Source organism: Pseudonocardia sp. TRM90224 (assembly GCF_021245725.1).
In the GTDB taxonomy this organism is placed as follows: domain Bacteria; phylum Actinomycetota; class Actinomycetes; order Mycobacteriales; family Pseudonocardiaceae; genus Pseudonocardia.
Genome location: NZ_JAJGSX010000003.1, coordinates 112,810 through 169,586, shown reverse-complemented (window position 1 = coordinate 169,586; position 56,777 = coordinate 112,810). Strand labels below are relative to the sequence as shown.

The window sequence follows — 56,777 nt, the reverse complement described above, 5'->3', positions numbered from 1 at the left end:
CGGCTGCGCAGCGCGGCGGCCGACCTCGTCGACCTTCGCTCGGCCGTCGAGCCGGAGCCCTCGATCGGCATCGGTCCCGACGCGGTGTTCGACCCGCTCCGCCGCGGCCTGATGCGGCCGGTCTCCGCGGCCTGGCGTGGTCAAGCGGACCTGGCTCGCAGGGCGGCGGAGGCGGCGTTCACCCGGGTCAGCGATCTACGGGCAACCATTCGGGTTGTCGAGCCGCCGAGCCCCTACTCCCTCGGCACGGCCGACGCTCCGCTGCCGCTGACGGTCGCCAACGGCCTGCCGCTCGCCGTCCGTGTGCGGATCGAGATCGCCAGCACCTCGGGGCTGAAGGTGGCCCCGATCGAGGAGCAACACATCAATCCGTTCGGCCGCCGTCAGGTCTCCGTGAACGCTCAGGTCACCCGATCGGGCCAGTTCACGGTGGACGCCGCGGTGCGCACACCCGACGGCGGACTGCTCGGTCCGCCCAGCCGCCTTCGCGTCCTCTCCACCGCTTACGGCACCATCACCGTGTGGCTGACGGCGAGCGCGGGGGTCCTGCTCGTAGTGCTGGCCGCCCGCAGGATCCTGCGCAGGATCCGCGGCGAACCGGGGAGACGCCAGCTCCGCGACGCCAAGGACCCCCTCCCGGAGGTCAGCACGGCGGACCAGCCGACGGACGCGGTGCCGGTCCCGACCCCCGTGGCCCCGCTCGACCACCAGCCCACGGCGGAGCCGGACCCGCCGGCCCAGGACCCGCCGGCCCAGGACAGGGAGGACCAGGACAAGCCGGCCCAGGACAAGGAGGGCCAGGACAAGCCGGCCCAGGACAAGGAGGGCCAGGAGCCCCCGGCCGGCGTCCGCCCGTCCCCGGGCCCCCGCCGCCCGGCCCCTACCCCGCAGGACCGCCCCGACGGCAGCCCCCGCCCGGCTGGCAAGGACCCCCTCCCGGCGGCCGTCAAGGTCCCCCAGGTCAGCCTGGCCAGCCCGGTCCACCAGGCCAGCCCAATCCACCAGGCCAGTTCGACCGACGGCCCGTCGACCCCAGAGCCCCTCGTCGGCAAGGCCCCGGCGGTCCCGGTGGCCCCGGTGCTCCGCCCCACGCCGACCCCGCGAACCAACGGCGCAGGCCGCCGCCCGACCCCGGTCCCCCGGGAGCGCGCGGCGACCGACCCCCTGCCCGCGGCGGGTTCGAACCGCCCGGACGGGCCCGACAGCCCATCTGGGCCCCCGCGCTCGGAACCGCCGAGCTAGGCGACACCACGATCATCCGGCCGGAGTGGCTCCAGCCGGGGCCGCCCGCCGAGGCGATGACCGAGTTCATCCCGGTCATCAGGGAGCCGGAGCGCTCGGTAGGACGGTCGGGCGGGCTGGTGGCCATCGCCAGCCTGGTCAGCCGGATCACCGGGTTCCTGCGGCAGGTCATGCTGGTCACCGTCCTCACGTTGGGCGTGGTGAACAGCTCCTACACCGTGGCGAACACGCTGCCGCTGATCGTCTACGAGCTGCTCATCGGCGGCGTGCTGACGAGCGTCATGGTGCCGCTCCTTGTGCGCGCGCAGGCCGAGGACGAGGACGGCGGGGAGGCGTACACCCGCCGGCTGATCACCTTGACGGCCATGTTGTTGCTGCTGGCCACGGCGCTGGCGATGCTGGCCGCACCGCTGCTGACCGCCCTCTACCTGGGCGGGGAGACGACCGCGACGGCCAATCCCGACCTGGCGACGGCGTTCTCCTACCTCCTGCTCCCGCAGATCTTCTTCTTCGGCCTGGGCGCATTGCTCGGCGCGATCCTGAACAGCCGGGGAGCGTTCGGCGCCTTCGCGTGGGCGCCGGTGCTGAACAACGTCGTGGTGATCGGGGTGCTGCTCGTCTTCGCGATGCTGCCGGGCGAGATCAGCCTCGATCCCGCGCGGATGGGCGGGCCGAAGCTGCTGGTCCTCGGCCTGGGCACCACGCTGGGCATCATCGTGCAGGCCTCCGTGCTGCTGCCGGCGATCCACCGCCTCGGGATCAACTTCAAGCCGCTGTTCGGCTGGGACCCCCGCTTCGCGAAGGCGGGCGGCCTCGCGGTGTGGGCGATCGTCTACGTGCTGATCGGGCAGGCCGGGCTGATCGTGCTGACGCGCGTGGCCTCGGCCTCCGACGGCGCGGGTGTGGCGATCTACACGAACACCTGGCTGCTGCTGCAGGTCCCGTACGGCGTGCTCGGGGTGTCGCTGCTCACGGTGCTGATGCCGCGGATGAGCCGCGCGGCGGTCGACGGGCGGTCCGCCGACGTCGTCGACGACCTCTCGCTCGGCAGCAGGCTGCTCACCGTCGCACTGATCCCGATATCGGTGCTGCTCACGGTGTTCGGCACGCAGATCGGGGTGGCGCTGTTCGGGCTGCGGGCCGCGAACCTCGACGGCGCGACCCAGCTCGGCACCGCGTTGGCCGTCTCGGCGTTCGGGCTGCTGCCGTACGCGATCACGATGCTGCAGCTGCGGGTGTTCTACGCGATGACCGACAGCCGCACGCCGACGATGATCCAGCTGTTCACCGTGGCGGTGAAGATTCCGCTGATGCTGGCGTGCCCGGCGCTGCTACCGCGCGAGGACGTCGTGCTCGGGCTGGTCGCGGCGAACTCGGCGTCGTTCATCGCAGGCGCGGTGCTCGGACAGGTGCTGCTACGCAGGCGGCTCGGTCCGGTTCCGACGGGTGCCGTGCTCAGCACGATCGGGCGAGCGCTGGTCGCGTCGCTACTGGCTGTGCTGCTCGCGCGGGGCGCCGTCGCGTTGCTCGGCGGCCCGCTCGGCGGACTCTCCCCACTCGCGCGATCATGGATCGAGCTGGTCGTGGCGGCGATCATCACGCTTCCGGTCGCCGTGGCGGGCATGAGACTGCTCCGACTGAGGGAGCTGGACCCGGTGTTGAAACGACTCGAACGGCTCGTCGACCGGGGGAAACCTCGGCGTGGGGGTGCGGGCTGACGTAGGCTCGCCCTGGCGCTCCGAGATACGGGGGAGGTACGCGTGAGTGAGCTGGCGAGCCCGCCGTCAGGGGCTGCAACGCCGCCACGCCCTTTTGCGCGCCCTCCGGCGCCTGCCTCGAACGGTGCGGTGCCGGAACAGAAACGCAACGACCACTCCGTCCCTAGCGGAACGGCGACGGGAACCCTGCTCTCCGGCCGCTACCAGCTCCAGACCAGGGTCGGGTCCGACACCGCCGCAGGCGCGGAGTTCTGGCGCGCACTCGACACCGTCCTGCAGCGTGAGGTCGCGGTCACCGTCCTGCGCAAGCTCGGCCCCGAGGCCGGCGCGATCGGCGGTGAGGACGACCCCACCGGTCCCGCGCGGGCCGGCGAGATGGTCGTGCGCGCACTGCGTTCCGGCAGCTTCGAGCACACCGGCTGCTCCCGGCTCCTCGACGTGCTCGCCCCTGGTACGACCGGTGTCCCGGCCGACGTGCTCGGCGCCGCCGTCACGGAGTGGGTGCCGGGCCGGAGCCTCGCCGAGACCGTCTCCGACGGGCTGATCAAGCCGCTCGCCGCCGCCCGCGCGCTGATCCCGCTGGCCGCCGCCGCGGAGGAGGCGCACCGGCACGGGCTCGTGCTCGGTTGCGACCACCCGCAGCGGGTCCGGGTCACCCCCGACGGGCGGGCTCAGCTGTGCTTCGCGCTGCCCCGGCCCGACGTCGAGCCCGCCGACGACGTGCGCGGGCTCGGCGCGGTGCTCTACACCCTGCTCACCTCGCAGTGGCCGCTCTCGGCCGCCGATGCCGCCCGGGCCGGGCTGGCCGCGGCGGAGCGCACGGCGACGGGGGAGCCGACCCTGCCGTCGCGGCACCGCCCGGGAGTCCCCGTCGAGCTCGACACGCTGGCCACCGGGACCCTCGGCACCACCGAGTCGGCAGGCCACGTGCACACCGCGGCCGCGGTGCACCGGCTGCTGACCGAGGTCGTCGAGGAGGACGACAAGGTGGCGCTCTTCCCGCCTGCGCACGACGGCGTCCCGCCGGCGCCCGACGACGTATGGCAGGACCGCTCGCGGGCCGTGCCGCGCGCCGACCCGGAGCGCAAGCGCAAGATGATGATCGCGCTGGTCAGCCTCGGCTCCGCGGTGCTGATCGCGCTGGGCTTCGTCGCGATCCAGCTCGGCGCGGCCTTCTCCGACGGCGGCGGGCCGCACATCGTGGTCGGGTCCCCTCCCGTCGCGCCGTCCGACGCACCTCCGGAGGCGGGCCCCGCCCGCGACGGCCAGGTCGCCGTGGCGGCGGTCGACGTCTACGACACGGTGGGCGATCGCGACAACGCGGGCCGGATCGGCCGTGTCGTCGACGGTGATCCGGCCACCGGGTGGCGCACGTTCGTCTACAACCAGCAGTTCCCCGCGCTCAAGCCGGGCGTCGGCATCATGATGTCGTTCGCGTCGGCCGTGCAGCTCGCCGAGCTGAGCATCGAGTCGCCGACCCCGGGAACGGTCGTGGAGATCCGCTCGGCGACGGCGGCCGACACCGAGTTCGCCGACACCGTCCCGATCACGACCGCGACCCTGCGCAGGGGCGTCACGACGATCTCGCTCGCGGGCAGCCAACCGGTCAACCACGTGCTCGTGTGGATCAAGAAGTTGGGCGACGGGAACGTCTCGGAGATCAACGAGGTCCAGTTCCGGCGGGCCGGCGTTTAAGCGACGCTAGATCTTTTCTCGAACGCCCACGGGCGGGCGTCGCCCCGACCTACGCTTCCGGCGTGGTCGCTGGGGGATCCACCGATGCGGAGCTGCTGGCGGCTCACCTCGCGGGTGACCGCCACGCGTTCAGCACGCTCGTGGGTCGCTACACCGACCAGCTCTGGGGCGTCGCGGTGCGCACGCTCGCCCGCCACGACGACGCGGCCGACGTCGTGCAGGAGGCGCTCGTGGCGGCGTACCGGCGGGCCGCGAGCTACCGCGGCGACTCGACCGTCCGCACCTGGTTGCACCGGATCGTCGTCAACACCTGCATCGACCGCATCCGGTACGACGGGCTCCGGCGGACGGTCCCGCTGCCGGCTCCCGAGGTGCTCGCGGAGCGCGTCGATCATGAGTCGGAGCTGGTCACGCGGATGTCCGTCGACGCGGCGCTGGCCAGGTTGCCCGTCGAGCAGAGGGTGGCGGTGGTGCTCGTGGACGTGCAAGGGTGGCCGGTGGCCGACGCCGCGGTCGTTCTCGGCATCCCGGTGGGCACCGTGAAGAGCCGGTGCGCACGCGGCCGGGCCAAGCTCGCGGTGCTGCTGGGGCACCTTCGGGAGGAGGTCTGATGCCGGCGGATCCACCCGAAGGTACGTCACCCGAACGGCCCAACCTGCGCCTTCTGGCGGATTTTGATGCGGGCATCGTCACAGCCGACAACGCGGCCGAGGCGCTGACCCACCCAGGAGCCGGCGAGGTGCTGCGGGCGCTCGCGACGACGAGGGCCGAGCTCGCCGGTCACTCTGCGCCACCGGTGCCGCCGTCGGCGATCGCGGCTTGGAACTCGGCGCTCACCGCCGAGTCCGGACAATCCGAGCGATCCGATCGAACCTCGCTCTCCCTCTCGCTCCGGCGGCGTCGGCGCATCCCGCGTCCGGCGCTTGCCGCGGCCGCGCTCCTGATCGCACTGCTCGGCGCCGCGGAGTTGATCCCGCAGCCGGCCATGGTGACGTTGCCGCAGCTCGCGACCGTCGCGATGGACACGATCGGCACCAGGGACGCCGGCGGCCTCGACGACCCGACCCGGCGTGCCGGGTGCCTGCGCGCCGTCCGTCCCGGTTCGGTCGACCCGGCGGTGGCGCTGCTCGGCGCGCGGCACGTGGAGTACGAGGGCCGGCCCGGCGTGCTGATGGTGCTCGCAACCGGGCGGTTGGGCTCGTTCCACGTGGTGGTCGTCGACCCGGGATGCGGCCCGGAGGGTGGCACGCTGCTGGGTTACGTGCTCGCCGGCCGGTGACCGTCCGTCGCAGGCAGACTGGTGGTGACCGGGCCCACCCGCCCGGTTCGTGGCGGAATGCCGGTCACTGGGATCGTGTTGTAGGGCTCGGACGGCAACGAGGGAGGCGCGACCAGTGACCACCGACGAGGTGCGTGAACTGATCATCATCGGGTCAGGGCCGGCGGGCTACACCGCCGCGGTGTACGCAGCGCGTGCGCAGCTGCGGCCGTTGGTGTTCGAAGGCACCCAGTTCGGTGGTGCGCTGATGACCACCACGGAGGTCGAGAACTACCCCGGCTTCACCGACGGGATCATGGGTCCCGAGCTGATGGAGCAGATGCGCGGGCAGGCGATCCGGTTCGGCGCCGAGCTGCGTGCCGAGGACGTCGAGGAGGTCTCGCTCGAGGGCGAGATCAAGACCGTCCTGGCGAACGGGGTGACCTACCGCGCCCGCGCGGTCGTCCTCGCGATGGGCGCCGCTGCGCGTTACCTGCACGTCCCCGGCGAGCAGCTGCTGCTCGGGCGGGGCGTCTCGGCCTGTGCCACCTGTGACGGCTTCTTCTTCCGCGACCAGGACATCGCCGTCGTCGGCGGCGGCGACTCCGCGATGGAGGAGGCGACGTTCCTCACCCGGTTCGCCCGCTCCGTGACGATCGTGCACCGGCGCGACGAGTTCCGCGCCTCGCGGATCATGATCGACCGTGCGAAGAACGACCCGAAGATCCGTTGGGCGACCAACGCCGAGGTCGTCGAGGTGCTCGGGGAGAAGAGCGTCAGCGGTCTGCGCCTTCGCGACACCCGCACCGGCGAGGAGCGCACGCTCGATGTGACGGCGATGTTCGTCGCGATCGGCCACGACCCGCGCAGCACCCTCGTCAAGGACGTGCTGGAGACCGACGACTCGGGCTACGTGAAGGTCGCATCGCCCAGCACGTACACCGCGCTGCCCGGCGTGTTCGCCTGTGGCGACCTCGTCGACCACACCTACCGGCAGGCCGTCACGGCGGCGGGCTCGGGATGTTCGGCCGCCATCGACGCGGAGCGTTGGCTCGCCGAGGCGCCGATCCCGAGCGAGCTCGTCGGCGGCGGCTACGGCACCTCAGCAGAGCAGGTCGCGGCCGTCAGCGGCTGATCACCACCAGAGAAAGAGAGATCCCACCCATGGCCAACACGGTCAACGTCACCGACGCGTCGTTCGACGCCGACGTACTGAAGAGCAACAAGACCGTGGTCGTCGACTTCTGGGCGACCTGGTGCGGCCCGTGCAAGATGGTGGCTCCGGTCCTCGACGAGATCGCGGGCGAGCACAGCGACAAGCTCACCGTCGCGAAGCTCGACGTCGACCAGAACCAGGTCACGGCGACGGCGTACAACGTCATGTCCATCCCGACGCTGATCGTCTTCAAGGACGGTCGGCCGGTGAAGCAGATCGTCGGCGCCAAGCCGAAGGCCGCTCTGCTTTCGGATCTGGCCGACTACATCGCCTGATAGACGCTGCTTGTGCCCCGTGCCGCATTTGCCGGCGCGGGGCACTCGCCTATCACGAGCCGAACACGCCCGGACACGCCCCGCTGTCCCCCACTCGGGGAGCGGCAAGGCAGAATGGCGTCCGGCCGACACCAGCCGGCGGCCGCGACGACGGACAAGCGAGGGGTGCATGCAGCTGCTGCGCCGAGGTGACAGCGGTACGGCGATCGTCGAGATCAGGGCGATGCTGCAACAGTTCGGCCTACTGCCTGCCACGAGTTCCCCCTCCGTCGACGACCACTTCGACGGCGAGGTCGAGCACGCCGTCCGCTCGTTCCAGCAGCAGCGCGGCCTGATCACCGACGGGATCGTCGGCCCCTCGACCTACCGCGCGCTGCGTGATGCCGGCTGGAAGCTCGGCGACCGCATGCTGGCGTTGATGATCTCCGCGCCGATGAGCGGCGACGACGTCGTCGCGCTGCAGGAGCGTTTGCTGGAGCTCGGGTACGACCCCGGACGCCCCGGCGGCGTCTTCGACGAGCAGACCGAGCGCGCCCTGCGCCGATTCCAGCGCGAGTACGGGCTCGTGCCCGACGGCCTGTGCGGCCCGGCGACGCTCCGGTCGCTGCGCCAGCTGGGCCGCAAGGTCACCGGCGGCCGCCCGCACCTGATGCGCGAGCAGGAGCTGCTGCGCCAGGCCGGTCCGCGGCTGCGCGGCAAGCGGATCGTCGTCGACCCCGGGCACGGCGGCGCCGACCGCGGTGTGGTCGCCGCGGGCGTCGCCGAGGCCGACCTCATGTGGGACCTCGCCAGGCGGCTCGTCGGACGGATGGCCGCCACCGGCATGGACGCCATGCTCTCGCGGCAGGAGGACACCTGCCCGTCCGAGCCGGAGCGCGCGGCGTTCGCCAACAACGCGCGCGCCGATCTTGTGCTCTCGTTGCACACCGACGCGAACCGCAGCATGCACGCGGAAGGCCTCTCGACCTTCCACTTCGGCAACGGCTCCGGCGCCACCTCGACGGTGGGGGAGGCGCTCGCCGGGTTGATCCAGCGCGAGCTGCTCACCCGCACCGCGATGCGCGACTGCTGGAGCCAGGGCCGGACGTGGGAGCTGTTGCGGCTCACCCGGATGCCCACGGTGCGGGTCGAGGTCGGGTACCTCAGCCATCTCGGCGATCGGCGGCGGCTGCTCGACCCGGCGTTCCGCGATGTGCTCGCCGAAGGCATCGTGGTGGCTGTGAAGCGGCTTTACCTGCTCGGGCAGGACGATCAGCCCACCGGAACCTTCACTTTCTCCGATGTACTGGCCCGTGAGCTCGAAAGAGGCTCCGCGCAGGCAATGTGACCAGGTCGGTCGCGTTAGGCCGGCAGCGTGAAGATCAGAGCGCCCTGAGTTCGCCGTAGGAGGCGGATCGAGCCCGGCTCGGTACCTCCCCGAGCGGGACGGGCGACTGCATCGGAATCGTGATCGTGCCGAGCAACTGCTCCAGCGCGGCCTCGACGTCTTCCTTCCACGTCATCGCCGAACGCAGCTCCATCCGCAGCCGCGGCCACCGCGGGTGCGGACGGATCGTCTTGAACCCGACGCCGCGGAGGAAGTCGGCCGGGATGAGGCAGCCCGGCTCGCTGCCGGGGCGCTGCTCGCCGAACACCTCGATCGCCTTGACACCGCGCCGGGTGAGGTCGCGGACGACGGTCTGCGCCAGCATCCGCCCGAGGCCTTCGCCGGCGAACTCCGGCATCACCTGCATCGTCGTCAGCAGCACGGCGTCGGCGCTCACCGGGCCGGTCGGCATCTCGGCGGCCCGCGGCACGGCCGAGGGCGGCGCGTAGATCACGTAGCCGGCGGGGGCGCCACGCATGTAGGCGACGCGGCCGCACGAGCCCCACTCGAGGAGCACCTCGGAGACCCAGGCCTCCTTCTCGAGCTCGGTCGAGCCGAACTCCGCCGCCTGCTCACCGAGCTGCGACGAGAGCTCCCAGAAAACGCAGCGCCTGCACCTTTTGGGCAAATCGTCCAAGTTGTCCAGAGTGAGCGCCGCCACGTGCCACGACAAGTGCAACCTCCGGCGGCTGGACACGACCCCGTACGCCGCCGCCATCGCGCCGACCTCCCGACGATAGATCGATCCAGCGCCGATTGACACCCATCCTGCTGCGACCGGCGTCTCACCTACGACGAAGGGCAGTTTCTTCCTCCTTCCTGGTTACACTCGATCGGACCTCTCCCCCTCCCGTACCTGCAGGAGATCCGCGTGACCGAGCCGGTCCGTCCGCATTCGTCAGCGATCAGGAAGCCCACGGAGCGGTTCGCTGCCCGTACCGCAGGCATGACGGCATCGGAGATCCGGGCGCTCTTCGCGGTAGCCAGTAGGCCTGAGGTCGTCTCGCTCGCGGGTGGGATGCCGAACCTCGCCGCACTGCCGCTCGACGAGCTCAGCGCGGAGGTCGGCGACCTCGTCGCCCGCGACGGGCTCGTGGCGCTGCAGTACGGATCGGCGCAGGGGATGCCCGCTCTGCGCGAGCAGATCTGCGAGGTGATGGCGCTCGAAGGCATCCGGGCCGACCCGGATGACGTCGTCGTCACCGTCGGGTCGCAGATGGCGCTCGACCTCGTCACCCGGATCTTCTGCGACCCCGGCGACGTCGTGCTCGCCGAGGGGCCGTCGTACGTCGGCGCGCTCGGGAGCTTCGCCGCGTACCAGGCGCGGGTCGTGCACGTGGCGATGGACGAGCACGGGCTCGTCCCCGACCTCCTGCGTGCGGCGCTCCGTTCGCTGGCGGCGCAGGGGATCACCCCCAAGCTCCTCTACACGATCCCGACCTTCCACAACCCCGCCGGCGTCACGCTCACGGTCGAGCGCCGCACGGAGGTGCTCGAGATCTGCGCGCAGTACGGCGTGTGCGTCGTCGAGGACAACCCGTACGGCTTGCTCGGCTTCTCCGGCCGGATCTACCCGGCGCTGCGGTCGATGGACCGCGGTGTCGTGTACCTCGGTTCGTTCTCGAAGACGTTCGCGTCGGGGCTGCGGGTCGGCTGGGCGCTCGCTCCGCCTGCCGTCCGCGATCGGCTCGTGCTCGCCGCGGAGTCGGCGACGCTGAGCCCGCCCAACCTGAACCAGATGATCGTCTCGCGCTACCTCGCCGGGCACGACTGGCGCGGCCAGATCAAGACGTTCACGGAGATGTACCGCGACCGGCGCGACGCGATGCTGCGCGCGCTGGAGACGTATCTCCCCGAAGGTTTCACGTGGAACATCCCCGACGGCGGCTTCTACGTCTGGCTGGACGTGCCCGAGGGGATCGACACGAAGGCGATGCTCCCGCGCGCCGTCACTGCTCGGGTCGCGTACGCGTCGGGCACCGGCTTCTACGCCGACGGGTTCGGCAGCCGGCAGCTGCGACTCTCGTACTGCTACCCGACCCCGGAGCGGATCACCGAAGGCGTGCGCCGGTTGGCGAGCGTGCTGGAGGCGGAGCTCGACGTGTTGAGGACGTTCGGTGCACCCGCCCGGCCGACGCTCGGCACGACCCGGAGCGGGCCGCAGACCCCGTCGCCGCACACTCCCTGACGGCGCCGGAGAATGCCGCACGTGAGCGAACGAACGGTTGCGGTACTGGCGGGCGGGCTGTCGCACGAGCGGGAGGTGTCGCTCCGATCCGGGCGACGGCTGGCCACCGCGCTCCGCGCGACGGGCGTCGACGTCCACGAGTGGGACGTCGACGCAACGCTGCTCGAACGGCTGCGCACCGAGCCGCCGGAGGCGGTTGTCATCGCGCTGCACGGTGGGGAAGGGGAGAACGGCTCGGTGCAGGCCGTGCTGGAGCTCCTCGGCGTCCCGTTCGTCGGCGCCTCGGCCCGTGCGTGCCGGCAGGCGTGGGACAAGCCGACGGCCAAGGCGGAGTTCGCGCGCACCGGCCTGGACACGCCCGACTGGGTTGCGCTGCCGCACACGACGTTCCGCGCACTCGGTGCGCAGGCGGTGCTCGACGCGATGGTCGACCGGCTCGGCCTGCCGCTGATGCTCAAGCCCGACCAGGGCGGCTCGGCGCTCGGCGCCCAGGTGGTCCGCGAGCGCGCCGACCTCCCCGCCGCGATGGTCAGCTGCCTCGCCTACGCCGACACCGTCCTCGCGGAGCAGTTCATCGTCGGCACCGAGGTCGCCGTCTCCGTCGTCGAGCTCGACGACGAGCCGCACGTCCTGCCGCCGGTCGAGGTCGACGTCGCCGGCGGCGTCTACGACTACACCGCTCGCTACACGCCGGGCGCCGCGACGTTCCACTGCCCCGCCCGGCTCGACGCCGACGTGCTCAAGGTGGTGGAGGACGCCGCCCTCGCGGCGCACCGCCTGTTGGGTCTGCGGGACGTCTCGCGCACAGACGCGATCGTCGACGCGGACGGGCGGGTGCACGTCCTGGAGGTCGCCGTCTCTCCCGGTCTGACGGAGACCTCCCTGCTGCCGATCGCGGCTCGCACGGCGGGCACCGACATCGGCGCGATCTACGCTGCGCTCGTCGAGCGAGCGGTCGCACGTTTCACGTGAAACATCGGCGGGTCATGTTTCACGTGAAACATGGCCCGCCCGGGCAGAGGGCATGTTTCACGTGAAACATGTGCCTGCCCCCGACACGACGGAGCCCCATGTTTCACGTGAAACATGGGGCTCCGTGGTGACTGCCGGCCGATGTTCCACGTGAACATCGGCAAGTGGCTCAGCCGTCGTCTGCGGCGGCCTGCCGGTTCATCAGAGCGGCGATCCGCTCGAGGTCGTCGACCGACCCGAACTCGACGACGATCCGTCCCTTGCGCTGACCGAGCTCGACCTTCACCCGGGTGTCGAACTTGTCCGAGAGCCGCTCCGCCAGATCCTGGAGACCGGGTGCGAGCATCGGCCGGCGACGGGCCGGTTTGCTGGGGGAGGAGGGGGTCTCGCGCCGCAGCAGGACCACCGCCTCCTCGGTGGCGCGCACCGAGAGCCCTTCGGCGACGATCCGCTTCGCGAGATCCTCCTGCTGCCCGGCGTCCTCCAGCCCGAGCAGCGCGCGGGCGTGTCCGGCCGAGAGCACGTTCGCCGCGACCTTCCGCTGCACGGCCACCGGGAGCTTCAAGAGGCGGATCGTGTTCGTGACGACCGGACGGCTGCGACCGATCCTATCGGCCAGCTCCGACTGCGTGACGCCGAACTCCGAGAGCAGCTGCTGGTACGCGGCCGCCTCGTCGAGCGGGTTCAGCTGCACGCGGTGGATGTTCTCCAGCAGCGCGTCGCGCAGCATCGCGTCGTCGGTCGTGCTGCGGACGATGGCGGGGATCCGCTCGAGCCCAGCCCGCTGGGCGGCCCGCCACCGGCGCTCGCCCATGACGAGCTCGTACGAGCCGGGGGAGACCTCACGGACGACGATCGGCTGCAGGAGCCCGAACTCGCGGATCGAGTGGGTCAGCTCGGCGAGCGCATCCTCGTCGAACGTGGAGCGGGGCTGCTTCGCGTTGGGCTGGACGGAGGAGAGCGCGATCTCCCGCATCACGGCGCCGTCGATCGGCTCCGGCTCCGGACGCGAATCGGCTGCGCTCGCGCTCTCGCTGCGCAGCGGCCGGCGGGCCAGCGTCGGCGCGACGATCGGCGCTGCCGCCGGCGCGACGGCGCCGTCGCCCGCGGCGGGCCCGGTGGGGATGAGGGCCGCCAGCCCTCGACCGAGCCCACCCTTGCGTTCTGCCACGACCATCACCGTCCACCGCGATCAATCGGGATGCTCATGGCTGCACCGCGCTCGGCGATCTCACGGGCGGCGTCGACGTAGCTCATCGCCCCGCGCGAGCCGGGGTCGTAGGCGAGGATGGTCTGGCTGTATCCCGGTGCCTCTGACACCTTCACGCTCCTCGGGATCACCGTGCGGAGCACCGTGTGGTTGAAGTGGCTTCGGACCTCGTTGGTCACCTGGTCGGCGAGCTTGGTCCGGCCGTCGTACATCGTCAGCAGGATCGTCGAGACGTGCAGCGCCGTGTTGAGGTGCGAGCGCACGAGATCGATGTTGCTCAGCAGCTGCCCGAGCCCTTCCAGCGCGTAGTACTCGCACTGGATCGGGATGAGCACCTCGGACGCGGCGACGAGCGCGTTGACCGTCAGGAGCCCGAGCGACGGCGGGCAGTCGATGAAGACGTAGTCGACGTCGAGCTCTTCGAGCGCCTCAGGGGAGAGCGCCTGCAGGAGGCGGTTCTCCCGCGCGACCATGCTGACGAGCTCGATCTCCGCACCGGCGAGGTCGATCGTCGCCGGGACGCAGAGGAGGTTCGGGGAGGCGGTGCTCTGGACCGCCGCTCCGGAGAGCGGGATCTCGCCGAGCAGCGCCTCGTACACCGACGGGGTGCCGAGGCGGTGCTCGACCCCGAGCGCCGTGCTCGCGTTGCCCTGCGGGTCGAGATCGATCACCAGCGCCCGCACGCCGTGCATGGCGAGCGCGGCCGCGAGGTTCACCGTGCTCGTCGTCTTGCCCACGCCGCCCTTCTGGTTGGCGACGGTCAGGATCCGCCGGTGCGACGGCCTCGGCATCCGATGCCGATCGGGGTGGAGCACGCGGGCCGCGCGCTCCGCCTCCTCGGCGATGGGCGTCCAGTCGGGCTGCGATGTTTCACGTGAAACATCGTGCTCGGACACGTTGAAGGACACGCTCACCCTCTCTTCCGCCGCGCGCGGCTGGGCACGCGCTCGACGACGACCACCGTGCTCGGGGGATCGACGATCCCTGCGCCGCACCTCTCGATGCGTGGTTCACCGCCACCGAGGCGCTGAACCGTGGATGAATCGCGCGCAACCTCGTCCGGTGCGGATGCTCCCTTGATGGCGAGCATGACGCCCCCGGTGCGGAGGAAGGGCAGGCACCATCCGGCGAGCCGGTGCAGGGGCGCGACTGCTCGTGCGGTCACCACGTCGGCACCCTCCCATCGTCGCCGAACCGCCGACTCCTCGGCCCGTCCCCACTCGACCTGGACACTGAGATCGAGCGCGGCAACAACCTCCCGGAGCCACTCCACCCGGCGGGCGAGCGGCTCGATGAGGACGATGCCGATGTCCGACCGGGCCAGAGCTAACGGTATCCCGGGAAGGCCCGCTCCAGAGCCGACATCCACAAGTCGGGCACCATTCGGTACAAGTTCTGCGACGACCGCGCAGTTGAGGATGTGCCGGTCCCAGATCCGCGGCGCTTCGCGGGGGCCGATGAGCCCCCGCTCGACGCCGGAGGTCACAAGATGGTCGGCGAACTGCCGTGCGAGCGGCAGCCGATCGCCGAAGGCGGCGAGCGCCGCCTCCGACGGGAAGAGCGTCGTATCGTCAGGGCCCACGGAAGACGACGACCTGGCGGCGTGGCTCCTCGCCCTCGCTCTCGCTCGAGACGCCCTTGATCCGCGCGACCGCGTCGTGCACGACCTTGCGCTCGAACGGGGTCATCGGGCGGAGGCGGACCGACTCGCCGGAGCCGAGCACCTCCTTCGCCGTGCGGGTGCCGAGCTCGGTGAGCTCGTCGCGCCGCGACTGGCGCCAACCCGCGATGTCGAGCATCAGCCTGCTGCGGTTGCCCGACGCCTGCTGGACGGCGAGCCGGGTCAGCTCCTGGAGCGCCTCGAGCACGGCGCCGCGGTCGCCGACGAGCTTGTCGAGATCCTCGCCGCCGTCGATGCTGACGATCGCGCGGCCCGCCTCGACGTCGAGGTCGATGTCACCGTCGTAGTCGAGCACGTCGAGCAAGCGCTCGAGGTAGTCGCCTGCGATGTCGCCCTCCCGGACGAGCTGGTCCTCGGCGGTGCTGCTGGGGGCCGCCTGAGCTTCCCCGTCCTGTGCAGTCTTCGGCACGCTGCGTCTCCTCTCCCGAAACTCGTGCGGTGTGCGCCGAGGCGCGCACCGCAGGCGACCGCCGACGCAGGCGGCCGCAGGTGGCTCGTGGTCAGCGGCGCTTGCGGGAGCGGCGGGCAGGCGGGCGGGACCCGCCACCGCTGCGCGCTCCGGCGCCTGCCGTGCCGCCACCGGAGCCGTTGCTGGAACCGTTCGAGGACGCAGGACGCACCGGCTTGCGCGTGATGGGCTTCGCGCCGGGCGTCTTCGACTTCGGCTCGGGTTCCGGCTCGACGTTCTCCGGGCGGACGGGCTTCTGACCGGGCTTGGGTGCGCGGGCCTGCCGGGTGACGGCGGCCTCCTCACGCTTCACCGTCTCCTCGGAGTCGATCCTCCGGTAGACGACGTACTGCTGGCCGAGCGTCCACAGGTTGTTCGACACCCAGTACAGGAGCACCGCCAGCGGCAGGAAGGGCGCACCGACGACAACACCGATGGGGAAGATGTAGAGCATCAGCTTGTTCATGATCGCGGTCTGCGGGTTCTCACCCTGCGCCGCGGTCTGGCGGGCCACCGAGTGCCGTGCCGTGATGTGCGTGAAGATGCCGGCCGCGATCATCAGCGGGATCATCACGATGAGCATCTGCGGGATCGACGTGCCGGCGGCGCGCAGCGCCTCGTCACCCTGCACGACCCAGGAACCGAGCTTCGCGCCGAACAGGCTCGCGTCGTTGAACGAGTGGACGCCCGCCTGGTCGAAGAAGTAGTTCTCGGTGCGGATCGACCCGTCGCCGTTGCGGGGACCGAACTCGCGCAACACGTGGAAGAGGCCGATGAACACCGGGATCTGCACCAGCGCCGGCAGGCAGCCCATGACCGGGTTGACCCCGTGCTCGCGCTGCAGCCGCTGCATCTCGGCAGCTTGCTTCTGCCGGTCGTTGGCGTACTTCTTGCGAAGCTTCGCCATCTCCGGCTGGAATTCCTGCATCTTGCGCATCGAGCGCACCTGGATGACGAACGGCTTGTAGAGGATCGCCCGCAGGGTGAAGACGAGGAAGACGACGCTCAGCGTCCACGCGATGCCGCCGCCCCAGCCGCCGTCACCGAAGACCTTGCTGAACACCCAGTGCCAGCACCACAAGATGAAGGAGACCGGGTAATAGATGAAGTTCAGCACGGCGCTTGCTCCTCATGGGTGTCCTGGGCCGAGCGGGTGCTGGCGCCGCGCACCGGCGGCACCGGGTCGATGCCACCAGGGTGCCACGGCGCACATTTCGCAAGGCGCCGGACGGTGAGCCACGAACCGCGCAGCGGCCCGTGCACCTGCAGCGCCTCGACGGCATACGCGCTGCAGGTCGGGTAGAAGCGGCACGTCGGCGGCAGCGCGGGGGAGATCCAGCGCTGGTAGAAGCGCAACACCCCCACCAACGCCGCGGTGACGGCCGCGCGGATCGCGGTGATCACGCTCGTCATCGTGTGCCGAGCTTGCGCATTGCACCGCTCATCGCGGCGTCAAGATCGACCGCCAGCTCCGCGGAGGTGGCGGCGGCAGCCGGCGGCAGAGCGCGCACGACGAGCAGGCTCCCCGCGGGAAGCCGCTCGAGCCGTGGCGCGACGAGGTGGCGCAGCCTGCGTGTGACGCGATGGCGGACCACGGCACCTCCGACAGCCTTGCTCACGACGAATCCCGCACGAGCCGCGCCGTCATCACTTTCACTGGACCGATGCAGATGTACAACCAAGCGAGGTCGACCGCTTCGCAGGCCGCGCCGCATCACAGATGCGAACTCGTCCCGATGCGTGAGCCGGGACCCCGCCGGCAACACCGGCCCGGATCAGGCGGAGAGCCGCTCGCGGCCCTTGCCGCGGCGGGCAGCGAGGATCGCGCGCCCGGCGCGGGTGCGCATGCGCAGCCGGAACCCGTGCGTGCGCGCGCGGCGGCGGTTGTTCGGCTGGAAGGTGCGCTTGCCCTTGCTCACGGTCGGCTCTCCTGCCCGACGGCGGCGCTGGCCGGCCATCGGTGTTCATCATGCGGGTCTGCTGGACAGGTAATGCTGTATGTATTGCGGTGTGACACGGGTGCCCGCACGCGGACACGCTTGTCACCAGGGTACGCAGCCCCGCGAACGAGGGTCAAACCAGGTGCGCAAGGCCGTGTTCAGCGCCGCACACCTGATCTCTCCGGTGCATCTTGCCCGGTGTAGGTGACTTGTGGCAGGGGCCGGGGCTTGTTAGCGTCGCCAACTCGCCGCGCTTCTCGGGGGACCCGCGGCGCTCCCTCATCGAGGGCATCCCGGACCGCACGGGCCCGCACGAGTTCCACTCGGAGGGCCCGCGTAACGTCTTGCGCACAGGTGTGGACAAGTCTGGGGATGATCCGGCCCCGATGGGGGCATGGAGTGACCTTGAGGCGACGACCGGAGGGAGTGCCGACCGGTGGCCGACCAACCAGGTGATCTCGGACAGGTCTGGAACAGGGTCATCGCCGATCTCTCCGGCGCATCGGCCGGTTCCGGCGCCCAGACCCTCTCGCCGCAGCAGCGCGCGTTCCTCCGCCTGACCCGACCGCTCGGCCTCATCGACGGCACCGCGCTGCTCGCCGCACCTAGCGAGTTCGCGAAGGACGCGATCGAACGGATCCTGCGCAAGCCGATCAGCGACGCGCTCGGCCGCCACCTCGGCGTCACCGTCAACCTCGCGGTCGTCGTCGACGCCTCCGCCGCTTCCGGCGGCACCGTGGTGCCCGACGCCCCCGGCCACGAACCCGTCGGGAAGGCCGGGCCGACCAACGGGTCGTCCAACGGGCCAGGCAACGGACAGGTCGAATCGGAGCCCGTCGCGGAGCCGGTGCCGGCGGACGCCGCGCTCGACGGCGCGGGCCTGCCCGACACCGGGCCGCTCGCCATCACCGACTCCGGCGTGCACACCGAGCCGAGCTCCGACGCGCTCCGCAACGGGGGCGGCCGCGGGCCCGAGGTGTGGCCCACCTACTCCGGGCCCGCCGCCGGCGAGCAGGTGCAGCCGCGCTCGCAGACGAGGCTCAACGAGAAGTACACCTTCGACACCTTTGTCATAGGCGCGTCGAACAGGTTCAGCCACGCGGCGGCCGTAGCCGTCGCCGAGGCGCCGGCCCGCGCCTACAACCCGCTCTTCATCTGGGGCGACTCCGGTCTGGGCAAGACCCACCTCCTGCACGCGGTCGGGCACTACGCCCAGCGGCTCTTCCCGGGCATGCGGGTGCGGTACGTCTCGACCGAGGAGTTCACGAACGACTTCATCAACTCGCTGCGCGACGACCGCAAGGTCGCGTTCCAGCGGCGGTACCGCGACGTCGACGTGCTGCTCGTCGACGACATCCAGTTCCTGGAAGGGAAGGAAGGAACTCAGGAGGAGTTCTTCCATACCTTCAACACGCTGCACAACGCGAACAAGCAGATCGTCGTCTCCTCCGACCGACCGCCGAAGCGACTCGAGACGCTCGAGGACCGCATGCGCACCCGGTTCGAGTGGGGCCTCATCACCGACATCCAGCCGCCGGAGCTCGAGACGCGCATCGCGATCCTCCGCAAGAAGGCGGCCCAGGACCGGCTCGCCGTCCCCGGTGACGTACTGGAGTTCATCGCGGAGCGCATCGAGCGCAACATCCGCGAGCTCGAGGGCGCGCTCATCCGCGTCACCGCGTTCGCGTCGCTGAACCGCCAGCCGGTCGACACGCAGCTCGCCGAGATCGTGCTGCGCGACCTCATCCCCGATTCCGCGACGTCCGAGATCACCGCGCCGACGATCATGGCGGTCACCGCCGACTTCTTCGGCGTGACGATGGACGAGCTGTGCGGCCCCGGCAAGACGAAGGCGCTCGCGCAGTCGCGCCAGATCGCCATGTATCTGTGCCGCGAGCTGACCGACCTCTCCCTCCCGCGCATCGGGCAGACGTTCGGCGGCCGTGACCACACGACCGTCATGCACGCGGACAAGAAGATCCGCAACGAGATCGCGCAGCGGCGCAAGACCTTCGAGCAGGTGCAGGAGCTCACCGCGCGCATCAAGCAGCGCGCCCGCCACTGAGTCACCGCCCTGCCCCACCGCGCGACAGCTCCACCGCGCCACAGCCCGTCGAACTTCCCCACCGAAGTTCCCCACCGTTTTGCCTACTTGCACGCCCGCGGGCCCGTACAGGTTGGCAAAACGGTGGGGAAGTCTGCGTGTCGACGTCCGCGCGGGCCGCACGTCGGCGACGCCGAGCGGGCGGTCGGCGATGTCGCGCAAGCACATCCGGCGGTCCGCTGCCACTCGGCGCGCTCGACCGGGTGGTTCGGCGCTGCCGGATCCCGGTTGTCCACATGCCGGAGCCACTCGATGATCACGGAGAGTCCCCGGACATGTGCCAGGAGAGACATCAGTGAGTTGCGCGGCGGCACCCGCACGCCGTTCGGCCCTGGAAAGCGGGCACTCAGCGTTGGCGAGCGACCACGCTTCACCCACATCTGGGGACAACTCTGTGGATGGCCGTCCTCGGGCCGGTGGACGAACGGCTCCAGATCGGTGGACAACTCGCGAACAACTCGGGGACAACTCGGCCCGATCCGGACCCATCCACCGACGGCCCGATCCACCCACCGTTCATCCCATGGTTCCATCCACAGGACGCCACACCGCCCGACCTGCGGGTACGGGCTCCGTCCACACTGTCCACAGCCCCTGTTACTGCTTCTGGATCTCTCTTCTAGATGAACTACAAGAAGAACAACGGTGTGGATCCGGGGATCGAGGGTCGCCTCATCGAGAGGCACCGGCCCACGTGACACCCGCTCGTCGGAGGCTCTACGGTGGTTGTCCCCGGTTCCGTGCCGTCCCGGTGAACGACCTCGGCACCGCAGCAGTCACACTCGGCTCTGCACCTGCACGACGGTCCGCTTGCGGCCCGAACCCCGTCCATGACACAGCCAGCGCGAGAGGTCCCCGCCATGAAGTTCCGGGTCGAACGCGACGTACTGGCCGACGCCGCTGCCTGGGTGGCGCGCAGCCTCCCGGCCAGGCCTCCGGTCCCGGTCCTCGGCGGTGTGCTGATCGAGGCCGCGACCGGCTCCGACGGCGACCGGCTGACGGTCTCCGGTTTCGACTACGAGACCTCCGCACGTGTGGAGCTCGACGCGACCATCGGTGATCCGGGACGCGTGCTGGTCTCCGGCCGGCTGCTCGCCGACATCACCCGCGCGCTGCCCTCCAAGCCCGTCGACCTGGTCGTCGACGGCGCCCGCGCGACGATCAACTGCGGCAACAGCCGGTTCAGCCTCCCGACGATGCCGGTCGAGGACTACCCACAGCTGCCGACGATGCCTCAGCTCGCCGGCACTGTCGCGGCCGACGAGCTCGGTCAGGCCGTCGCGCAGGTCGCCGTCGCGGCCGGCCGCGACGACACGCTCCCGATGCTCACCGGCATCCGGCTCGAGATCGAGGGGTCGCGGCTGACGCTCGCCGCGACCGACCGGTTCCGCCTCGCGGTGCGCGAGCTCGACTGGACGCCCGAGGACACCGAGCTGTCCAGTGCGGTGCTCATCCCCGCGCGCACGCTCGCCGAGGTCGCGAAGACGCTCGCCGGCGCCGGCTCCGTCGAGATCTCGCTCTCCGCGGGCGACGGCATGCTGGGTGTCACCGGCGGCGGGCGCCGGGCGACCACCCGGTTGCTCGACGCCGAGTTCCCGCGCTTCCGCCAGCTGATCCCCGCCGAGCACACGAGCGCCGCCGTGATCGAGGTGGCCGCACTCGTCGAGGCGATCAAGCGCGTCGCGCTCGTGACCGACCGGGTCGCGCAGGTCCGGATGGAGTTCGGCGAGGACGGGCTGCGCCTGGCGGCCGGCGGCGACGACGTCGGCAGCGCCGAGGAGGAGCTCCCGTGCGAGCTCGACGGCGCGCCGCTGACGATCGCGTTCAACCCGGGCTACCTCCTCGACTCGCTCGGCGCGCTGCACACCGACCGCGCTCAGCTGACGTTCACCACGCCGAACCGGCCCGCGCTCGTCCGACCGGTGCCGGCGCCGCCCGCCGACGACGCGGCCGAGGACCAGCCGGAGCCGGTTCCCGGCTACCTGCATCTCCTGATGCCGGTCCGGCTCCCGGGATAGATCCGGCCCGATCCGCTCAGAACCGGACAGCAATCGCTTCCCTTCCACCAAGGAGCCAGCGTGCAACTCGGACTCATCGGCCTCGGCCGCATGGGCGGAAACATGCGCGACCGCCTGCGCGCGTCGGGTCACGAGGTCGTCGGGTACGACCCGCGGCCGGAGGTGAGCGACGTCGAGTCGCTCGAAGCGTTGGCCGGTGCGCTCGCCGCGCCCCGGGTGGTGTGGGTGATGGTCCCGTCGGGCGAGCCGACGAGGAGCACGGTCCGCAAGCTCGCCGACGTGCTCGAACCGGGCGATCTCGTGATCGACGGCGGGAACTCGCGCTACACCGACGACGGCCCGAACGCCGCGCTCCTCGACGAGAAGGGGATCGGGTACATCGACTGCGGTGTGTCCGGCGGCATCTGGGGCAAGGACAACGGCTACGGCCTGATGGCAGGCGGATCCGCCGAGCACGTCGAGCGCGCGATGCCGATCTTCGATGCGCTGCGGCCGGAGGGTCCGCGCGAGGAGGGCTTCGCGCACGCCGGCCCCGTCGGGGCGGGCCACTTCTCGAAGATGGTCCACAACGGCATCGAGTACGGGCTCATGCAGGCCTACGCCGAGGGCTTCGAGCTGCTCTCCGCCGTGGAGCTGGTGACGGACGTGCCGGCGGTGCTGCAGGCGTGGTCGCGTGGCACGGTCGTCCGGTCGTGGCTGCTCGACCTGCTGGTGCTCGCGCTCAAGGACGACCCGGGGCTCGCCGCGCTCGACGACTACGTCGACGACTCGGGTGAGGGCCGCTGGACGATCGAGGAGGCGATCACGCACGCCGTGCCGCTCCCGGTGATCTCGGCTGCGCTGTTCGCCCGATTCGGTTCGCGCCAGGAGTCCTCGCCGGCCATGCGCGCGGTCGCCGCGCTGCGCCAGCAGTTCGGCGGGCACGCGGTCCGCGCCGCCGGCCCGTCCGGCACCCCCGGTCAGCACGCCGGACCCAGCTCGGGCACCGGTTCCACACAGGGGTAGCGCATGCACCTGCGCCGGCTGGCCGTCGTCGACTTCCGGTCGTGGGAGCGTGCTGAGCTCGACCTCGAACCCGGCGTCACGGTGTTCGTGGGCCCGAACGGCGTCGGCAAGACCAACCTGGTCGAGGCGGCCGGCTACCTCGCCACGCTGGGTTCGCACCGCGTGGCCACCGACGCGCCGCTGATCCGGCGCGGCGCCGAGCACGCGGTGGTGCGCGGCCAGGTCGTGCACGAGGGGCGCGAGCTCGGCGTCGAGATCGAGATCACCGCCGGGCGCGCCAACCGCGCGCGGCGCAACGGCGCGCCGGCGAAGCCGCGCGACCTGCTGGGGATCCTCCGCACGGTCCTGTTCGCGCCGGAGGACCTGGCGCTGGTCCGCGGCGATCCCGGCGAGCGCAGGCGGTTCCTCGACGACATGCTCGTCGCCCGCTTCCCGCGCTACGCCACCGTGCGCTCCGACTACGAGCGGGTGCTGCGGCAGCGGTCGGCGTTGCTGAAGACCGCGCGCAACGGGGGCGACCTGCGCACGCTCGACGTCTGGGACGGCCACCTCGCGACGCACGGCGCCGCGCTGCTCGCCGGCCGGTTGCAGCTGGTCGCCGCGCTCGCCCCCTATGCCGTCGCCGCGTTCTCCGAGGTTGCACCCTCGTCCGAGCCGATCGCGCTCGAGTACCGCTCCGGGCTGTGGCCCGAGCCGCTGGCCGCCGCCGAGCAGCAGGCCGACATCGCCGAGCTGGAGGCGTTGCTGTTGGAGTCGCTCGGCCGGCTGCGGCGGCAGGAGGTCGAGCGCGGTGTCTGCCTCGTCGGCCCGCACCGCGACGACCTCGACCTGAAGCTGGGGGACGGCCCGGCGAAGGGCTACGCGAGCCACGGCGAGTCGTGGGCGATCGCGCTGTCGCTGCGGCTCGCGTCCTACCGTCTGCTGTGTGCCGATGACATCGAACCCGTGCTCGTGCTCGACGACGTCTTCGCCGAGCTCGACACCAAGCGCCGCGCGGCGCTTGCGGACGTCGCTATGCGCGCCGAACAGGTGTTGATCACCGCGGCGGTCGATGCGGACGTGCCGGACGGCCTCGACGGAGCGCGCTTTGCGGTGGGCGGCGGCTCCGTCGAGCGGCTTTCGCAAGAGGCCAGGTCGGGGCTTCGACTGTGATCTCGGCCACCTGGGGACAAGGTTGTGGATACTGTGGATAACTTCCGCTCCACTGGTGATGACGAGCAGAAACGACCGCCCGGCGTACGTGATCAACCGCCCGGCGCAACCCAATCGAGGCCACCTGTCCACAGCCCTGGGGATGAAGGTGGAGAAACCGCCCGTCGCGGAGCCGACATCGCGCGCGACGCGTTGCGGGCCGCGCGGGAGGCCTCGGCGGCCCGCGCCGAGGATCAGGCGGCGCAGCGCAGCGGCCGCAAACCGACCGGTTCGCGCGGTCGGCGCCGCCGCTGGTCGGGTCCCGGCCCGGACGATCGCGACCCGCAGCCGTTCGGCAGGGTGGTCGCACGGGTCTCGCTCGACCGCGGCTGGTCGCCGCGCCTGACCGACGCGACGGTGCTGAGCCGCTGGAACCACCTCGTCGGTCCCGACATCGCCGACCACTGCACGCCGCTGTCGCTGCGCGACGGTGAGCTGGTGCTGCAGGCGGAATCGACCGCGTGGGCGACGCAGCTGCGCACGCTGCAGCGACAGCTGCTCTACAGGCTCGCCGGCGCCGTCGGGAAGGACGTCGTCAAGCGGATCCGGGTGGTCGCGCCGACCGGCCCGAGCTGGCGACACGGACCACGTTCCGTGCGTGGCCGCGGTCCGCGGGACACGTACGGCTGACGAAATCGCCGCAAGCGGCCATTCAGGGCGACGTGACGGCGCCGCAGCGCAGTCGGACCCCCTTCTCGGCCTCGCGGACCCGCCCGAATCGACGATCGGCGTTCTGTGAGGCTTCTAGGGGTGTCCTAGAAGCGTTTCTGTCAGGGCGCACCGGTATGATGGAAGAGGTTCCGGGCATCCCCCGAATCGGCCCGGTCGAGCAGGCTCTGTACGCGACGCCTGTCGTCGTGCACGTGAGCACTCATCGCGAGGAGACATAGCAGCCCGTGGCGGAGAAGAAGAACACCTACGGCGCGTCGTCGATCACCGTTCTCGAAGGTCTCGAGGCAGTCCGCAAGCGCCCCGGCATGTACATCGGGTCCACCGGAGAGCGCGGTCTGCACCACCTGATCTGGGAGGTCGTGGACAACGCCGTCGACGAGGCGATGGCCGGGTACGCCACCCGCGTCGAGGTGACGCTGCAGGAGGACGGCGGCGTGAGCGTCGTCGACGACGGCCGCGGCATCCCGGTCGGCATGCACCCGATCGAGAAGAAGCCCGCCGTCGAGATGGTGCTGACGATGCTGCACGCCGGCGGCAAGTTCGACAGCGACTCCTACGCCGTGTCCGGCGGTCTCCACGGCGTCGGCGTCTCGGTCGTCAACGCGCTGTCCACCGCGCTCGACGTCGAGATCCACACCGACGGTCACGTGTGGCGCCAGCACTACGCGCGCTCCGTGCCCGGTCCGCTGCGCAAGGGCGAGCCGACCAACCGCACCGGCAGCACCGTCACGTACTGGGCCGACGGCGACATCTTCGAGACCCTCACGTACAACATCGAGACGATCCGCCGCCGGCTGCAGGAGATGGCGTTCCTGAACAAGGGGCTCACCATCGTCCTGCGCGACGAGCGCAACGGCGACAGCAACCACGACGCCGAGGAGCCCGACGCCGAGGGCTACGTCGCGAAGGTGAAGGAGTACACCTTCTGCTACCCGGGTGGGCTGGAGGACTTCGTCGCCCACCTGAACAAGTCGAAGGACCCGATCCACAAGAAGCTCGTGTCGTACTCCGCCGAGGCCGAGGGCCACGCCGTCGAGGTCGCGATGCAGTGGAACTCCGGCTACACCGAGTCGGTCTACACCTTCGCCAACACGATCAACACGCACGAGGGCGGCACCCACGAAGAGGGCTTCCGCGCTGCGCTGACCACCACGGTCAACCGCTACGCGAAGGAGAAGAAGTTCCTCAAGGAGAAGGACCCCGCGCTGTCGGGCGACGACATCCGCGAGGGGCTCGCCGCGATCGTCTCGGTCAAGGTCAAGGAGCCCCAGTTCGAGGGCCAGACCAAGACCAAGCTGGGCAACACCGAGATCAAGTCGTTCGTGCAGCGGATCAGCAACGAGTGGCTGGCCGACTGGTTCGAGCGCAACCCCGTCGAGGCGAAGACGATCGTCAACAAGGCGGTCCAGTCGGCGCAGGCGCGCGCGGCGGCCCGCAAGGCGCGTGAGCTCGTCCGCCGCAAGAGCGCGGGCGACATCGGCGGCCTGCCCGGCAAGCTCGCCGACTGCCGCTCGACCGACCCCAGCCGCTCCGAGGTCTACATCGTCGAGGGCGACTCGGCGGGTGGCTCGGCGAAGTCCGGCCGCGACTCGATGTTCCAGGCGATCCTCCCGATCCGCGGCAAGATCATCAACGTGGAGAAGGCGCGCATCGACCGCGTCCTCAAGAACACCGAGGTCCAGGCCATCATCACGGCGCTCGGCACCGGCATCCACGACGAGTTCGACCTCGCCAAGCTGCGCTACCACAAGATCGTGCTGATGGCCGACGCCGACGTCGACGGCCAGCACATCCGCACGCTGCTGCTCACGCTGCTCTTCCGCTTCATGCGCCCGCTCGTCGAGCACGGGCACGTCTTCCTCGCCCAGCCGCCGCTCTACAAGATCAAGTGGGGCGGCCGCGGCGCCGAGCCGGAGTTCGCCTACTCCGACCGCGAGCGCGACGGCCTCATCGAGGCCGGCCGCGCCGCCGGCAAGAAGCTGCCGAAGGAAGAGGGCGTCCAGCGCTACAAGGGCCTCGGCGAGATGAACGCCAAGGAGCTGTGGGAGACCACGATGGACCCGGCCAACCGGGTGCTGCTGCAGGTCACCCTCGACGACGCCGCCACCGCCGACGAGCTGTTCTCGATCCTGATGGGCGAGGACGTCGAGTCACGCCGGTCGTTCATCACCCGCAACGCCAAGGACGTGCGGTTCCTGGACGTCTGAGTCCGAACCGCGGAAGGAACTTCGCATGACAGACACCTTGGATCCCACGTTGCCGCCGCCCAGCGAAGGCGACCGCACGGAGCCGGTCGACATCCAGCAGGAGATGCAGCGCTCCTACATCGACTACGCGATGAGCGTGATCGTCGGTCGCGCGCTGCCGCTGGTCGAGGACGGGCTCAAGCCGGTGCACCGGCGCGTCCTCTACTCGATGGGGGAGAACGGCTTCCGCCCCGACCGCAGCTACGTCAAGTGCGCGCGCGTCGTCGGCGAGGTCATGGGTAACTACCACCCCCACGGCGACACGTCGATCTACGACGCGCTCGTCCGGCTCGCGCAGCCGTGGTCGATGCGCTACCCGCTGATCGACGGGCAGGGCAACTTCGGGTCGCGGGGCAACGACCCGGCTGCCGCCATGAGGTACACGGAGTGCCGTCTCACCCCGCTCGCCATGGCGATGCTGCAGGACATCGACGAGGACACCGTCGACTTCGCGCCGAACTACGACGGCAAGACGCAGGAACCGGACGTCCTGCCGTCGCGCGTGCCGAACCTGCTCATCAACGGCAGCTCCGGCATCGCCGTCGGCATGGCGACCAACATCCCGCCGCACAACCTGCGTGAGGTCGGCGCCGGCGTCGTCTGGTCGCTCGACAACTGGGAAGCATCCGACGAGGAGCTGCTCACCGCGCTCATGGAGCGCATCAAGGGCCCCGACTTCCCGACCGCGGGGCTCATCGTGGGCCGCGACGGCATCGAGCAGGCCTACCGCACCGGTCGCGGTTCCGTGCGCATGCGCGCGGTCGTCGAGGTGGAGGAGGACGCCAAGGGGCGCACCATCCTCGTCGTCACCGAGCTGCCGTACCAGGTCAACCCGGACAACCTGATCGAGTCGATCGCGAGCCAGCACCGCGACGGCAAGCTCGCCGGCATCGCCGAGATCAACGACGAGTCGTCCGACCGCATCGGCATGCGCATCGTGATCACGCTCAAGCGCGACGCCGTCGCCAAGGTCGTGATCAACAACCTGTACAAGCACACGCAGCTGCAGTACGCGTTCGGCGTCAACATGCTGGCGATCGTCGACGGCGTGCCGCGCACGCTGCGCCTCGACCAGGTCGTGCGCAACTACATCCGCCACCAGATCGAGGTCATCGTCCGGCGCACCCGCTACCGCCTGCGCAAGGCGGAGGAGCGGGCCCACATCCTGCGCGGATACGTCAAGGCACTCGACGCGCTCGACGAGGTCATCGCGCTGATCAGGGCGTCGGCGACGGTCGAGGTCGCGCGCGACGGCCTGATCCAGCTGCTCGACGTCGACGAGATCCAGGCCCAGGCGATCCTCGACATGCAGCTGCGGCGGCTCGCCGCGCTGGAGCGTCAGAAGATCATCGACGAGCTCGCGGAGATCGAGCGGACGATCGCCGACCTCGAGGACATCCTCGCCCGCCCCGAGCGGCAGCGGCAGATCGTGCGCGACGAGCTCACCGAGATCGTCGAGAAGCACGGCGACGAGCGGCGCACGCAGATCGTCGCGGACGACGGTGATGTCACCAACGAGGACCTCATCGCCGTCGAGGACGTCGTCGTCACGATCACGCAGACCGGTTACGCGAAGCGCACCAAGACCGACCTCTACCGCGCCCAGAAGCGTGGCGGCAAGGGCGTGCAGGGTGCGACGCTGAAGCAGGACGACATCGTCGCCCACTTCTTCGTCTGCTCGACGCACGACTGGATGCTGTTCTTCACGAACAAGGGGCGCGTCTACCGGCTCAAGGCCTACGAGCTGCCGGAGGCCAACCGCAACGCGCGTGGCCAGCACGTGGCGAACCTGCTCGCGTTCCAACCGGACGAGCACATCGCCCAGGTCATGCAGATCAAGGACTACCAGGCCGCGCCATATCTCGTCCTTGCGACGAGAAGTGGTCTGGTGAAGAAGTCGCGGCTCACCGACTTCGATTCGCCCCGGTCCGGCGGTCTGATCGGCATCAACCTCCGCGAGGACGACGAGCTCGTCGGCGCCGTGCTCTGCTCGGCGAACGACGACCTGCTGCTCGTCTCTGCGGAGGGCCAGTCGATCCGGTTCACCGCGAGCGACGAGGTGCTGCGCCCGATGGGCCGGGCCACCTCCGGTGTGTTGGGGATGCGGTTCAACCCCGACGACCACCTGCTCTCGCTCGCCGTGGTGCTGCCCGACACGTTCGTGTTGGTCGCGACCACCGGCGGCTACGCGAAGCGCACGCCGATCGAGGATTACCCGGTGCAGGGCCGCGGCGGCAAGGGGGTTCTGACCCTCCAGTACGACCGTCGCCGTGGCACGCTGGTCGGTGCGCTCATCGTCGGGATCGACGACGAGCTGTATGCGATCACCTCTACCGGCGGGGTGATCCGGACATCGGCCCGTGAAGTTCGCAAGGCCGGACGTCAGACGAAGGGGGTCCGTCTCATGAACCTCGGCGAGAGTGCAACGCTGCTGGCGGTCGCGCGCAATGCCGAGGACGATGCAGACGAGACCGAACAGAGCTGACGCCCGAGGCGCTAGCGAACGAGCGCCATCGAAGAGGAGACACCTCGACTCGTGAACGACACGACGAGCACACCTGACGACCCCGAACGCGGCACCGTGGCAACCGGTGGAACGTCAGGCGAGGTGCCTGAGCAGCAGGCCGCTCCTCATCGGGACGGCACCAACGGCACGAGCGGCATGACCGGCCCGACCGCCGGCGCGGAGCAACCCGCGCCGGCGGCCGCCGCCGAACAGCAGCAGGCCGAACAACAGCAGGCCGAACAGCAGGCCCAGGGGCAGGCCGAGGCTCCAGTCGCGTCACCGCCTGCGTCACCGCCCGCTCCGCCGCAGGTACCGGCCCAGTCCGCTCCCGCCGGACCTGTGGCGGCGGAGCAGCCGGCGGCCGCGGAGCCCGTGCCGGACGAGACGAAGACCGCGGTGGACATGCCGGCCGTCGACGCCGCGACCACCGTCGTCGATCCCAACCGGCCGCCGCCCGAGGAAGCGCCGACGGCGCGCATCCGGCTGCACACCGCGGGCAACGGCAAGCAGAACCCGTCGGCGTACGCGCCGGTGGGCAGCGACGACGCCACCCGGCCGGTCGATCCGGCGATCCTCGCCGCGGCCGCCCGCCAGGCAGCGGCGTCGTCCCGGATGGCGACGCCGCCGGAACCCGCCCCGGGACCCGTTCCCGGCCCCGGCCCCGAGGCGGCTCCGCCGCCCCCGTGGAGCCGGATGCCGGGGCAGGACGCGCCCCACGAACAAACGCAGCCGGCGGCAGCGCCGCAGCCCCAGACCCCGCCGCCGCCCCCGCCCGCACAGCCGCAACACTCACCCGGGCCGGTGGGCGGCCTGCTCGACACCGAAGGCCCGACCACCTTCCTCGAAGCGCCGCCGCAGCACCCCGGCTTCGCCGGCGCGGAGCACTCCGAGCCCACGACGGAGCAGGGCACCGGCCGCACGACGGTGCGCGCGGTCCGCAACCGCGCACCGAGGCAGGCCGCGCTGCAGCTGAAGCGCCTCGACCCATGGGCCGTCATGAAGCTCGGGCTCGTGCTGGCCGTCGTCCTGTTCCTCGTCTGGATGGTCGCCGTCGGCGTGCTGTACGGCGCCCTCGACGGCATGGGCGTCTGGGGTCGCCTCAACGGCGGCTACGCCGAGTTGCTCTCCAGCGGCGCCGTATCGGGCGAACCACTCATCACCGCAGGACGGGTCTTCGGCCTCGCCGCAGTCGTGGGAGCGATCAACAGCCTGCTCTTCGCCGTCGCGATGACCGTGGGCGCGTTCGTCTACAACGTGTCGTCCGACCTGGTAGGCGGCATCGAGGTCACGCTCTCGGAGCGCGACTGATATCCCGGTTGCGGAGCGCTCGGGGCCGTGAGGTAGCCTCGATCGTGCCGCAGGGGCCTATAGCTCAGTTGGTTAGAGCGCGTCGCTGATAACGACGAGGTCGCTGGTTCAAATCCAGCTAGGCCCACTTCCGATCCCCGGAACAGGCAAGGACGAACACCATGAAGAAGCTTCTCCTCGTCGTCGTCGCCCTCGCTGCGGGCGCACTCGTCTTCTCGAAGATCCGGGCGTCCCGCTCGGAGAACGACCTGTGGCACGAGGCCACCAACAACTGATCATCACCCAGCGCTCACGCTGAGCGAGTTACGTCCCGCTCAGCACAGGGGACGTAGCTCAATTGGCAGAGCACCGCCTTTGCAAGGCGGGGGTTAGGGGTTCGATTCCCCTCGTCTCCACCCGATCGGGGGCGACGTGTGCCACGCCTGCGGCGTTGGCCTCTGGCCGATCATCGTCTTCCTATGTGGGGGCCAAGCCCCCACACCCCCGGCCGGGGGCTGCGCCCCCGGATCCCCATCTCCTGTGGTCCATTCCCGTGCCTTCGCTTTGCTTGGCTGCCTTGGCTTCGCTCGGTTTCGGTGATTCTGGGCCAGCCATCTGTGAAGATCGGGCCTACCGGAGCTGCGAGACTTTGCGTGGGTTCCGCGAGACGGTTCTCAGTTCGGGTGAGCGTCAGCACTCGGCTGACCGCAGCGGGTCGCTAAGGGATCATCTCGGTCATGAGCACCACCCCGGATCCCGGCCGGTGGCCGCGCTGGGTGTGGCCGCGGCTGGCCCTCGCCGTGGCCGTGTTGCTCGTTGCGCTCGTCGGCGTGGCAATTGTGCTCGTCGATGGTGCAGTGACGCAGCTGGAGACCGAGCGCGGCGGGGCGGGAGGTGGCGCGCGGTTGCAGCTGCTTCCCGGCTCCCCGGAAGGCGCGTTGGTGGAGCTGATGCGCCTGATCGCCACTCCCGATGAGAGCGAACCCGCGTGCTCGGGCGCGTTGCTCGACGAGGACGCCCGCACGGCGCTCGCCGCCACGCTCGGCGCGCGTGACTGCCGCTCCGCCGTCCGTCATCTGCGATCCCGGCTTGCCGACCCCGGCCGGTACCACCGGATCGAGTACAGCTCCCTCGCCATCCGCCAGCTGCCGGACGGGTCGGTCGAGGTTGATGGATGCGGAGTGCGGTGGCAGTCCAACCCGTTCGCCCCGCCGGAAGTGGCACCGGGGCCGGCACCGGGTCGGGTCGTGACCGCACCGATTTACGGCATGGCCTGGTCGATCACCGACGTGCAACCCTGCTGAACCCGAGCCTGCCGGCGTGTCCTTCGTCCGCCCGATGGCCATCTCGGCTGGCCGGGCCATCGACCTATCGGCCGATCACTCCGTCGATCTGCTCGCGCAGGATGTCGGCGTGGCCGGCGTGGCGGGCCGTCTCGCTGATCATGTGCTGCATGATCCACCGCGCTGTGGCGGGGTGCCGAGCCGTGTTCGGTTCGTCGATGACCTGACCGAGATCGGTCCAGCCGGCGATGATCGTGTCGGACTCCTGCGAGGCGTTCCGGTAGCCGGCAACCAGATCCGCGACGGTCTCGTCGGCGTCGAGCACCGACACCGCCTTCCACTCGTCCCTAGTGGCTCCGCCGAACCAGAGCCGTTCCGAGGCGGTCAAGTGTTTGACCAGCCAGGCCAGGCTGGTTCCCGAGGGCACGCAGGCTCGGTGCGCGACCGCGTCGGGCAGGTCGACCACCTTCTTGATGATCGCCTCGCGCTTGTAGCCGAGGAACTCGGCGAGCACCGCAGCCTCGCCACGGTCTCCGAAAGCGGCGACGCGAACATCACCTGAAGGGGTCACGGCACCTGACCCTACGGCTTGTTCATCAAGTGGGTTCCGCCACGCGGTTCTCCCACGCCCAGGCGGCGATCCCGACGCGATTGCGGACCCCGAGCTTGCCTTGGATGGTTGCCACGTGGCTCTTCACCGTGCTCAGCGAGATGAACAGCTCGGCGGCGATCTCACGATTGGTGCATCCCCGTGCGGTGGCGCGGACGACCTCGATCTCCCGGTCCGTCAGCGGCGTCGTGGGCCGGCCGACGGCTTGCGGTCGGGTGGCCGTCACGTGGCGGAGCAGCCGCATGGTGACCGAAGGTGAGACCAGGGCGTCCCCGACGCTCGCGGCCCGGACGGCCTCCACCAGCAAGGCGGGGCCGGCGTCTTTGAGGATGAACCCGACCGCCCCACCGCGCAGCGCGCCGTAGACGTAGTCGTCGAGGTCGAAGGTGGTCACCACGACCACCCGCAGCGGTGCGCCGACGCCGGGACCCGCCAGCGCACGGGTGACACAGATGCCGTCGAGGCGGGGCATCCGGATGTCGACCAGACACACGTCGGGGCGAAGCTGCCGAGCCAGCGCGACCGCCTCCACGCCGTCGGCCGCTTCAGCGATCACGCTGATGTCGGGCTGATCCTCCAGGATCATGCGCAGGCCGCCGCGCACCATCGCCTGGTCGTCGGCCAGCAGCACTCTGATGGTCATTCGCGCCCGGATGCGGCGAAGGGCAGGTCGGCCCGGATCGACCAACCGGCATCCGCGCGCCGGCCCGCTTGCAGCGTGCCGCCGAGGGCCTCGACCCGCTCGCGCATCCCGATCAATCCGTGCCCGCGCAGTCCGTGCCCGCTCAGTCCGTGCCCGCCGCGGCGGTAGCGGGTCGGGGTGGTCGGGGCGTCGTCCGTGACCTCGATGGTGAGGGCCTCATGGTCCTGGGCGACGTCGATCGTGACCGAGCCCGCCGCCGGGGCGTGCCGGGCGATGTTGGTCAGCGATTCCTGGACGATCCGGTAGACGGTGCTGCTCACCTCTGCCGGCCACACCTGCCCATCAGCAGGCATCCGGAGCTGCACCGCGGGGCCGTGCCCGTGGTCCTGGAATCGCCTGACCAGCTCGCCGATCTGCTCGCACCCCGCCGCGGCCGAGACGACGTCGTCGCCGTCGCGCAGCAACCCGACGACCCGGCGGATCGCGCCCAATGCCTCGGAGCCGGCAGCCTCGATGTCGGCCAGCGACCGGCCGACGTCGTCCGCGTTCTTGCGGACGGCGAGCTGGGCAGCCTGGGCCTGGATGACGATCCCGGTGAGGTGGTGGGCGGCGACGTCGTGCAGCTCCCTGGCCAGCTCCATGCGCTCCTCGCGGCGGACCTCGTCGACGAAGGCCCGGCGGCGGGCGTCCCGCAGCCGGCCCGACAACCCGACCACGATCGCGCCGAGCCAGCCCAAGGCGTTCAGCGTCGTCACCGCCGTGATCCCCGCGGAGGAGGGCGTGGCGGCGAACCAGGTGCCGGCGACCACTGCGAACCCCGCGGCCGCGACTGCAACGGCCCGTCGAGCAGGGAGCGCTCGAACCGCCGAGCCGACGAGCACCGCCAGGCCCAGCACCGTGGCCGGGCCGGGCTCTTGAGGCAGGTCGGCGGCCCACGCGACAAGGACGGCGACCACCGCGACGACCAGACCCGCGGCCGCAGCCCGATCCTGACCTCGCCACCACAGCGCGAGCCAGCACACCACCAGCCCCGCGGCGGCGTCGAACAGCCAGTAGACGCCGCCCCAGCTCACCCCGATCGCGACCGCCGTCACGAGCAGCGTCGCGGCGGACGCGACGGCGAGCACCACGTCGACCACGAGCCCGAGCCGCCGATCCCAACCATCAACGCCGGCGCGCCGGCCGCTAGCCACCGACAACCGCCCGAGGCCCGGGGGTGCGGCGCAGGGGCGGGCGCCGTGCCCAGGTGGCCCAGCGCCACAGCCACTCCAGCGGGCCCTGGCTGTAGCGGCGCAGCCAGAGGGACGAGAACAGCCACTGGACCGCGAGGACGAAACCGGCGATCACGAGCACCGTCTTCGACGACCAACGCTCCGGGTGACCAACCAACAGGTAGACACCCAGCACCAGGACCGTGGCGGTCAGGTAGTTGGTCAACGCCATCCGACCGAGCGGCTCGAAGACCACCCGCAACGCCCGGCGCAGTGGCGTCTGCAGCAGCACCAGCAGGAGGCACACGTACAGCCCCGCCAGCAGCAACCCTGCCCCCGGGTACACGATCCGCGCGATCGGGCCGTCGACATCACCGGTCCGCTCGAACCCGACCTGCAGCCAGAGCAGAGGTGCCGCCCCGACCGCGAACACCGCGCCCAGCACCGCCGGAACCCGCGCTGTTCGCTCGATCCGGGCGACCACCCCGTACCGGGTCAGCGCCGCGCCCAGCAGGAACAACCCGGGCACGAGCGCAAAATGCCCGCCGCCGAGGAGCAGCGCGGCCGCGAGGAGCACGGCGGCGAGCCCGGCCACCACCCATCGCGGCAGCCAGCTGGAAGGCAGCAGCACCACCAGCCCGGCGGCCGCGTACACGGCCAGGATGTCGCCCCGCCATAGCAGCAGCATGTGCGCCAGTCCGATCACCAGCAGCACGAGGAGCCGCCGCAAGAGAACCAGCCGCGGACGAGCGGCACGACGTGCGGCGGATTCCAGCAGCAGTGAGAACCCGATCCCGAAAAGCACCGAGAAGATCGGGTAGAAGCGCAGATCGACCAGCAGGTGCAACCAGTCGACGGCGCTTTCCTGGGTCGCGGACGACACCACCGAGGCGTCGTCGACGTTGGCGATCGGTTTGACGTTCGCGACCAGCACCCCGCACAGTGCGAATCCGCGCACTACGTCGAGCCCGACGAGACGTGGCCGGCGAGGATGGAGATCGTCACGAGGCATGGGCAAATCGTGCGAACCCGGCCAGGCGCCGACAACCGGTCACATTCTCGGTTCGGGCCGGCGGGATCGTACTTTCGGCCACTTTCCGGTGGCGGCGCTAGCCTTCCTCGGGCTTGTAGGCGATCGCGTCGACGTCGACCAGGAAGTCCAGCGGGGGTCGGCCTTCGAAGGTCATGCGAGCCGGCAGGTACTCGTCGAAGAACGTGCGGTACACCTCGTTGAACGCTGCCCAGTCGGCCACGTCCTGGAGGTGGACGGTGACCATCACGAGGTCGTCGAGGTCCGCTCCGGCGGCGCGCAGCACGGTGCGGATGTTGTCGAAGACCTGACGGGTCTGGATCGCGAGGTCTTTCTCGACCGTCTCGCCGGTCGCCGGATCGAGCGGCACCGTGCCCGAGACGAAGATCAGGTCGCCGGCACGCACGGCTTGCGAGAACGGTCCGACCGGCCGTCCGGCCGCCTCGGTGAACACAACTGATTTGGTGCCACGGGGCATCGGGCTGTCCCTTCGCTGTCTAGTCTCATGAACGAGGCTAAAGTCTCATTCATGATGCTTCTGTGCAAGGGATAGGGTCGCGCCGTGGATGACGCACGACGGGCGGTCGCCGCGAACCTGCGGACCATCCGAGCAGCTCGGGGGATGACCGTGGCCGCGCTCGCCGAGGCCAGCGGCACCGGCAAGGCCACGCTCTCGCGCATCGAGGCGGGGCAGGCCAACCCGACCCTGGAGACGATCTACGCTCTCGCCGACGCGTTGAACGTCTCCTGGGGAGCGCTGGTCGCGCAGCCGCCGATGCGCGTTGCGGTGACCCGCGCCGCCGACCTCGCCGTCGCCGCCGACCCCGTGCAGGCCAGGCTGCTCACCCAGATCACGGGCGTCCCGCTGATCGAGGCGCTCGACATCGTCGTCCCGGTGGGCGGCCGGCGCGAGTCCGGCGCCCATCCCCGAGGTGTCGTCGAGCACCTGTTCCTGATCGAGGGTCGGCTCCGGGCCGGGCCGCAGGACGAGGCGGAGGAGCTGGCCGCCGGGGACGTCCTGCGCTTCGCCGCCGACGTCCCGCACGTCTACGAGACCCTCGGCGCCGAGCCGGCGCGGGCCGTGGTGCTGATGGCCTATCCGACGATCACGACCGGCCAGTACTGACCGGCTGATCGGGCTGACCCAGCGCTGAGTGTCGGACCTGCTCGCTACCGTGCCGCACCATGGGTGCGATCTCCGTCTCTCAGCCTGCTGACCTCGACGCCGTCCGCGATTCGTACGACCGGGTGGCCGACAAGTACGTGGAGATGGTGGCCACGACGGGCCTCGGGGACGTCCGGAGCCACCCGTGGCTGCGCGCCGCAATGGACGCGTTCGCCGACACCGCCGGCAAGCTGGGCCCGGTGCTCGACGTGGGGTGCGGGCCCGGCCAGGTGACGGCTTACCTCGCCGAGCGCGGCGTCGACGTCTCCGGTGTCGACCTGTCGCCACGCATGGTCGAGCACGCGCGCCGCCTCCACCCCCGGTGCACCTTCAGCGTCGGGTCGGCCACCGAACTCGACCTGGCCGAAGGGTCCCTGGGTGGCGTGATGGGCTGGTGGTCGTTGTTCAACCTGCCCCGCGACATCCTGCCGGAGGTCCTGTCGACGTTCGCCCGTTCGCTCGTGCCGGCGGGTCAGATGATCCTCGCGACGCACGTCGGCGACGACGACCTGGCACGCACCGAGGCCTACGGCGGGGTCCCGGTCACCTGGACGACATACCAGTGGCGACCGGAGCAGCTGGTCGGGCTGATCGAGGAGGCCGGGCTGAAGCTCGTGGCCGAGCTGCGGCTCCCTCCCGAGCCGCCGATCGGCCCGGTCGTCGTCCTCGTTGCCAAGCGCGAACCCTGAGCCGTCGTCCGTCAGCGGCCCGGTGAGTAGGCGGCGAGCCCGGCCGCGGCCAGCAGCGGGATGGCCTCCTCGACACCGGTGAAGTCGCCGCCGGCGGTGTGGCCGCCGGCGTGTCGGGTGTGGATCCCCGCCGCGATCACGGCGGTCTTGAAGTACGCCAGCCCGAGGTGGAAGTCGAGCTGGTCGACCGACCGGCCCGACTCGGCGGCGTACCGCTCGACGATGTGATCGGCGGTGGGCATCCGCGGGTCGGTCGAGGCGGCCTGACCGCCGAGCACGGGGGAGAACGCCTCGTCGCGGTAGACGAGGTGCAGCGCGAGGTCGGAGAGCGGGTCGCCGAGCGTCGCCATCTCCCAGTCGAGCAGCGCGCGGACGGAGGTGAGGTGGTCGGCCCGGAGGATCGTGTTGTCGATGCGGAGATCGCCGTGGACGATGCTGTGCGCGCTCTCGTCGGGGCAGCGCGCGGCGAGGACCCTGCCCAGCCGGTCGACGTCCGGCACCGGCGTTGTCGCTGTTCGCTCCCATTGATCTGTCCACCGCGCCACCTGACGTCGCAGGTAGCCGGCCGGTCGGCCGAAGTCGCCCAGCCCGACATCGTCGGGGCGGATCCGGTGCAGCTCGGCCATGACGGCGATGAGGGAGTCCGAGATCTGCCGGAGCTCATCGGTCGGTACGTCCCGGATGTCGCGCTGGGTGCGCAGGACCCGCCCGTCGACGTGTTCGACCACGGCGAAGGGCGCGCCGATGACCTCCTCGTCGTCGGTGTAGGCGACGGGCCGGGCGACCGGGACGGCGCTGCCGTGCAGGGCCTCGACCACCCGGTACTCGCGCCGCATGTCGTGCGCCGACGGGGTGAGCCCACCCAGCGGCGGCCGGCGCAGCACCCACGAGCTGGCGCCGTCGCTGATCCGGTAGGTGAGGTTGGACCGGCCGCCGGAGAGCAGCTCGCCCACCAGCGGCCCGGTCGTTCCTGCGACGTGCCGCTCGAAGAAGCTCTGCAGACCGGGGAGGTCGAGGCCGGGAACGGCCTCGGGACCATCCGGCATCAGTCGGCCGCGACGTGGACGGTCGTGGACATCGAACACTTCCTGACGGGGATGCGTGGTGGCTCCGGCGCCGGGCCGCGACAGGACGCAGGCCCGGCGCCGGGGGTTCGGGGTCGGTTCGGGGTCGCTCGGGGGTGCCGGTCAGCTGCGGGTGCGCAGCTCCCGTCGCAGCACCTTGCCGCTGACGGTCTTCGGGATCTCGTCGATGATCTCGACCTGGCGCGGGTACTTGTATGCGGCCATGCGTTCCTTGGTGAACGCGATGATCTCCTCCGCGGTGGTCGTGGCCCCGGCCTTGAGCGAGACGAACGCCTTCACGGTCTCCCCGCGGTACTCGTCGGGGACGCCGACGACGGCCGCTTCACGAACCGTCGGGTGCTCGTAGAGCACGTCCTCGACCTCGCGTGGCCAGATCTTGTACCCGCCCGCGTTGATCTGGTCCTTCTTGCGGTCGACGATGTAGAACCAGCCCTGGGCGTCCATGTAGCCGACGTCCCCGGTGTGCAGCACCCCGCCGGGCAGCGCCTTCTCGGTCTCCTCCGGCTTGTTCCAGTAGCCGGCCACGACCTGCGGCCCGGCGGTGACGAGCTCGCCGACCTCGCCGGCGGGGAGTTCATCGCCGTCCTCACCGATGATCCGCACGATCGTGTTGTAGATCGGCACGCCGACCGACAGCGCCCCGGATGCGGGATCGACCGGCGCCTCGACGCTGTGCGGGACCGCGTGCGAGGGGGAGGTCGTCTCGGTCAGCCCGTAGATGTTGTGGATGTAGTGGCCGAAGACGTCGCGGAACGCGTTCACGGTGCTCGGCGGGATGGGCGCGCCGCCGGAGTAGATCTTGCTGAGCGACGCCAGCTTGGTCTTCTCGGCGTTCGGGGCGTTCATGAACGCGATGAACACCGTGATCGAGCCGACGGTGAACGTCGCACGTTCGGCCTCGATGGTGTCGAGCGTGAGCGCCGGGTCGAGCCGGTACATCAGCACGAGCGGTGCGCCGGCCAGCAGCGAGATCGCGATATGCCCGACCAGACCGGTGATGTGGAAGAGCGGGGCGATGCCCAGCACCACGTCGTCCGGCCCGATCCCGATCCAGTCGCGGTAGCTCTGGGCGTTGAAGACCACGTTGCCGTGTGTGGTCATCGCGCCCTTGGGCGGTCCGGTGGTGCCGGAGGTGTAGGTCAGGAAGGCCACGTCGTCGGGGCCGAGCCGGATCTGCGGTGGGGCCGTGCCGCGGTGCGCGTCGAGCAGTTCGAGCAGGTCGAGCGTGCCGGGGCAGTCGATCCGCTCCACCCCGGAGAAGACGGCCCGCTCGTTGCGCGTCTGGAAGTCCAGCTCCGAGGTGGTGATCACAATGCGCACCGAGGAGCCGGGCAGCACCTTCGACGCGACATCGCGGTGCAGCGACTGCAGCGCCACGAGCACGGTCGCGCCGGAGTCCCGCAGCAGCTCGGTGAGCTCCCGTTCCTTGTTCATCGGGTTGATCGACACCGCGATGCCGCCGGCCTTCCAGGCACCGATCTGCGCGATGACGAACTGCGGCACGTTCTGCGCGAAGATCGCGACCCGCTCGCCCGGCTGGAAGCCCTCGGCCGTGATGCCGGCGGCGAACGCGTCGGAGAGCTCGTCGAGCTCGGTGAAGCTGATCCGGCGGTCGAAGTACCTGATGGCGTTCGCGGCACCCGACCGCGCGACCGTCGCCTTGAACATGTCCAGCGCGGAGTCGTATTCGCGTGTGATGGTTTCGGGCTGGCCGGCGTCGTACCGGGCCAGCCACACCTTGTCGTCGTAGACGGACATCGCGGCCCCTCAGCGGATGGCGATCGGGTTGACCGGGGCGCCGGTCCCGTTGACGACCTTCAGGGGCGCGGCGACGTAGAGGAAGCTCCAGCGTCCGTCGGCGGCGCAGGCGTCGGCGAGGTCGTCGAGCCAGGCTATCTCGGTGAGGGCCACGCCGAGGTTGCGCATGAGCGCGCAGTGCAGCGGCAACGCGACGCCGGACTCGGGCTCGTAGGTGACCTCGTTGGCGATCGTGTCGGTGACGAGGTTGGGCACCTCGCGCTGCTGGAACCATTCGACGAGCTCGCGGGAGTAGGTCAGGCCGGGCTCCTTGAACCCGTCGTAGAACTTCTCCTTGTCGTTGAGCTCGTACCAGTACTTCATCCAGCCGGTGCGGATGACGAGGATGTCGTGCGGCTCGATCGTCACGCCCTGCGCGGCGGCCGCCGCCTCCAGGTCGGTGTGGTCGAACGTCTCGCCCTTGTCGAGGTAGTCCTTGCCGCGGTGGCGGGCCATGTCGATCAGCACCCCGCGCCCGACCACCCCCTTCTCCGCGATCGGCAGCACCGAGGCCTTCTGCATCGCGTCGACGGTGGTGCGTGCGTCGTAGCCGTTCCAGAGCTGGCCGTCGTACCAGACGTGGCCCAATGCGTCGTACTGCGTGGAGCCCTGCAGGAAGATGTGGGCGGTGTCGTCGGCGTAGTGCAACCCGCCGGGGAACGCCGGACCGCCGTCGCCGTCCCACGTCGACTCGTCGAGCTCGTTCTTGCGCTTGATGCCCTCGCGGCCTGGCCAGAGCGGGTCGCCGGGGCCGTCGGTGCGGCCCATCTGGATCTGCAGGGTGAACACCTGGCCCGTCTTGATGTGCTGCACACCGCGCAGCACCTCGCCCGCGTCGAGGTAGTTCAGGCAGCCCAGCTCGTCGTCGGGACCCCACTTGCCCCAGTTGGTGGGGGCATCGGTGCCAAGGAGTTCACGCATCGCGGGGGCATCTGACATCTTTGTCTCCTCCACATACTGAACAGGAGCGCGAGCGTTGGAGCGCTCGCTCGGTCCGTGTTTAGAGGATGATGCAGAGCACAATTTTGACCGTCAAGGGCACCTGGGGGATGGGTTAGGTGAGATGTGTTCGTTTATTCTAAACGCGTGGAAACTGCTCCGATGAGGACGGAACGGGCCGGCCGGATGGCCGACGAGGTGGTCGGAGCACAGGTCCGTGCGGTCCGCGCGAGCCGCGGCACGAGCCTGCGCAGCCTGGCCCGTTCGATCGGGGTCAGCCCGGCGACGTTGAGCCAGATCGAGAACGGCCGCACCGGCCTCAGCGTGCAACGGCTCAAGCAGATCGCAGACGCCATGGACGTCGGTGTCGCCGACATCCTCGACGCCGTCATCCCGGACCCCGACGACGTCGTCCCGCCGGTCGGGCCGGTCGGGCCGGTCGGGCTGATCGAGCCGCCTGCGGTGCCGCTGCCGTCCGACTCGTCGTGGCGGGTCTACGAGCCGCTCGAGTTCGATCCGGTGCTGCGCGCCGCACTCGAGGAGTTCCTCCACATCGGGTACCACGGCGCCACCGTCCGCGAGATCGCCACGCGGGCGGGGCTGTCGGTGTCGGGGATCTACCACTACTACACGAGCAAGCAGCACATGCTGCTGAGGTTGCTCGAATACACGATGGACGACCTGCTGCGTCGGGCGGAGGCCGCCAGGCGCGAGGGCAAGGACCCCGTCGAGCGCTTCAGCTTCCTGGTCGAGCACCTCGCACTGTTCCACACCCACCGGGCCGACCTCGGGTTCGTCGGCGCGGCCGAGAAGCGCAGCTTCGATCCCGTCAACGAGCGGAAGATCGCCGCGCTGCGGACCGAGCAGTCGCAGATGGTCTACGACGAGGTCGACGCCGCGGTGCGGGCGGGCCGGTTCACCGCGGACATGGCGCACGAGCGTGCGCGGGCGATCGTCACGATGTGCACGGCGCTGCCGACGTGGTGGCGCGCGAACGGCACGTACAGCCCGGAGCAGATCGCCGAGCAGTACGTGGCCTTCGCCCTCGACCTCATGGGGCACCGCCGGAGCTGATCTCCGTGGCCCAGAACCCCGCCGGCAGCTCCTCGATCTCGACGGCGGCGCGTTCCAGCTGGTCCGCGTGCTGCAACAAGGCCTGGTAGATCGCTTCACCGCCCGCGGCCATCCGGCGGATCGCCGCGACGTTGATCCTGCACCGCTCCGCGACGGCCGCACCGAAGCCGGCCCGGTCGCCGTCGTAGCCGTAGGCGTCGAGCAGGACGTGCAAGCGCCGGGACCGGTCGTCGAACGCTCGGAACCCCTGCGGCTCCACAACCTCGCGGATGTGCAGCGGCACCCACATCAGCGCGGCGAACGCGAGGTCGAGCTCGCGGCTGGAGGGCGCCGCGGTGTCCCAGTCGACGAACCCGATCAGGCCGTCGTCGTCGAACACCGCGTTGTAGGGCGCGACGTCCTGATGTCCGATGACCAGCCCCGGCCGCCACGGTCGTCCGGAGAGCCAGACGGCGTCGGCCGGCGGAACGAAATCGGCCGTGGCGTCGTGCAGCCGCCGCAACCACCGCCCGACCTGCGTCAACGCGGCGTCGGAGTGGACCCACGCCGGCCAAGGCAGGTCCTCGCCGACGGTCCGGCCCGGGAGGAAGGTCAGGATCGAGCGACCGTGCTCGTCGAGACCCCGGTCGCGGGGCGCCCCCTCGAACCCGGTCGCCTCCAGGTGGCCGAGCACTGCCCGCACCGCCGCCGACCACGGCTGCGCCGGCTTGCGGATGGTGTCCGCGACCCGCACCGCGCCGGTCGTCCGGCCGCCCGGCAAGCTCTCCTCCACGATTTCCACCCTCCGCGTCGGGGGACGCACGATCCCCGGCCGAACTCTTCCCGACGCGGTTCAGCCGCGCACGTGCATTACCACGGCCTACGTTGCGGCTGCTGGCCACTGACGCTACCGACACCGCGGACGGGCCCGGTCGGGGCGATCGAGGCCGACCGCGCGGAGATCGGCTGGGCCGAGGCGGTCGACCAGCCGCTCTGCACGGTGAACCGCTTGATGTCCAACCCACGTCGGCGGACGAGCCGCTCTCGATGATCGCCGCGGCCGTGCTCGACTCGCTCGACGTCGTCGCGCTCCAGCAGGCCCTAGGAGGCCTAGCTCCGCCACATCGCGCGGGTGATCTCGTACTCCACCTCACCCTGTTCCGAGCCCGGCAGCGGGTCGTCCCACTGCGGGTAGTACGTGCGCACGTGCCGCATGCCGACCGACGTCATGAGCGCGCGGGAGGCGGTGTTCACCGCCATGGTCTGCGCGATCACCCGGCTCTGCCCGACGGTGTCGAAGGCGTGCCGCAGCAGCGCCCGGGACGCCTCACCGGCCAGGCCCTTGCGCCAGTGGCGCCGCAGGAGCCGGTAGCCGAGGTCGGAGACCGTCGGGTCGTCCGGCTGGTCGGGCCCGTGCGCCGGCGGCAGCATCATGAGCCCGACGAACTCGTCTCCGGCCGGGTCGCCTTTCGGTGCCTCGAACGCCATCCAGAAGCCGAGGCCGTCGACCTGCCGGCCCAGCGCCATCCGTCGGGCATGCGACGCGAGCACCTCGGCTCTCGTGCTGGCCCGGCCGGTGAGGAAACGCATCACCTCCGGGTCGGAGTCGAGTTCGACCTCGAGCTCGATGTGCTGCTCGGCCAGCGGGACCAGGAGCAGGCGTTCGGTGTGGAGCGTCGGCTGGGGCATGCGCGCTACCCGTTCGCCCGGTTCGTGGACTTCAGGCGCTTGCGGTGGGCGGCGACGTTGACCCTGGTCGCGCACCGCCCGCTGCAGTAGCGGCGCGACCGGTTGTGGGACGTGTCCAGGTACGCGCGCCCGCAGCCCGGCGCGGAGCACCGTCCCAGCCTGGTCGCCCCGACCTCCGTGACGACCAGCGCCAACCCGAACAGCGCCTCGCTGACCAGCACTTCCACTGCCGAAGCGCCGTCGTCGGCGACGTGCAGGTGCCAGCTGCGCGCGTCGTGGCCGGAGATCTGCGGGCGGATCGGGTGAGCCGTGAGCAGCGAGTTCAGGTTGGCCACGACCGCTTTCTCGTCATTGTTGACCGAATTCTCGACGACCTCGGCGAGCCGGGCGCGCACGCCCTGGAGCACCTCGACGTCGTCCGGCTCCACGCGGCGTTGTGACCAGCCGCGGTCGCTAAGCAGCTCCTTGATGGCGTCGACGGAGTCGAGCGGGCGGTTCACCAGCTCGACGACGCCCGTGGCGTAAGCCTCGAAGTCCACTTGTGCAGCTTACCGGCTTCGACCTAGCCTGTTGTAATAGTCATTAGTGCCAAATGACAGTTACTGGAGGACGGGATGTCCGGTGCACTTCGCCTGCTGGTCGTCGCGACGGGCATCAGCTCGATGGGGAACGGGCTGTGGCTGACCTCGGGCGTCCTGTTCCTGGTGACCTCGGCCGGTCTCTCGCCGATCGAGGTCGGGGTGGGCCTGACGGTCGCCGGTGTTGTGGGGGTGCTGGTCGGCGTGCCGATCGGGGCGTGGGCCGACGTCACCGAGCCGCGGCGGGTCGCGATCGCCATGCTCGGGCTCGAAGCCGTGGCCACCGCCGGCTATGCCGTCGTGGGCTCGGTGCAGGCGTTCGTGCCGGTCGCCACCCTCGCGGCGATCGGGCTCGCCGGGAGCAACGCGGCCAGGGGAGCGTTGCTCGCCGGGTTGTTCGGCACGGCGGGCGCGGCCCGGGCCCGCGGCATGCTGCGCGCCGCGGCCAACCTCGGGATCTCCGTCGGAACGGTGCTCGCAGGCGTCGTGCTGGCCATCGACTCCCGGCCCGTCTACCTCGCCATGATCGGGCTCGACGTGCTCACGTTCCTCGTTGCCGCTGTGCTCTACCGTCCGCTGCCGGACGTGCTGACCGCAGGCGCTGTTCCTCGCCCGGTACGCAGGTGGGCGGCTGTCCGCGACGGTCGCTACCTCGCCGTCACCGCGGTGAACGGCGTCATGACCGTGCAGTACGGCGTGCTCACGATCGCGCTCCCGCTGTGGGTGGCCACCGCGACCAACGCCCCGATGTGGGCGGTTGCGCCGGTCTTCCTGGTCAACACGGTGATGTGCGTGCTCTTCCAGGTCCGGGTCGGGCGCGGGCTGGACGAGCCGGCGTCGGCCGCACGGGCCGCGCGCAGGTCGGGCTGGGTCTTCGTCGCCGCTGTCGTGCTGTTCGCGCTCACGGCCGGCCTGCCGCCGGTGCCGACCGTGTTGCTGCTCGCTGCGGCGGTGCTGGTGCACTCCTTCGGCGAGCTGCTCCAGGCCGCGGCGTCGTTCAGCCTCTCGTTCACTCTCGCCGCGCCGCACGCGCACGGCCAGTACCAGGGTGTTTGGGGAATCGGGGTCGGTCTCGGGGAGAGCGCAGCGCCGGCGATCCTGACCGGTCTCCTCATCGGAGGGGGTCAGCTGGGCTGGATCGGCGTCGGGGTGCTGCTGGCGGCGGCGGGCCTGGCCACGCCGCCGCTGGTGCGCTGGGCGAGCGTCGAGCGGCTCAGCCGCTGATCCAGGGGCCGACCCCGCCCACCCGGTCCACCGTGATCCGGACGACGTACCCGGGCGGCGGGCCGGGCGGGAGCGGGAAGTCGAAGTCGGGCCCGACGTACACCTTCGCGAGCTTGGTGATCAGCTCCGCGGCGCCGCCCTCGGTCACCTCGGCCTTGCCGTGCACGACGAGGTTCGGGTGCATCCCGTTCGGCAGCGGTTCGGGGCCGGCGAACGAGAGGACGATCCGCGGGTCGCGCCGCAGATTCTTGATCTTCTTGTACTCGGCGAAGTGACCCATCAGGAGCTGGTCGCCCTCGACATCGACCCAGACGGCGCTGACCTGCGGGCTGCCGTCGGGGTTGAGGGTGACGCAATGGCCCAGCGCGCCGTTCGTGATCAGCGAGCGGGCGGATTCGGGGAGGGACGGCATGGCTTCGATGCTTCGCCTCGACACCCGATCGACAACAGCGGTCTGAGGGCCGAACTCCGCAAGATTCAGGCCACTACCGGGCGAACCTGCTTTCACGAAGACGAACACAACGGTCGATCAATACTTTGCCGACAGACGTGACTACGTTCTGGCGCCGTGTCCACCGCCCTCGCGCGCAACCGTCGGTTCGTCCGGTTCGCCGCTGCGATGGTGGTCGCCAGGATCGGCACGGCGATGGCGCCGATCGCGCTCGCCGCGGCCGTGCTGGACGTCGACCCCGCACCGACCGGCCTGGCGGTGGTGCTGGCGGCGACCAGCGTTCCCCAACTCCTGACCGTGCTGCTGGGCGGTGTGCTGGCCGACCGCCTGCCACGAGGCGCGCTGCTGGTGGGAGGCTCGCTCGTCGCGGGTGTTGTGCAGTCGGTTGTTGTTGTGCGGGTGGTGACCGGTGCCGCGACCGTCGGCCGGCTGGCGGTGCTCAGCGCGGTCTTCGGCGCCGCCGCGGCGTTCCGGATGCCGATCGAGCAGGCCGTCGTGCCGCAGCTGGTGGCGGTGCACCAGGTCCAGCGGGCGACGGCGTTGTTGCGGCTCCCGGTGAACGTCATCCGGATCGCGGCGCCCGCCGCGAGCGGGCTGATCCTCGCGTTCGCGGGACCGGCGTGGTCGCTCGCGGTGGACGCGGCGGCGCACCTCGTCGCGGCCGGGCTCCTGGTGCGGCTCGGGCTTCCGCGGCTGGGGTCCGGCCGCTCGTTCCTCGGCGACCTGGCCGACGGCTGGCAGGTGTTCCGCACGACGACGTGGGTGTGGACGTACTCGGTGAGCGGCGTTGTTGTTGTCGGGCTCTACCTCGCCGGTTGGGTGCTGCTCGGCCCGGTCGCGGCGGCCCGGTACTACGGCGGTGAGCACGCGTGGGGGGTGGTGCAGTCCGGGCTGGGCGTCGGGCTGGTGGTGGGTTCCGTCGTCGCGTTGCGGCTACCGATGCGCCGGCCGATGGTCGTCGCCACCATCGCGTCGACGATGTTCGCAGCGCCGTTGCTCGCCGTCGGGTTGGAAGCGCCGCTCGTGGTTGTCGTCGCTGCCGCTGCGCTGACCGGGATCGGGCTCGACGTGGCGTCGGTGGCCTGGGCCACCGCGCTCGCCGAGCACCTCCCCGCCGAACAGCTGGGGCGGATCAACGCCTGGACCCAGTTCGGTGAGCTCTCGGCTGTCCCGCTCAGCTACGTGCTGGTCGGACTGGTCGCGGACACGGCGGGGATCACCGTGGTTCTGCAGGTCAGCGCCGTGTTGATCGTCGTGGGGTCGCTCGTGCTGCTCGCCGTGCCGCAGGTGGTCAAGCTCGGCCGGGCCCCGGTCGGGTGATGTTCCACGTGAAACATCGGCGGCCGAGTGTCTCGAATTGATCTGCGGACGTTCGGCGGGCGCCAACTTCCCTAGAATCCGGGCCCGTCAGCGGGAGCCCGGTCGAAGGGGTGGATCCATGATCTTCATCGTCGTCAAGTTCACGATCAGGCCGGAGCGCAGTGACGAGTGGATCTCGCTTGCGCAGGACTTCACGACCGCCACGCGCGCCGAGCCGGGCAACATCTTCTTCGAGTGGTCGCGAAGCGTCGACGATCCGAACCAGTTCGTGCTGGTAGAGGCCTTCCAGGACGGCGCGGGCGAAGCGCACGTGACGTCGGACCACTTCAAGACGGCGATGGGGTGGATGCCCGACGTCGTGGCGACGACCCCGGACATCGTCAGCATCCAGGGGGTCGACGGCGAAGGCTGGGGGAAGATGGGGGAGATCACCCCGCGCGGTTGAATGGCCGCATGACCCACGGTGGCTTCACGGTCGGGGACGTGCGTTACGTCGTGCGCCGGGCTCGGCGGGACGACCTCGCCGAGCTGGTCGCGATGCTCGCCGACGATCCGCTGGGGGCAGCCCGGGAGCACGCGCCGAGCGCGGCGTACGGATCGGCGTTCGAGCGCATCGACGCCGACCCGAACCAGCTCCTGGCCTGTCTGACGACCGACCCGGACGGGCGTGTCGTCGGCACGCTCCAGCTGACGGTGATCGCCGGGCTCTCCCGCGGTGGTGCGTTGCGCGGCCAGATCGAGGCGGTCCGCGTGCACTCGGAGCACCGCGGCCGCGGTGTCGGCACGCCGTTCCTGCAGTGGGCGGTCGAGGAGCTGCGCCTACGCGGGTGCGTGATGGCGCAGCTCACGACCGACCGGTCCCGCGTCGACGCGCACCGCTTCTACGAGCGGCTGGGGTTCGTCGACTCGCATCGGGGCCTCAAGCTCGCACTCTAGGAGCGCCTAGCCGCAGTTCAGGCCGCCATCCGGCGCAGGCCGAGCCACTCCATGTCGATGAAGACGAGCACGGCGGCGGCCTGCGCGAGCACAACCGCCACGCCGATCGCCGTGAGCGGACCGCCCATGGCGGTCACGATGCTGGCGAGCACCCAGACGCTGTTGCCGACGACGACGGTCCACGCGGCCGGCCGGGAGATCGCCGGCCGGCCGGCGATGACGACCAGCGCCAGCGCGTAGACCACCAGGAACCCGCCGGTTGCCATCATGGCGGTGGAAGTCGTGCCGAGCAGGGGCGCCAGCGCGGTCGCCCCGACGAGACCACCGAGGCCGAGCGCTCCGGAGCCCGCGGCGTCGAGCCGCAGCGCGAGCCGGAGGAACCGGCCCCCGTCGGCGGTCGAGGCGATGCGGGCGAGTGAGAACGGGACTGCGGTCATCGTTTCCTCCTGCGATCGGTCCGTCGTGGTGACACGACGAACTCTGTGGCAGGCAGGTCGTCAGGTCGATGACGTCCCAGGTAATGCAGGGCAGGTACAGCAGAACGGCCCGCCACCGGCGACCTTCGGGGAGATCGCGGTGGCGGGCCGTCGTTCGCCCGGCGGAATCAGTTCTGCGGCGCGAGGGGTGCGCCGGGGACTGCGGGGAGTCCGCCGATGAGGCTTCCCGAGTCCAGGGGCGGAACGCCCATGTCCTCGGCGGTCTGCTGCAGGCTCTTGCCTGCTTCCTGACCGGTGTCGCGGATCGAGTCGGCGTCGGCCGCGGGGAGCTCGTCGCCGGCGGTGGTGACCGTGGTGTTGTCGGCCTTGACCAGGTTCCCGTCGGTCAGTGCACCGGCGGCGTCGGGGAGCTGGGTCAGACCCTCCGGCGTGCCCAGCTCGGGCATGGTGCCGATGCCGGGAGCGTCGAGGTCGGGAAGAACACCGAGGCCGTCGATCGGAGCGGGAACCGGTGCGGCGGGGAGCGCGGGAGCGGCAAGAGCGGGCGCTGCGATGCCGGCGCCGACTGCGACGGCGGCACCGATCACCACCGCGATGATCCGGATGCGGCGGCTTGCGTGGCTGCTCATTGTGAGGGGATTCCCTTCGGACGGGTACAGCGTGCTGATCTGAAGAGCCAACGACCGGTAGGTCTCGGGGATGTGTCGAGAAGGGAACTAACACCTCGGGTTCACCCGTTTCAGTGGTGACGATTACGCAGGTGGAGGCGTTTTCACCAGCAAGGATGACGTTGCGGTGCTTGACTGTGGGGGTCGACTGGCAATGAACGCGAACGGTGCCGCATCATTTCGGGAATGGTGATGTTGAGGCGAATCGGAGCCGGCGCCAGTATCGGGCTCGGCCTCGGGTTCCCGGCCGCCGCGGTCGGTATCGGCTGGTTCTACTCGTCCGTTCTGCTCGACACCACGCAGCAGCCGGTCTTCCCCGAGCGGGTGCTCGCGGTCGACGGATCGACGATCACGCTCAAGCGCAGCCGGCTCGCGGCCCAGCCGGGGCTGTGGGGCCTGCGCTGGCCCGAGGGGCTCGCCGTGATGGGCCGGATCCTCGAGACCGACCGCAAGAGGGTGGTCCGCGAGCGGGTCGGCGGCGACCTTCCACCGGTGGGCACGGCGACTGTGCTGGACACCGGGCCGTACGACCCCGATCCAGCCGCCCGCGGGCTGCCTTTTGCCGACGTCGAGGTGAAGACGGAGCTCGGACCCTGCCCCGCCTGGCACGTACCCGGCGGCGACACCTGGGTGGTGATGGTGCACGGCCGCGGTGGCTCGCGACGGGAGGCGCTGCGGGTCCTGCCCGCGCTCAGTGGGTTGGACCTCTCGGTACTTGCCATCACCTACCGCAACGACGAGGACGCGCCGCCGAGCCCCGACGGCCGCTACCACCTCGGCGACACCGAGTGGGCCGACGTCGAGGCCGCTGTCCGCTTCGCCCGCGCCAACGGCGCGGCCCGCGTCGTCCTGTTCGCCTGGTCGATGGGCGGCGCCGTGACCGCCGCGTTCCTCGACCGCTCCGCCGAGGCCGACGCCGTGGCCGCTGTCGTGTGGGACGCGCCGCTCGTCGATTGGCGCGCGACACTGCGCCAGCAGGCCCGCAACCGGCGGCTGCCACCAGGGCTGACGCCGCTGGCCACGTCCATCACCAGCCGCCGCATCAAGATCGACTTCGATCGGTTCGACCTGATCCGCAGCCCACCGGCGGTGCGCCCGCCGACGCTGCTCATCCACACCACCGACGACACCGCGGTCCCGGTCGCGCCCAGCCGCGCACTGGCGGCCGCCGCCCCCGCGCTTCGGTGGCCGATGCGCTACGTCGAAGTGCCCGGGATCGAGCACACCGCGGCCTGGAACCTCGACCCCGAGGCGTACGAGCGGGAGGTCACCGCGTTCCTGAGCGGTGTACTGAACTGAAGCGCCGGCACGCGGGCTGGCACGATGGGGGAGTGACCGAACCAAGCAAGCACACCGCAACGCTGCGTACGAGCCTCGGCGAGATCAGGATCAACCTGTTCCCGGACCACGCACCCAAGACGGTGGCGAACTTCGTCGGGCTGGCCCGCGGCGACAAGCCCTACACCACCGCCAACGCCGGCGGCGGCAACTCGGGCCCGTTCTACAACGGCTCGGTGTTCCACCGCGTGATCAACGGCTTCATGATCCAGGGCGGGGACCCGACCGGCACCGGCCGCGGCGGCCCCGGCTACCAGTTCGCCGACGAGTTCCACCCCGAGCTGCAGTTCAACCGCCCCTACCTGCTGGCCATGGCCAACGCGGGGCCGGGCACCAACGGCTCGCAGTTCTTCGTGACCGTCGGCCCCACCCCGCACCTCAACCGCAAGCACACGATCTTCGGTGAGGTGGCCGACGCCGAGTCGCGCGCCGTCATCGACGCGATCGCGACCACGGCGACCGACCACAACGACCGGCCGCTCACCCCCGTCGTGATCGAGCAGATCGACATCAGCGACTGACACCCATCAGCGACTGGTACGAGTGCCGTGAGCCAACCCGTTCCACCACCGTCGGCCGGCGCCCAGCAGGTCTGCGCCCGGCACCCCGACCGGGCGACCGGCCTGTCCTGCACCAGGTGCGGCCGGCCGGCCTGCCCGGAGTGCCTCCGCGAGGCATCCGTCGGATTCCAGTGCGTCGACTGCGTCGGCCGGACGGCGCGGCAGGGCAGGCGGGGCACCACGGTCGCCGGTGCGGAGCCCGGTAGCCGGCCGGTCGTCGTCCCGACGCTCATCGCGATCAACGTCGCGGTGTTCGTCTGGACCGTGGTGCAGGCCGGTTCGATCCAGGACAACTGGCGCTCCGCCGTGTTCCAGGAGACGGCACTGGTGCCGACGCTCGTCGCCTACGGCGACTGGTGGCGGCTCGTCACCAGTGGGTTCCTGCACATCGGCCCCATCCACCTGCTGGCCAACATGCTGGCGCTGTGGATGCTCGGGCGCGACGTGGAGCTGGTGCTCGGCCGCGGCCGGTTCCTCGCGCTGTACGTGATCTCGCTGCTGGGCGGCTCGGCCGCCGTCATGCTGTTCAGCGGAGCGCTGCAGCCCGTCGCCGGCGCGTCCGGTGCGGTGTTCGGCCTGATGGGCGGCCTGGTCGTGGTGCTGCGCCGGATGCGGCTGCCGCTCTCGCAGGCGCTCGTGGTGATCGGCGTGAACGTGGCGATCAGCTTCGTCGTGCCGAACATCTCGATCGCGGGCCACGCCGGCGGGCTCGTCACCGGCGCTGCCGTGACGGCCGCGCTCGTGTTCGCGCCGCCGCGCAACCGCGGTGTCGTGCAGGTCGGCGCGCTCGTCGGGATCGTCGTGGTGATCCTGGCGCTGATCGCGATCGCGGCGGCTCAGCTGTTCTAGGCGCACAGCGGAACGACGACGGCGGGGCACCCGGATCCGGGTGCCCCGCCGTTCTCGTCGGTACGGGTGGTCAGTCTGGCGTGCCGCAGCCGCATCCAGTGGAGCAGCCGTCGGTGCCTCTCATCGGCGTCCTCGTCATCTGACTCCCTTCGTTCGCGGACCTTCGATGGTAGGCGCGCGTGCCGGCCGGCACGACCCCTCACCAGGGCGACACGTGTCCGACAATGGGTCATCACGCTGCTGCGGACGGGTGAGTGCCGCTTCCACTCAAGGACGCAACGCGAGCAGCTCCGGCATGACGTCCTCCGGGTCGGCCGCGAGATCGAGCCTGCCGAAGACGGCGAGCCGCTCGTCGCCGCCCGCCGTGACGGCGTCGACCTCCAGGAGCGAGCTCATCCGTCCCCAACGCCTGATGCGCAGCACCCGCACATCCCGCACGAGCGGCCAGGGATGGTGCCGCGACCGCCACATCCCCCCGATGGTCACACCGTCGGCGTCAGCGCGTAGCCGCGGCCGCGCCCGGCTGCCGAAGGCGGCTGCCACCAGCAACCCGATCGTGGCGATGCCGGAGAGCAGTTGCCCGGCGGGATCGGCGCCGGAGAGCAGCAACGCGGTGCAACCGACCGCGGCGATCGCCGCGCCGAGCCAGGCGCATACGACCAGGCCAGGCGAGGGGCTCCACTCGCGAACACCGTCAGCCATGATCACTCAACGTAACTTGTCCACAGCAGCCATCCACACTGGGGACTACTTACAATCATGTATTTCCGCTGGTCAGCGCCATCTCATGGTCATCAGAAGCCCGATTACGATGAGTGAGAATCCGATGAGGAAGTTCCACGGACCGAGCGTTGCCATGAACGGGATCGAGTTGCCCGCGAGGTAGTTCACAACGAGCCAGGCGAGCCCGATCAGCATCATGCCCAGCATCACCGCGATGTAGACCGGGTGCGTGGGGCCCGCGAGCTTGACCGGCGTGGTCGTGCGATCGCTCGACGGCGGTGTGTAGACCGTCTTCTTGCGGACCTTCGACTTGGGCATCTGGACCTCGCGTCACCGTGTACCGGCCAGTGCCCGGTCGACACTGGCGCAACTTCCCCACACGGTAGCGCGAGTGCGGTGGCCACGGACGTTGCCGGGTTGATCGCGTGATCCAGGCGGCGCCTCGCAAGGCGCCGCCCGCAGCTCAGACCGGGCGTCTTTGCAAGGGCGGCAACGCCGCGAGGCGTCGTCTGGGCGCGCGAGCGACCCGGATGACGTTCGTGGCCACCGCACTGGGGCGTGGAACCCGACATCGTCAGGCGCGCGCGCTGACCTCAGCCATCTCGACGGTGAGCTCAGCGACCGTCGCCTCGGCCGCGGGATGGCCGGCCATCGCCATCCAGTTCGCGAGCATCCGGTGGCCGCCCTGGGTCAGCACCGACTCCGGGTGGAACTGGACGCCGTGGATCGGCAGCTCGCGGTGGCGCAGCGCCATGATGACGCCGCTCTCGGTGCGGCCGGTGACTTCCAGCTCGGCGGGCACGGTGTCGGGCCGGATCGACAGCGAGTGGTAGCGGGTGGCGACGAACGGCTCCGGCAGGCCGGCGAGGATGTCGGTGCCGTCGTGGTGCACCAGCGACGTCTTGCCGTGCAGCAGCTCGGGCGCGCGTTCCACGACACCGCCCCACGCCACCCCGATCGCCTGGTGGCCCAGGCACACCCCGAGCAGTGGCATCTCCCGCTCGGCGGCCCGACGGACCGCCTCGATGCTGATCCCGGCCCGCTCGGGCGTCCCGGGACCGGGGCTGACCAGCACGCCGTCGACGTCGGCGAGCTCGTCGAGGTCGACCTCGTCGTTGCGTCGCACCGTGCACTCGGCGCCGAGCTGGGCGAGGTACTGCACCAGGTTGAACACGAAGCTGTCGTAGTTGTCGATCACGAGCACGCGCATGGCCCGAGTCTGCTGCACGGCGGCGTCGTCGGGCACGTCAGTTACTGGGGAAGATGTTGCTGCCGCCGGACGCCCGGCCCACGGTCAGCGTGATCTGCTGGCCGGGGTTGGCCGTGCTGCCACCCTCCGGGGTCTGCGCGACCACCTTGCCGTCGTCGTCCTGGCTGCTGACGTTCTGGCGGGTCGTCCTGATGTTGGTGAAGCCGGCCTGCTGGAGCTGGCTCCTGGCCTGGCTCTCCGTCAGGCCGATGCCCGCGACGGTCGGCACCGAGCCGCCGCTGCCGCTCCCGCCGCTGCCGTCGGAGAGCAGCAGGGTGACCGTCTCGCCCTTCGCCAGCGAGGTGCCGGCCGCCGGGTTCGTGCCCTCGACCTTGCCCTCCTCCTGGCTCGATGCGACCCGCCGGGTGTCGACCTCGAACCCCAGGTCCTGCAGCCGTTCCCTGGCGTCGTTCTCGTCCTGGCCCTTGAGGTTCGGGATCTGCTCGCCGTCGGCCAGCCGGCCGACCTGGACGTTGACCTTGGTGCCGCCGTCGACCTCTTCGCCGGACGCGGGCGTGGAGCCGATGATCCGGTTGACCTTCGTCGGGTCCTCGGTGTCGGTCGGTATCTGCTGGCCGAGCTCGAGCCCGCGGTCCTTCAGTGCCGCCTCGGCCTCCTGGACGGTCTTGCCGGCCAGGGCCGGCACGGTTCCGGTCTTCGGGCCGGTGCCGACGAGCACCGTGACGGTCGACCCCTCCGGGACGTTGGCGCCGGCTGCCGGCTCGGAGCCGACCACCTTCCCCTTCTGGTTCATGTCGGAATCGGCGTCACGCTGGTCGTAGCGGAAGCCGAGCGCGTTGATCTGCGCCCGCGCCTGCTCGACGGTCAGGTTCGCCAGCGGCGGTACCGGGACCTGCTTCGTCGCCGGCCCGCCACCGAAGATCTGGACGGCGACGAAGCCGATGAGGCCGAGCGCCACCGCAACACCGGCGATGATCGCGATCAGCCGCCCGGTGCGCCGCGGCGGCTCTTCGTCGTAGTACTCGTCGTACTCGGCGGCGGGCTGCGGGGTGTTGTGCCGACCGCCGTTCATCCGCCGCGTCTGCCCGGTGGCCGGGTGCAGCATCGCGGTGCGCTCGTCCTCGCTCATCACCGCGGGCGCCATCGGGCTCTGCCCGCTGCGGACGCGAACGAGGTCGGAGCGCATCTCGCCGGACGACTGGTAGCGGTTGGCCGGGTTCTTCGACAGCGCCTTGAGCACCACCGAGTCGAGCGAAGTGGGAATGCTCGGGTTGACGTCGGACGGGCGCCGCGGCTCTTCCCTGACGTGCTGGTAGGCGACGGCGACCGGGGTGTCGCCGGTGAACGGGGGCTCGCCGGTGAGCAGCTCGAAGAGCACGCAACCGGCGGCGTAAACGTCCGACCGGGCGTCGACGGGCTCGCCGCGGGCCTGTTCCGGTGAGAGGTACTGGGCGGTGCCGATGACGGCGGCGGTCTGGGTGACGTTCTGGCCCTCGCCGAGCGCACGGGCGATGCCGAAGTCCATGACCTTGACCGCGCCGGCGCGGTTGATCATGATGTTGGCCGGCTTGACGTCGCGGTGGATGATCTGGTGGCGGTGGCTGAAGTCGAGCGCCGCGCAGACGTCGGCCATCACCTCGATGACCTTCTGCTGGGTCATCGGGCCGGTGCTCTTGACGATCTCCCGGAGGGTCTGCCCGTCGACGTACTCCATCACGATGTAGGGCAGCGGACCGAAGTCGCTCTGCACCTCACCGGTGTCGTAGACGGCCACGATCGCGGGGTGGTTCAGCGCCGCGGCGTTCTGGGCCTCGCGCCGGAACCGCATCTGGAACTGGGGGTCGCGGGCAAGGTCCGCTCGCAGCACCTTGACAGCGACATCCCGGCCAAGCCGCGTGTCGAGCCCGCGATGCACCTCGGACATGCCGCCGTAGCCGAGCACTTCGCCCAGCTCATAGCGCTCGGACAACAGTCGGGGGGTGGTCATCGCTGCCGATTCCTGGGAGGTTCGAGTGTTGGGTCCATAATGCCGGGCCACGAGCCCACTTGGGTGGTCGCCCCGAGCACCTGAGCGCCGGGCCGCTGGTCGGACGGGCTCACCGGACGAACCAGGCCGAGCCGGCGGATCCGGGCGCCTGCGGTGCCGCCCAGCCGACGAGAAGGTCCTCCCGGCTCGCCAGACTACCCTCCGTAATGCTCAGAGATGTCCGGTTCGGCTGATCGGTGACACCGAGTGCGGTGATGCCGGGGATGCTCGGCAGACCTCCCCTGAGCACGAACCAGCCGAGGATCATCGCCGCCACAGTAAGCAGAACGAACAAGATGACCAGCAGGATTCGCGGTGCCTTGCTCCTCGGCCGAAGTCGCAGCGGCTGCGTCGAGAGCGAGATCTGCCGCGCGCGGTGGGCCGAGTGGCTCGCCGACGACTGCTGACGCTGCGCTTGTGACGGCGGGCTCTGGCGCGGCCCCTGCCCCGTTCGTGGCGGAGCTTGGCGCTGCTGGCGCTGCGCGCCCGGGTTCACCTGCGTGACCTGGCCCGACGGCGGCGGCTGCACCCGCCCGGAGCCGGTCGGCTGCGGACGGTTCGCACGGTGCGGGGTGCGCGGCGGCGGCTGCCTCGGCGGACCCTGCGGCGCCGGTCCGGGTCCGGGGCCCGGCCGGGTCGACGGCTTCGGGGTCGGCGTGGGTGCGGGCGGGGGCGCCTGCTGGCGCTCCGGTTCCGGTTCCGGCTCCTCGACCACCGGCTTCGGCTTCTTGACGGTGATCGCCGGGCGGGCCCGGGCCGGCGTGTACGTCGCGCCGGCGTTGGCGCCCGGCGGCGGGAGCGGTTCCCCGCGCCGGACGGCGGCAACGGCTGCCGCGAACTCGCCACCCGTCGCGTACCGCAGGGTGGGGTCCTTGACGAGCGTCGCCTCGATGATCTCGCGCGCCCAGCTCGGGATGCTGGTCGGCAGCGGCGGCGGCTCGTCCCTGACCTGCATCATCGCGACCGCGACCGCGCTCTCGGCGCGGAACGGGCGGTGCCCGGCGAGGCACTCGTAGCCGACGATT

At 70.7% G+C, this 56,777-nt stretch carries 58 protein-coding genes and 2 tRNA genes (2 of these 60 only partly in view); 32 read left to right on the top strand and 28 right to left on the bottom strand.

Features of this window, described 5'->3' with window-relative positions:
* The 8 genes from LL648_RS05015 to LL648_RS04980 form a co-directional block, all read left to right on the top strand.
* On the top strand, positions 1-1,242 hold the 3' portion of the coding sequence (locus LL648_RS05015; RefSeq protein WP_232661215.1) for a DUF6049 family protein. Its footprint begins 1,617 nt before the window's first position; 1,242 of the gene's 2,859 nt are visible here — the last part of the coding sequence; the start codon falls outside the window, past its left edge; its stop codon occupies positions 1,240-1,242.
* A gap of 56 nt (positions 1,243-1,298) precedes the next feature.
* Positions 1,299-2,960 (top strand): murein biosynthesis integral membrane protein MurJ, encoded by a 1,662-nt coding sequence (gene murJ / locus LL648_RS05010; protein ID WP_232661214.1) that lies wholly within the window; start codon positions 1,299-1,301, stop codon positions 2,958-2,960.
* 129 nt (positions 2,961-3,089) lie between these two features.
* On the top strand, positions 3,090-4,655 hold the full coding sequence (locus LL648_RS05005) for a protein kinase family protein (protein ID WP_232661213.1): 1,566 nt from the start codon (positions 3,090-3,092) through the stop codon (positions 4,653-4,655).
* Positions 4,656-4,717: 62 nt separating this feature from the next.
* Positions 4,718-5,266, top strand: coding sequence for an RNA polymerase sigma factor SigM (gene sigM / locus LL648_RS05000; RefSeq protein ID WP_232661212.1), 549 nt, complete (start codon positions 4,718-4,720; stop codon positions 5,264-5,266).
* Entirely contained in the window at positions 5,266-5,934 is a 669-nt protein-coding gene (locus LL648_RS04995) for a hypothetical protein (RefSeq protein WP_232661211.1), read from the top strand. Before sigM ends, LL648_RS04995 begins: the two co-directional genes overlap by 1 nt.
* Before the next feature lie 115 nt (positions 5,935-6,049).
* Positions 6,050-7,048 carry a thioredoxin-disulfide reductase gene (gene trxB, locus LL648_RS04990; RefSeq protein ID WP_232661210.1) on the top strand — a complete coding sequence of 333 codons (999 nt, stop codon included), beginning with the start codon at positions 6,050-6,052 and terminating at the stop codon, positions 7,046-7,048.
* Positions 7,049-7,077: 29 nt separating this feature from the next.
* A complete protein-coding gene (trxA, locus tag LL648_RS04985; protein ID WP_232661209.1) occupies positions 7,078-7,404 on the top strand; it encodes a thioredoxin in 327 nt (108 codons plus the stop codon).
* 169 nt (positions 7,405-7,573) lie between these two features.
* Positions 7,574-8,731, top strand: a complete 1,158-nt coding sequence (locus tag LL648_RS04980) for an N-acetylmuramoyl-L-alanine amidase (protein WP_232661208.1) — start codon at positions 7,574-7,576, stop codon at positions 8,729-8,731.
* Positions 8,732-8,765: 34 nt separating this feature from the next.
* Here LL648_RS04980 and LL648_RS04975 read toward each other — a convergent pair whose 3' ends face one another.
* Positions 8,766-9,443 (bottom strand): GNAT family N-acetyltransferase, encoded by a 678-nt coding sequence (locus LL648_RS04975; RefSeq protein WP_374112005.1) that lies wholly within the window; start codon positions 9,441-9,443, stop codon positions 8,766-8,768.
* 198 nt (positions 9,444-9,641) lie between these two features.
* Between LL648_RS04975 and LL648_RS04970 the strand changes: the two genes are divergently transcribed.
* Both LL648_RS04970 and LL648_RS04965 read left to right on the top strand, forming a co-directional pair.
* Entirely contained in the window at positions 9,642-10,958 is a 1,317-nt protein-coding gene (locus LL648_RS04970; protein ID WP_232661206.1) for an aminotransferase-like domain-containing protein, read from the top strand.
* Positions 10,959-10,979: 21 nt separating this feature from the next.
* Complete coding sequence (locus LL648_RS04965; RefSeq protein WP_232661205.1) at positions 10,980-11,930, top strand: D-alanine--D-alanine ligase family protein; 951 nt, start codon at positions 10,980-10,982, stop codon at positions 11,928-11,930.
* A 169-nt stretch (positions 11,931-12,099) separates the two neighbouring features.
* On the opposite strand, the gene LL648_RS04960 is transcribed toward LL648_RS04965, so the two are convergent.
* From LL648_RS04960 to rpmH, 8 genes are all read right to left on the bottom strand, one after another.
* Positions 12,100-13,101 carry a ParB/RepB/Spo0J family partition protein gene (locus LL648_RS04960; protein ID WP_232661204.1) on the bottom strand — a complete coding sequence of 334 codons (1,002 nt, stop codon included), beginning with the start codon at positions 13,099-13,101 and terminating at the stop codon, positions 12,100-12,102.
* Between the two features lie 5 nt (positions 13,102-13,106).
* The gene (locus LL648_RS04955) at positions 13,107-14,048 is read right to left on the bottom strand and encodes a ParA family protein (protein ID WP_232661203.1); all 942 of its coding nucleotides are present in this window, start codon (positions 14,046-14,048) and stop codon (positions 13,107-13,109) included.
* Between the two features lie 2 nt (positions 14,049-14,050).
* A complete protein-coding gene (rsmG, locus tag LL648_RS04950; protein WP_232661202.1) occupies positions 14,051-14,722 on the bottom strand; it encodes a 16S rRNA (guanine(527)-N(7))-methyltransferase RsmG in 672 nt (223 codons plus the stop codon).
* Positions 14,712-15,230, bottom strand: coding sequence for a Jag family protein (locus tag LL648_RS04945; protein ID WP_232661201.1), 519 nt, complete (start codon positions 15,228-15,230; stop codon positions 14,712-14,714). The genes rsmG and LL648_RS04945 overlap by 11 nt, the downstream gene beginning before the upstream one ends.
* Positions 15,231-15,321: 91 nt before the next feature.
* Positions 15,322-16,386 carry a membrane protein insertase YidC gene (gene yidC / locus LL648_RS04940; RefSeq protein ID WP_232661200.1) on the bottom strand — a complete coding sequence of 355 codons (1,065 nt, stop codon included), beginning with the start codon at positions 16,384-16,386 and terminating at the stop codon, positions 15,322-15,324.
* The gene (gene yidD / locus LL648_RS04935) at positions 16,380-16,670 is read right to left on the bottom strand and encodes a membrane protein insertion efficiency factor YidD (RefSeq protein ID WP_374112004.1); all 291 of its coding nucleotides are present in this window, start codon (positions 16,668-16,670) and stop codon (positions 16,380-16,382) included. Before yidD ends, yidC begins: the two co-directional genes overlap by 7 nt.
* 8 nt (positions 16,671-16,678) lie before the next feature.
* Entirely contained in the window at positions 16,679-17,035 is a 357-nt protein-coding gene (gene rnpA, locus LL648_RS04930) for a ribonuclease P protein component (protein ID WP_232661198.1), read from the bottom strand.
* A 9-nt stretch (positions 17,036-17,044) separates the two neighbouring features.
* Positions 17,045-17,188 (bottom strand): 50S ribosomal protein L34, encoded by a 144-nt coding sequence (gene rpmH, locus LL648_RS04925; RefSeq protein ID WP_232661197.1) that lies wholly within the window; start codon positions 17,186-17,188, stop codon positions 17,045-17,047.
* A 457-nt stretch (positions 17,189-17,645) separates the two neighbouring features.
* Here rpmH and dnaA point away from each other — a divergent pair, with 457 nt between their 5' ends.
* From dnaA to LL648_RS04865, 12 genes are all read left to right on the top strand, one after another.
* On the top strand, positions 17,646-19,274 hold the full coding sequence (dnaA, locus tag LL648_RS04920; protein ID WP_232661196.1) for a chromosomal replication initiator protein DnaA: 1,629 nt from the start codon (positions 17,646-17,648) through the stop codon (positions 19,272-19,274).
* Between the two features lie 899 nt (positions 19,275-20,173).
* Entirely contained in the window at positions 20,174-21,331 is a 1,158-nt protein-coding gene (gene dnaN / locus LL648_RS04915) for a DNA polymerase III subunit beta (RefSeq protein WP_232661195.1), read from the top strand.
* Positions 21,332-22,336, top strand: coding sequence for a phosphogluconate dehydrogenase (NAD(+)-dependent, decarboxylating) (gene gnd / locus LL648_RS04910; protein ID WP_308190262.1), 1,005 nt, complete (start codon positions 21,332-21,334; stop codon positions 22,334-22,336).
* Positions 22,337-22,339: 3 nt separating this feature from the next.
* Complete coding sequence (recF, locus tag LL648_RS04905) at positions 22,340-23,488, top strand: DNA replication/repair protein RecF (RefSeq protein ID WP_232661194.1); 1,149 nt, start codon at positions 22,340-22,342, stop codon at positions 23,486-23,488.
* Between the two features lie 192 nt (positions 23,489-23,680).
* Positions 23,681-24,157, top strand: a complete 477-nt coding sequence (locus LL648_RS04900) for a DUF721 domain-containing protein (protein ID WP_232661193.1) — start codon at positions 23,681-23,683, stop codon at positions 24,155-24,157.
* Positions 24,158-24,423: 266 nt separating this feature from the next.
* Positions 24,424-26,406, top strand: a complete 1,983-nt coding sequence (gyrB, locus tag LL648_RS04895) for a DNA topoisomerase (ATP-hydrolyzing) subunit B (RefSeq protein WP_232661192.1) — start codon at positions 24,424-24,426, stop codon at positions 26,404-26,406.
* Positions 26,407-26,431: 25 nt separating this feature from the next.
* Positions 26,432-28,930 (top strand): DNA gyrase subunit A, encoded by a 2,499-nt coding sequence (gene gyrA, locus LL648_RS04890; RefSeq protein WP_232661191.1) that lies wholly within the window; start codon positions 26,432-26,434, stop codon positions 28,928-28,930.
* A 123-nt stretch (positions 28,931-29,053) separates the two neighbouring features.
* The gene (locus LL648_RS45005; protein ID WP_308190242.1) at positions 29,054-30,259 is read left to right on the top strand and encodes a DUF3566 domain-containing protein; all 1,206 of its coding nucleotides are present in this window, start codon (positions 29,054-29,056) and stop codon (positions 30,257-30,259) included.
* 53 nt (positions 30,260-30,312) lie between these two features.
* Positions 30,313-30,386 (top strand) — tRNA-Ile (locus LL648_RS04880).
* 34 nt (positions 30,387-30,420) lie between these two features.
* Positions 30,421-30,534: a DLW-39 family protein gene (locus LL648_RS04875; protein WP_232661190.1), complete on the top strand. Its 114-nt coding sequence runs from the start codon at positions 30,421-30,423 to the stop codon at positions 30,532-30,534.
* A gap of 47 nt (positions 30,535-30,581) precedes the next feature.
* Positions 30,582-30,654: transfer RNA gene (locus LL648_RS04870), tRNA-Ala, on the top strand.
* 321 nt (positions 30,655-30,975) lie between these two features.
* The gene (locus tag LL648_RS04865; RefSeq protein WP_232661189.1) at positions 30,976-31,542 is read left to right on the top strand and encodes a hypothetical protein; all 567 of its coding nucleotides are present in this window, start codon (positions 30,976-30,978) and stop codon (positions 31,540-31,542) included.
* A 64-nt stretch (positions 31,543-31,606) separates the two neighbouring features.
* Here the strand turns inward: LL648_RS04865 and LL648_RS04860 are convergent, their stop codons facing one another.
* The 5 genes from LL648_RS04860 to LL648_RS04840 form a co-directional block, all read right to left on the bottom strand.
* Positions 31,607-32,092, bottom strand: coding sequence for a DinB family protein (locus LL648_RS04860; protein ID WP_232661188.1), 486 nt, complete (start codon positions 32,090-32,092; stop codon positions 31,607-31,609).
* Positions 32,093-32,117: 25 nt separating this feature from the next.
* Complete coding sequence (locus tag LL648_RS04855) at positions 32,118-32,774, bottom strand: response regulator (RefSeq protein WP_232661187.1); 657 nt, start codon at positions 32,772-32,774, stop codon at positions 32,118-32,120.
* Positions 32,771-33,967 (bottom strand): sensor histidine kinase, encoded by a 1,197-nt coding sequence (locus LL648_RS04850; protein WP_232661186.1) that lies wholly within the window; start codon positions 33,965-33,967, stop codon positions 32,771-32,773. The genes LL648_RS04855 and LL648_RS04850 overlap by 4 nt, the downstream gene beginning before the upstream one ends.
* Positions 33,960-34,997, bottom strand: a complete 1,038-nt coding sequence (locus LL648_RS04845; protein WP_232661185.1) for a DUF418 domain-containing protein — start codon at positions 34,995-34,997, stop codon at positions 33,960-33,962. The genes LL648_RS04850 and LL648_RS04845 overlap by 8 nt, the downstream gene beginning before the upstream one ends.
* 97 nt (positions 34,998-35,094) lie before the next feature.
* The gene (locus LL648_RS04840; protein WP_232661184.1) at positions 35,095-35,493 is read right to left on the bottom strand and encodes a RidA family protein; all 399 of its coding nucleotides are present in this window, start codon (positions 35,491-35,493) and stop codon (positions 35,095-35,097) included.
* Between the two features lie 84 nt (positions 35,494-35,577).
* On the opposite strand from LL648_RS04840, the gene LL648_RS04835 reads away from it, so the two are divergent.
* Positions 35,578-36,141, top strand: coding sequence for a helix-turn-helix domain-containing protein (locus tag LL648_RS04835; protein ID WP_232661183.1), 564 nt, complete (start codon positions 35,578-35,580; stop codon positions 36,139-36,141).
* A gap of 59 nt (positions 36,142-36,200) precedes the next feature.
* A complete protein-coding gene (locus LL648_RS04830; protein WP_232661182.1) occupies positions 36,201-36,869 on the top strand; it encodes a class I SAM-dependent methyltransferase in 669 nt (222 codons plus the stop codon).
* Positions 36,870-36,880: 11 nt separating this feature from the next.
* Here LL648_RS04830 and LL648_RS04825 read toward each other — a convergent pair whose 3' ends face one another.
* From LL648_RS04825 to LL648_RS04815, 3 genes are all read right to left on the bottom strand, one after another.
* Positions 36,881-37,915, bottom strand: a complete 1,035-nt coding sequence (locus tag LL648_RS04825; protein ID WP_232661181.1) for a phosphotransferase family protein — start codon at positions 37,913-37,915, stop codon at positions 36,881-36,883.
* Positions 37,916-38,056: 141 nt separating this feature from the next.
* Positions 38,057-39,712, bottom strand: a complete 1,656-nt coding sequence (locus LL648_RS04820) for a class I adenylate-forming enzyme family protein (RefSeq protein WP_232661180.1) — start codon at positions 39,710-39,712, stop codon at positions 38,057-38,059.
* 9 nt (positions 39,713-39,721) lie between these two features.
* The gene (locus LL648_RS04815) at positions 39,722-40,690 is read right to left on the bottom strand and encodes a cyclase family protein (protein WP_232661179.1); all 969 of its coding nucleotides are present in this window, start codon (positions 40,688-40,690) and stop codon (positions 39,722-39,724) included.
* A gap of 162 nt (positions 40,691-40,852) precedes the next feature.
* On the opposite strand from LL648_RS04815, the gene LL648_RS04810 reads away from it, so the two are divergent.
* The gene (locus LL648_RS04810) at positions 40,853-41,764 is read left to right on the top strand and encodes a TetR family transcriptional regulator (protein WP_232661178.1); all 912 of its coding nucleotides are present in this window, start codon (positions 40,853-40,855) and stop codon (positions 41,762-41,764) included.
* Here the strand turns inward: LL648_RS04810 and LL648_RS04805 are convergent.
* From LL648_RS04805 to LL648_RS04795, 3 genes are all read right to left on the bottom strand, one after another.
* Entirely contained in the window at positions 41,742-42,536 is a 795-nt protein-coding gene (locus LL648_RS04805; protein ID WP_232661177.1) for a phosphotransferase, read from the bottom strand. The two genes, LL648_RS04810 and LL648_RS04805, sit on opposite strands and share 23 nt — an antisense overlap.
* Before the next feature lie 317 nt (positions 42,537-42,853).
* Complete coding sequence (locus LL648_RS04800) at positions 42,854-43,432, bottom strand: GNAT family N-acetyltransferase (RefSeq protein WP_232661176.1); 579 nt, start codon at positions 43,430-43,432, stop codon at positions 42,854-42,856.
* Between the two features lie 5 nt (positions 43,433-43,437).
* A complete protein-coding gene (locus LL648_RS04795) occupies positions 43,438-43,971 on the bottom strand; it encodes a CGNR zinc finger domain-containing protein (RefSeq protein WP_232661175.1) in 534 nt (177 codons plus the stop codon).
* Between the two features lie 75 nt (positions 43,972-44,046).
* On the opposite strand from LL648_RS04795, the gene LL648_RS04790 reads away from it, so the two are divergent.
* Positions 44,047-45,234: an MFS transporter gene (locus LL648_RS04790; RefSeq protein ID WP_232661174.1), complete on the top strand. Its 1,188-nt coding sequence runs from the start codon at positions 44,047-44,049 to the stop codon at positions 45,232-45,234.
* On the opposite strand, the gene LL648_RS04785 is transcribed toward LL648_RS04790, so the two are convergent.
* On the bottom strand, positions 45,224-45,646 hold the full coding sequence (locus LL648_RS04785) for a PPOX class F420-dependent oxidoreductase (RefSeq protein ID WP_232661173.1): 423 nt from the start codon (positions 45,644-45,646) through the stop codon (positions 45,224-45,226). The genes LL648_RS04790 and LL648_RS04785 overlap by 11 nt on opposite strands.
* Before the next feature lie 156 nt (positions 45,647-45,802).
* Between LL648_RS04785 and LL648_RS04780 the strand changes: the two genes are divergently transcribed.
* The 3 genes from LL648_RS04780 (at position 45,803) to LL648_RS04770 (ending at position 47,941) form a co-directional block, all read left to right on the top strand.
* Positions 45,803-47,005 (top strand): MFS transporter, encoded by a 1,203-nt coding sequence (locus tag LL648_RS04780; protein WP_232661172.1) that lies wholly within the window; start codon positions 45,803-45,805, stop codon positions 47,003-47,005.
* A gap of 118 nt (positions 47,006-47,123) precedes the next feature.
* Positions 47,124-47,450, top strand: a complete 327-nt coding sequence (locus LL648_RS04775; RefSeq protein WP_232661171.1) for a putative quinol monooxygenase — start codon at positions 47,124-47,126, stop codon at positions 47,448-47,450.
* 8 nt (positions 47,451-47,458) lie between these two features.
* A complete protein-coding gene (locus LL648_RS04770; RefSeq protein ID WP_232661170.1) occupies positions 47,459-47,941 on the top strand; it encodes a GNAT family N-acetyltransferase in 483 nt (160 codons plus the stop codon).
* A 17-nt stretch (positions 47,942-47,958) separates the two neighbouring features.
* On the opposite strand, the gene LL648_RS04765 is transcribed toward LL648_RS04770, so the two are convergent.
* The gene (locus LL648_RS04765) at positions 47,959-48,378 is read right to left on the bottom strand and encodes a hypothetical protein (RefSeq protein ID WP_232661169.1); all 420 of its coding nucleotides are present in this window, start codon (positions 48,376-48,378) and stop codon (positions 47,959-47,961) included.
* Positions 48,379-48,545: 167 nt separating this feature from the next.
* Positions 48,546-49,007, bottom strand: coding sequence for a hypothetical protein (locus LL648_RS04760; protein WP_232661168.1), 462 nt, complete (start codon positions 49,005-49,007; stop codon positions 48,546-48,548).
* A 225-nt stretch (positions 49,008-49,232) separates the two neighbouring features.
* Here LL648_RS04760 and LL648_RS04755 point away from each other — a divergent pair, with 225 nt between their 5' ends.
* Genes LL648_RS04755 through LL648_RS45000 form a run of 3 tightly spaced genes read left to right on the top strand, consistent with a single transcriptional unit; the run spans position 49,233 to position 51,793 of the window.
* Complete coding sequence (locus LL648_RS04755; protein ID WP_232661167.1) at positions 49,233-50,345, top strand: alpha/beta hydrolase family protein; 1,113 nt, start codon at positions 49,233-49,235, stop codon at positions 50,343-50,345.
* Positions 50,346-50,377: 32 nt separating this feature from the next.
* Entirely contained in the window at positions 50,378-50,905 is a 528-nt protein-coding gene (locus LL648_RS04750) for a peptidylprolyl isomerase (RefSeq protein WP_232661166.1), read from the top strand.
* A 27-nt stretch (positions 50,906-50,932) separates the two neighbouring features.
* Positions 50,933-51,793 (top strand): rhomboid family intramembrane serine protease, encoded by an 861-nt coding sequence (locus LL648_RS45000; RefSeq protein WP_232661165.1) that lies wholly within the window; start codon positions 50,933-50,935, stop codon positions 51,791-51,793.
* 267 nt (positions 51,794-52,060) lie between these two features.
* Here LL648_RS45000 and LL648_RS04740 read toward each other — a convergent pair whose 3' ends face one another.
* The 5 genes from LL648_RS04740 to LL648_RS04720 all read right to left on the bottom strand — a co-directional run.
* Positions 52,061-52,495: a PH domain-containing protein gene (locus LL648_RS04740; RefSeq protein ID WP_232661164.1), complete on the bottom strand. Its 435-nt coding sequence runs from the start codon at positions 52,493-52,495 to the stop codon at positions 52,061-52,063.
* A gap of 72 nt (positions 52,496-52,567) precedes the next feature.
* Positions 52,568-52,834 (bottom strand): cell division protein CrgA, encoded by a 267-nt coding sequence (gene crgA / locus LL648_RS04735; RefSeq protein ID WP_232661163.1) that lies wholly within the window; start codon positions 52,832-52,834, stop codon positions 52,568-52,570.
* 256 nt (positions 52,835-53,090) lie between these two features.
* A complete protein-coding gene (locus LL648_RS04730) occupies positions 53,091-53,726 on the bottom strand; it encodes an aminodeoxychorismate/anthranilate synthase component II (protein ID WP_232661162.1) in 636 nt (211 codons plus the stop codon).
* Positions 53,727-53,763: 37 nt separating this feature from the next.
* A complete protein-coding gene (gene pknB / locus LL648_RS04725; protein ID WP_232661161.1) occupies positions 53,764-55,713 on the bottom strand; it encodes a Stk1 family PASTA domain-containing Ser/Thr kinase in 1,950 nt (649 codons plus the stop codon).
* 109 nt (positions 55,714-55,822) lie between these two features.
* Positions 55,823-56,777: the 3' portion of a serine/threonine-protein kinase gene (locus LL648_RS04720; RefSeq protein WP_232661160.1), read on the bottom strand. The gene runs 611 nt beyond the window's last position; 955 of the gene's 1,566 nt are visible here — the last part of the coding sequence; its start codon lies beyond the right edge, outside the window; it ends in the stop codon at positions 55,823-55,825.

What these genes read in the sequence shown, in the direction of transcription:
- LL648_RS04765 (WP_232661169.1), bottom strand. Translation starts at nt 48,378, where the DNA reads ATGACCGCAGTCCCGTTCTCACTCGCCCGCATCGCCTCGACCGCCGAC.
- LL648_RS04810 (WP_232661178.1), top strand. Translation starts at nt 40,853, where the DNA reads ATGAGGACGGAACGGGCCGGCCGGATGGCCGACGAGGTGGTCGGAGCA.
- pknB (WP_232661161.1), bottom strand. Translation starts at nt 55,713, where the DNA reads ATGACCACCCCCCGACTGTTGTCCGAGCGCTATGAGCTGGGCGAAGTG.
- LL648_RS04980 (WP_232661208.1), top strand. Translation starts at nt 7,574, where the DNA reads ATGCAGCTGCTGCGCCGAGGTGACAGCGGTACGGCGATCGTCGAGATC.
- LL648_RS04785 (WP_232661173.1), bottom strand. Translation starts at nt 45,646, where the DNA reads ATGCCGTCCCTCCCCGAATCCGCCCGCTCGCTGATCACGAACGGCGCG.
- LL648_RS04840 (WP_232661184.1), bottom strand. Translation starts at nt 35,493, where the DNA reads ATGCCCCGTGGCACCAAATCAGTTGTGTTCACCGAGGCGGCCGGACGG.
- LL648_RS04820 (WP_232661180.1), bottom strand. Translation starts at nt 39,712, where the DNA reads ATGTCCGTCTACGACGACAAGGTGTGGCTGGCCCGGTACGACGCCGGC.
- LL648_RS04770 (WP_232661170.1), top strand. Translation starts at nt 47,459, where the DNA reads ATGACCCACGGTGGCTTCACGGTCGGGGACGTGCGTTACGTCGTGCGC.
- LL648_RS04865 (WP_232661189.1), top strand. Translation starts at nt 30,976, where the DNA reads ATGAGCACCACCCCGGATCCCGGCCGGTGGCCGCGCTGGGTGTGGCCG.
- LL648_RS04730 (WP_232661162.1), bottom strand. Translation starts at nt 53,726, where the DNA reads ATGCGCGTGCTCGTGATCGACAACTACGACAGCTTCGTGTTCAACCTG.
- dnaN (WP_232661195.1), top strand. Translation starts at nt 20,174, where the DNA reads ATGAAGTTCCGGGTCGAACGCGACGTACTGGCCGACGCCGCTGCCTGG.
- LL648_RS04740 (WP_232661164.1), bottom strand. Translation starts at nt 52,495, where the DNA reads ATGGCTGACGGTGTTCGCGAGTGGAGCCCCTCGCCTGGCCTGGTCGTA.
- LL648_RS04845 (WP_232661185.1), bottom strand. Translation starts at nt 34,997, where the DNA reads ATGCCTCGTGACGATCTCCATCCTCGCCGGCCACGTCTCGTCGGGCTC.
- LL648_RS04830 (WP_232661182.1), top strand. Translation starts at nt 36,201, where the DNA reads ATGGGTGCGATCTCCGTCTCTCAGCCTGCTGACCTCGACGCCGTCCGC.
- crgA (WP_232661163.1), bottom strand. Translation starts at nt 52,834, where the DNA reads ATGCCCAAGTCGAAGGTCCGCAAGAAGACGGTCTACACACCGCCGTCG.
- gyrA (WP_232661191.1), top strand. Translation starts at nt 26,432, where the DNA reads ATGACAGACACCTTGGATCCCACGTTGCCGCCGCCCAGCGAAGGCGAC.
- LL648_RS04755 (WP_232661167.1), top strand. Translation starts at nt 49,233, where the DNA reads ATGGTGATGTTGAGGCGAATCGGAGCCGGCGCCAGTATCGGGCTCGGC.
- LL648_RS04790 (WP_232661174.1), top strand. Translation starts at nt 44,047, where the DNA reads ATGTCCGGTGCACTTCGCCTGCTGGTCGTCGCGACGGGCATCAGCTCG.
- LL648_RS04775 (WP_232661171.1), top strand. Translation starts at nt 47,124, where the DNA reads ATGATCTTCATCGTCGTCAAGTTCACGATCAGGCCGGAGCGCAGTGAC.
- LL648_RS04760 (WP_232661168.1), bottom strand. Translation starts at nt 49,007, where the DNA reads ATGAGCAGCCACGCAAGCCGCCGCATCCGGATCATCGCGGTGGTGATC.
- LL648_RS04995 (WP_232661211.1), top strand. Translation starts at nt 5,266, where the DNA reads ATGCCGGCGGATCCACCCGAAGGTACGTCACCCGAACGGCCCAACCTG.
- LL648_RS04815 (WP_232661179.1), bottom strand. Translation starts at nt 40,690, where the DNA reads ATGTCAGATGCCCCCGCGATGCGTGAACTCCTTGGCACCGATGCCCCC.
- trxA (WP_232661209.1), top strand. Translation starts at nt 7,078, where the DNA reads ATGGCCAACACGGTCAACGTCACCGACGCGTCGTTCGACGCCGACGTA.
- LL648_RS04855 (WP_232661187.1), bottom strand. Translation starts at nt 32,774, where the DNA reads ATGACCATCAGAGTGCTGCTGGCCGACGACCAGGCGATGGTGCGCGGC.
- LL648_RS04800 (WP_232661176.1), bottom strand. Translation starts at nt 43,432, where the DNA reads ATGCCCCAGCCGACGCTCCACACCGAACGCCTGCTCCTGGTCCCGCTG.
- murJ (WP_232661214.1), top strand. Translation starts at nt 1,299, where the DNA reads ATGACCGAGTTCATCCCGGTCATCAGGGAGCCGGAGCGCTCGGTAGGA.
- recF (WP_232661194.1), top strand. Translation starts at nt 22,340, where the DNA reads ATGCACCTGCGCCGGCTGGCCGTCGTCGACTTCCGGTCGTGGGAGCGT.
- LL648_RS04875 (WP_232661190.1), top strand. Translation starts at nt 30,421, where the DNA reads ATGAAGAAGCTTCTCCTCGTCGTCGTCGCCCTCGCTGCGGGCGCACTC.
- LL648_RS04825 (WP_232661181.1), bottom strand. Translation starts at nt 37,915, where the DNA reads ATGCCGGATGGTCCCGAGGCCGTTCCCGGCCTCGACCTCCCCGGTCTG.